At 57.1% G+C, this 57671-nt stretch carries 54 protein-coding genes and 1 tRNA gene (2 of these 55 running past the window's edge); 30 read left to right on the top strand and 25 right to left on the bottom strand.

The annotated features are described in order from the left end of the window. The 5 genes from PQU98_RS08760 to PQU98_RS08780 all read left to right on the top strand — a co-directional run. Positions 1–2078: the 3' portion of a chemotaxis protein CheA gene (locus PQU98_RS08760; RefSeq protein WP_272744565.1), read on the top strand. Its footprint begins 352 nt before the window's first position; only the last 2078 of its 2430 coding nucleotides appear in the window; the start codon falls outside the window, past its left edge; it ends in the stop codon at positions 2076–2078. Then, the gene (locus PQU98_RS08765) at positions 2075–2518 is read left to right on the top strand and encodes a chemotaxis protein CheW (RefSeq protein ID WP_189484448.1); all 444 of its coding nucleotides are present in this window, start codon (positions 2075–2077) and stop codon (positions 2516–2518) included. Before PQU98_RS08760 ends, PQU98_RS08765 begins: the two co-directional genes overlap by 4 nt. Positions 2519–2546: 28 nt before the next feature. Beyond that, positions 2547–2912 (top strand): response regulator, encoded by a 366-nt coding sequence (locus PQU98_RS08770; protein WP_272744566.1) that lies wholly within the window; start codon positions 2547–2549, stop codon positions 2910–2912. Positions 2913–2975: 63 nt separating this feature from the next. Beyond that, complete coding sequence (locus PQU98_RS08775; protein WP_272744567.1) at positions 2976–4196, top strand: protein-glutamate methylesterase/protein-glutamine glutaminase; 1221 nt, start codon at positions 2976–2978, stop codon at positions 4194–4196. Continuing rightward, entirely contained in the window at positions 4193–5056 is an 864-nt protein-coding gene (locus PQU98_RS08780) for a CheR family methyltransferase (protein ID WP_272744568.1), read from the top strand. The genes PQU98_RS08775 and PQU98_RS08780 overlap by 4 nt, the downstream gene beginning before the upstream one ends. Before the next feature lie 78 nt (positions 5057–5134). On the opposite strand, the gene PQU98_RS08785 is transcribed toward PQU98_RS08780, so the two are convergent. Continuing rightward, positions 5135–6025 (bottom strand): restriction endonuclease, encoded by an 891-nt coding sequence (locus PQU98_RS08785; RefSeq protein WP_272744569.1) that lies wholly within the window; start codon positions 6023–6025, stop codon positions 5135–5137. Between the two features lie 335 nt (positions 6026–6360). On the opposite strand from PQU98_RS08785, the gene ctrA reads away from it, so the two are divergent. The 5 genes from ctrA (at position 6361) to PQU98_RS08810 (ending at position 9833) form a co-directional block, all read left to right on the top strand. Next, entirely contained in the window at positions 6361–7062 is a 702-nt protein-coding gene (ctrA, locus tag PQU98_RS08790) for a response regulator transcription factor CtrA (protein WP_272744570.1), read from the top strand. Positions 7063–7303: 241 nt separating this feature from the next. Continuing rightward, on the top strand, positions 7304–7822 hold the full coding sequence (locus PQU98_RS08795) for an arsenate reductase/protein-tyrosine-phosphatase family protein (protein WP_272744571.1): 519 nt from the start codon (positions 7304–7306) through the stop codon (positions 7820–7822). 104 nt (positions 7823–7926) lie between these two features. Next, on the top strand, positions 7927–8259 hold the full coding sequence (locus PQU98_RS08800) for an ArsR/SmtB family transcription factor (RefSeq protein ID WP_272744572.1): 333 nt from the start codon (positions 7927–7929) through the stop codon (positions 8257–8259). Between the two features lie 23 nt (positions 8260–8282). Next, positions 8283–8636, top strand: a complete 354-nt coding sequence (gene arsC, locus PQU98_RS08805; RefSeq protein ID WP_272744573.1) for an arsenate reductase (glutaredoxin) — start codon at positions 8283–8285, stop codon at positions 8634–8636. Positions 8637–8654: 18 nt separating this feature from the next. Further along, positions 8655–9833, top strand: coding sequence for a DUF418 domain-containing protein (locus tag PQU98_RS08810; RefSeq protein WP_272744574.1), 1179 nt, complete (start codon positions 8655–8657; stop codon positions 9831–9833). On the opposite strand, the gene PQU98_RS08815 is transcribed toward PQU98_RS08810, so the two are convergent. The 5 genes from PQU98_RS08815 to PQU98_RS08835 all read right to left on the bottom strand — a co-directional run bounded on the left by PQU98_RS08815 (position 9830) and on the right by PQU98_RS08835 (position 15266). Beyond that, complete coding sequence (locus PQU98_RS08815; protein WP_272744575.1) at positions 9830–10315, bottom strand: hemerythrin domain-containing protein; 486 nt, start codon at positions 10313–10315, stop codon at positions 9830–9832. The two genes, PQU98_RS08810 and PQU98_RS08815, sit on opposite strands and share 4 nt — an antisense overlap. A 76-nt stretch (positions 10316–10391) precedes the next feature. Then, on the bottom strand, positions 10392–11804 hold the full coding sequence (locus PQU98_RS08820; RefSeq protein WP_272744576.1) for a rhamnogalacturonidase: 1413 nt from the start codon (positions 11802–11804) through the stop codon (positions 10392–10394). Continuing rightward, the gene (locus PQU98_RS08825) at positions 11805–12044 is read right to left on the bottom strand and encodes a hypothetical protein (RefSeq protein ID WP_272744577.1); all 240 of its coding nucleotides are present in this window, start codon (positions 12042–12044) and stop codon (positions 11805–11807) included. It lies immediately after the preceding gene. A 261-nt stretch (positions 12045–12305) separates the two neighbouring features. Continuing rightward, a complete protein-coding gene (locus PQU98_RS08830; RefSeq protein WP_272744578.1) occupies positions 12306–13274 on the bottom strand; it encodes a quinone oxidoreductase family protein in 969 nt (322 codons plus the stop codon). A 42-nt stretch (positions 13275–13316) separates the two neighbouring features. Beyond that, positions 13317–15266: a DUF2075 domain-containing protein gene (locus PQU98_RS08835; RefSeq protein ID WP_272744579.1), complete on the bottom strand. Its 1950-nt coding sequence runs from the start codon at positions 15264–15266 to the stop codon at positions 13317–13319. Positions 15267–15399: 133 nt separating this feature from the next. Between PQU98_RS08835 and PQU98_RS08840 the strand changes: the two genes are divergently transcribed. From PQU98_RS08840 to PQU98_RS08855, 4 genes are read left to right on the top strand one after another with little or no spacing between them, the layout of a single operon-like run. After that, positions 15400–15966, top strand: a complete 567-nt coding sequence (locus PQU98_RS08840; protein WP_272744580.1) for a hypothetical protein — start codon at positions 15400–15402, stop codon at positions 15964–15966. A 34-nt stretch (positions 15967–16000) separates the two neighbouring features. After that, positions 16001–17353: a flagellar protein export ATPase FliI gene (fliI, locus tag PQU98_RS08845; protein WP_272744581.1), complete on the top strand. Its 1353-nt coding sequence runs from the start codon at positions 16001–16003 to the stop codon at positions 17351–17353. Between the two features lie 20 nt (positions 17354–17373). Then, entirely contained in the window at positions 17374–17790 is a 417-nt protein-coding gene (locus tag PQU98_RS08850; RefSeq protein WP_272744582.1) for a flagellar export protein FliJ, read from the top strand. After that, positions 17787–18824 (top strand): endo-1,4-beta-xylanase, encoded by a 1038-nt coding sequence (locus PQU98_RS08855; RefSeq protein ID WP_272744583.1) that lies wholly within the window; start codon positions 17787–17789, stop codon positions 18822–18824. Before PQU98_RS08850 ends, PQU98_RS08855 begins: the two co-directional genes overlap by 4 nt. A 236-nt stretch (positions 18825–19060) precedes the next feature. On the opposite strand, the gene PQU98_RS08860 is transcribed toward PQU98_RS08855, so the two are convergent. The 12 genes from PQU98_RS08860 to PQU98_RS08915 form a co-directional block, all read right to left on the bottom strand. Continuing rightward, positions 19061–19543, bottom strand: a complete 483-nt coding sequence (locus PQU98_RS08860) for a DUF4282 domain-containing protein (protein ID WP_272744584.1) — start codon at positions 19541–19543, stop codon at positions 19061–19063. 253 nt (positions 19544–19796) lie between these two features. Next, on the bottom strand, positions 19797–20387 hold the full coding sequence (locus PQU98_RS08865; protein WP_272744585.1) for a hypothetical protein: 591 nt from the start codon (positions 20385–20387) through the stop codon (positions 19797–19799). A gap of 161 nt (positions 20388–20548) precedes the next feature. Next, entirely contained in the window at positions 20549–22558 is a 2010-nt protein-coding gene (gene flhA, locus PQU98_RS08870; protein WP_303649597.1) for a flagellar biosynthesis protein FlhA, read from the bottom strand. A 204-nt stretch (positions 22559–22762) separates the two neighbouring features. Beyond that, entirely contained in the window at positions 22763–24133 is a 1371-nt protein-coding gene (gene flbD / locus PQU98_RS08875) for a sigma-54-dependent transcriptional regulator FlbD (protein WP_272744587.1), read from the bottom strand. Between the two features lie 18 nt (positions 24134–24151). Next, positions 24152–24484: a flagellar motor switch protein FliN gene (fliN, locus tag PQU98_RS08880; protein ID WP_272744588.1), complete on the bottom strand. Its 333-nt coding sequence runs from the start codon at positions 24482–24484 to the stop codon at positions 24152–24154. Positions 24485–24486: 2 nt separating this feature from the next. Continuing rightward, the gene (locus PQU98_RS08885) at positions 24487–25134 is read right to left on the bottom strand and encodes a FliH/SctL family protein (protein WP_272744589.1); all 648 of its coding nucleotides are present in this window, start codon (positions 25132–25134) and stop codon (positions 24487–24489) included. Positions 25135–25370: 236 nt separating this feature from the next. Continuing rightward, positions 25371–26393 carry a flagellar motor switch protein FliG gene (fliG, locus tag PQU98_RS08890; RefSeq protein ID WP_272744590.1) on the bottom strand — a complete coding sequence of 341 codons (1023 nt, stop codon included), beginning with the start codon at positions 26391–26393 and terminating at the stop codon, positions 25371–25373. 12 nt (positions 26394–26405) lie between these two features. Beyond that, the gene (gene fliF / locus PQU98_RS08895; RefSeq protein WP_272744591.1) at positions 26406–28103 is read right to left on the bottom strand and encodes a flagellar basal-body MS-ring/collar protein FliF; all 1698 of its coding nucleotides are present in this window, start codon (positions 28101–28103) and stop codon (positions 26406–26408) included. A 252-nt stretch (positions 28104–28355) separates the two neighbouring features. Continuing rightward, positions 28356–28637 (bottom strand): CtrA inhibitor SciP, encoded by a 282-nt coding sequence (gene sciP, locus PQU98_RS08900; protein WP_272744592.1) that lies wholly within the window; start codon positions 28635–28637, stop codon positions 28356–28358. A gap of 171 nt (positions 28638–28808) precedes the next feature. Then, on the bottom strand, positions 28809–30239 hold the full coding sequence (locus tag PQU98_RS08905) for a flagellar hook protein FlgE (RefSeq protein ID WP_272744593.1): 1431 nt from the start codon (positions 30237–30239) through the stop codon (positions 28809–28811). 41 nt (positions 30240–30280) lie between these two features. Next, positions 30281–30967: a flagellar hook assembly protein FlgD gene (locus PQU98_RS08910; protein WP_272744594.1), complete on the bottom strand. Its 687-nt coding sequence runs from the start codon at positions 30965–30967 to the stop codon at positions 30281–30283. 10 nt (positions 30968–30977) lie between these two features. Beyond that, positions 30978–32510, bottom strand: coding sequence for a flagellar hook-length control protein FliK (locus tag PQU98_RS08915; protein WP_272744595.1), 1533 nt, complete (start codon positions 32508–32510; stop codon positions 30978–30980). 502 nt (positions 32511–33012) lie between these two features. Between PQU98_RS08915 and flgK the strand changes: the two genes are divergently transcribed. Beyond that, on the top strand, positions 33013–35172 hold the full coding sequence (gene flgK / locus PQU98_RS08920) for a flagellar hook-associated protein FlgK (RefSeq protein WP_272744596.1): 2160 nt from the start codon (positions 33013–33015) through the stop codon (positions 35170–35172). A gap of 148 nt (positions 35173–35320) precedes the next feature. Then, on the top strand, positions 35321–36244 hold the full coding sequence (locus tag PQU98_RS08925; protein WP_272744597.1) for a flagellin: 924 nt from the start codon (positions 35321–35323) through the stop codon (positions 36242–36244). 71 nt (positions 36245–36315) lie between these two features. Here the strand turns inward: PQU98_RS08925 and PQU98_RS08930 are convergent, their stop codons facing one another. Further along, positions 36316–37500, bottom strand: a complete 1185-nt coding sequence (locus tag PQU98_RS08930; protein WP_272744598.1) for an acyltransferase family protein — start codon at positions 37498–37500, stop codon at positions 36316–36318. Between the two features lie 214 nt (positions 37501–37714). Between PQU98_RS08930 and mnmA the strand changes: the two genes are divergently transcribed. Further along, positions 37715–38923, top strand: a complete 1209-nt coding sequence (gene mnmA, locus PQU98_RS08935) for a tRNA 2-thiouridine(34) synthase MnmA (protein ID WP_272744599.1) — start codon at positions 37715–37717, stop codon at positions 38921–38923. Between the two features lie 83 nt (positions 38924–39006). Here the strand turns inward: mnmA and PQU98_RS08940 are convergent, their stop codons facing one another. From PQU98_RS08940 to PQU98_RS08965, 6 genes are all read right to left on the bottom strand, one after another. Beyond that, positions 39007–39504 carry a winged helix-turn-helix transcriptional regulator gene (locus PQU98_RS08940; RefSeq protein ID WP_272744600.1) on the bottom strand — a complete coding sequence of 166 codons (498 nt, stop codon included), beginning with the start codon at positions 39502–39504 and terminating at the stop codon, positions 39007–39009. Positions 39505–39633: 129 nt separating this feature from the next. After that, positions 39634–40152 (bottom strand): hypothetical protein, encoded by a 519-nt coding sequence (locus PQU98_RS08945; protein WP_272744601.1) that lies wholly within the window; start codon positions 40150–40152, stop codon positions 39634–39636. Positions 40153–40358: 206 nt separating this feature from the next. Continuing rightward, positions 40359–40544 carry a hypothetical protein gene (locus PQU98_RS08950; protein ID WP_272744602.1) on the bottom strand — a complete coding sequence of 62 codons (186 nt, stop codon included), beginning with the start codon at positions 40542–40544 and terminating at the stop codon, positions 40359–40361. Between the two features lie 110 nt (positions 40545–40654). Then, a complete protein-coding gene (locus PQU98_RS08955; RefSeq protein ID WP_272744603.1) occupies positions 40655–41773 on the bottom strand; it encodes a DegT/DnrJ/EryC1/StrS family aminotransferase in 1119 nt (372 codons plus the stop codon). 3 nt (positions 41774–41776) lie between these two features. Next, positions 41777–43102 carry an NHL repeat-containing protein gene (locus PQU98_RS08960; RefSeq protein ID WP_272744604.1) on the bottom strand — a complete coding sequence of 442 codons (1326 nt, stop codon included), beginning with the start codon at positions 43100–43102 and terminating at the stop codon, positions 41777–41779. A gap of 128 nt (positions 43103–43230) precedes the next feature. Next, a complete protein-coding gene (locus PQU98_RS08965) occupies positions 43231–43728 on the bottom strand; it encodes an Lrp/AsnC family transcriptional regulator (protein WP_272744605.1) in 498 nt (165 codons plus the stop codon). A gap of 182 nt (positions 43729–43910) precedes the next feature. On the opposite strand from PQU98_RS08965, the gene PQU98_RS08970 reads away from it, so the two are divergent. The 13 genes from PQU98_RS08970 to PQU98_RS09030 form a co-directional block, all read left to right on the top strand. Beyond that, the gene (locus PQU98_RS08970; RefSeq protein WP_272744606.1) at positions 43911–44930 is read left to right on the top strand and encodes a glycosyltransferase; all 1020 of its coding nucleotides are present in this window, start codon (positions 43911–43913) and stop codon (positions 44928–44930) included. Between the two features lie 120 nt (positions 44931–45050). Next, a tRNA-Met gene (locus PQU98_RS08975) sits at positions 45051–45127 on the top strand. Positions 45128–45729: 602 nt separating this feature from the next. Then, positions 45730–46809, top strand: a complete 1080-nt coding sequence (locus PQU98_RS08980) for an ABC transporter substrate-binding protein (protein ID WP_272744607.1) — start codon at positions 45730–45732, stop codon at positions 46807–46809. 57 nt (positions 46810–46866) lie between these two features. Then, a complete protein-coding gene (locus PQU98_RS08985) occupies positions 46867–49356 on the top strand; it encodes a TonB-dependent receptor (RefSeq protein ID WP_272744608.1) in 2490 nt (829 codons plus the stop codon). Between the two features lie 14 nt (positions 49357–49370). After that, on the top strand, positions 49371–50468 hold the full coding sequence (locus PQU98_RS08990) for an ABC transporter substrate-binding protein (RefSeq protein WP_272744609.1): 1098 nt from the start codon (positions 49371–49373) through the stop codon (positions 50466–50468). Further along, on the top strand, positions 50465–51736 hold the full coding sequence (locus PQU98_RS08995; RefSeq protein ID WP_272744610.1) for an MFS transporter: 1272 nt from the start codon (positions 50465–50467) through the stop codon (positions 51734–51736). Before PQU98_RS08990 ends, PQU98_RS08995 begins: the two co-directional genes overlap by 4 nt. A 193-nt stretch (positions 51737–51929) precedes the next feature. After that, positions 51930–52616: an ABC transporter permease gene (locus PQU98_RS09000; protein WP_272744611.1), complete on the top strand. Its 687-nt coding sequence runs from the start codon at positions 51930–51932 to the stop codon at positions 52614–52616. Positions 52617–52624: 8 nt separating this feature from the next. Beyond that, positions 52625–53413, top strand: a complete 789-nt coding sequence (locus tag PQU98_RS09005; protein WP_272744612.1) for an ABC transporter permease — start codon at positions 52625–52627, stop codon at positions 53411–53413. Positions 53414–53489: 76 nt separating this feature from the next. Beyond that, entirely contained in the window at positions 53490–54332 is an 843-nt protein-coding gene (locus tag PQU98_RS09010; protein WP_272744613.1) for an ABC transporter ATP-binding protein, read from the top strand. Beyond that, entirely contained in the window at positions 54329–54946 is a 618-nt protein-coding gene (locus tag PQU98_RS09015; protein ID WP_272744614.1) for a nitroreductase family protein, read from the top strand. Before PQU98_RS09010 ends, PQU98_RS09015 begins: the two co-directional genes overlap by 4 nt. Before the next feature lie 10 nt (positions 54947–54956). After that, positions 54957–56024, top strand: coding sequence for an ABC transporter substrate-binding protein (locus PQU98_RS09020; RefSeq protein ID WP_272744615.1), 1068 nt, complete (start codon positions 54957–54959; stop codon positions 56022–56024). Between the two features lie 11 nt (positions 56025–56035). Further along, entirely contained in the window at positions 56036–57004 is a 969-nt protein-coding gene (locus PQU98_RS09025) for an LLM class flavin-dependent oxidoreductase (RefSeq protein ID WP_272744616.1), read from the top strand. Between the two features lie 67 nt (positions 57005–57071). Then, positions 57072–57671, top strand: the 5' portion of a protein-coding gene (locus tag PQU98_RS09030) for an LLM class flavin-dependent oxidoreductase (protein ID WP_272744617.1). Its footprint extends 552 nt past the window's final position; only the first 600 of its 1152 coding nucleotides appear in the window; it begins with the start codon at positions 57072–57074; its stop codon lies off the right edge, out of view.

The following is a 57671-nucleotide window of genomic DNA, read 5'->3' on the forward strand; positions in this document are numbered from 1 at the left end:
AACTTGAGGCCATGGCCGAAGGTCAGGCCGTTGATATCTCCGCCGTGCAGGCCATCGATGTGCCTGAGCGCTCTCTGAACGGTGAGATCGAGCCCGCCGAACTGAATATCCCCGCGGTCTCCACCGCCGCCGCTGCCGCTGCCGCCCCGTTGCAAGCCGGCGATATCGACCCCGCCACCGGTCGCGCCCTGCGCCCCGGCGAAGTGTCCGAAGCCGACCTTGAGGCCGCCTTTGCCGCTGCCGAAGCGCCAGATTGGATGAACGAAGCCGTCGCCGACGTCGAGCCGGAGCTTAGCGTCTCCGAAGTGGCACCGGCCCCGGTTGCCGCCGCGGCACCTGTGGCCGCCAAAGCCGCCCCCGTCGCATCTGACGCCCCAGCGCCTATGATGGGCGAAGATGGTGCCGGTATCGCCACCACCCAGTCGATCCGCGTGTCGGTTGACGTGTTGGAAGGACTGATGACGCTAGTGTCGGAAATGGTTCTGACCCGCAACCAGTTGCTGCAAATTTCGCGCAACCGTGAAGATTCCGCCTTTGCCACCCCATTACAGCGTCTCTCGACCCTGACCGGTGAGTTGCAGGACAGCGTGATGAAAACGCGCATGCAGCCGATTGGCGCGGCGTGGAAAAAGCTGCCCCGTCTGGTACGCGACCTCAGCCACGAACTGGGTAAGAAGATCGACCTTGTCATGGACGGTGAAGGCACCGAACTTGATAGACAGGTTCTGGAACTGATCCGCGATCCGCTGACCCACATGGTGCGCAACTCGGCTGACCACGGTCTTGAGCCGACCGCTGAGCGCATCGAACTGGGTAAGCCCGCCAACGGTACGGTCAAGCTGTCGGCCTTCCACGAAGGCGGCTATATCGTTATCCGCATCGCTGATAACGGTCGCGGCCTCAACACCGCCCGCATCCGCGAAAAGATCATCGAAAAGGCGCTGGCCCCGCGCAACGAAGTCGAAGCCATGTCGGATCAACAGATCCACCGCTTCATCTTTGCACCCGGTTTCTCGACCGCCGCCAAGGTCACTAACCTGTCGGGCCGCGGCGTCGGCATGGACGTGGTGCGCACCAATATTGAGCAAATCGGTGGCCAGATCGACCTCGTGTCGATCATGGGTCAGGGCACGACCTTTACCATCAAGATTCCGCTGACCCTGGCTATCGTATCAGCCCTGATCGTCGGTGCCGGTGGTCAGAAGTTCGCTGTGCCGCAAACCTCGGTGATGGAACTGGTTCGCACCGGCGCCAATGCCGAGCACAAGATTGAAAAGATCAATGACGCGCTGGTCTTACGCCTGCGCGACAAGCTGTTGCCGCTGGTACAACTTGGCCCGACCATGCAGCTTGAGGCCGCCCAATCTGAGGACCCAACCTTTGTTATGGTCATTCAGGTCGGTGAGCGCCGTTATGGTCTGGTGGTCAACGATGTTCTCGACACCGAAGAAATCGTGGTTAAGCCGCTGGCCGGAATCTTACGCTCCGTTCAGGCGTTTTCGGGCGCCACCATCCTTGGTGACGGCTCGGTCGTGCTGATCCTAGATCCGAACGCCCTGTCGGAATATGCCGGCAACATCATTGATGAAAAATCAGCCGAAGACGGTGAAATCGTGGTCGCCTCGGCGGAGAATGAAAAAGTGGCCATGCTGCTGTTCAAGGCCGGTTACGGCGCGCCCAAGGCGGTCGAACTGGCGCACATCACGCGCCTGGAGCACATCGAAGTCGAAAAGATCGAGCGCATGGATGGCCGCGCCGCCCTGCAATATCGCGGCAAGCTGATGCCGATCCTCAACGTCAGCGAAGGCTCTGGCCTTATGGCCGAAGGTATTCAGCCCCTGCTGGTCTTTACCGGCGAAGGTTACGCTATGGCGCTGGCGGTCGATGAGATCGTCGATGTCGTCGAAGATTCGCTGTCCATCGAACTGTCGCCGGATCGTCAGGGCGTTCGCGGTACGGCGGTTGTCGCCGGTCGCGCCTGTGAAATCCTCGATGTCGATTACTACCAATTCCGCGGTCTGGCTGAACATGCCCGCAAAACCACTACTGAGTCCGACGCTGGAAAGGTCGCCGCATGAGCATCCGTGATTATGTAACCCTGCGTGTCGGTGGTCAGTTGTTTGGCGTCGATGCCGCCCGTGTCCATGATGTGTTTCACCCGCGCGGCTTAACGCCTGTGCCACTGTCACGCTCTGAAATCGCTGGGGTTTTAAACCTGCGTGGCCGGATCGTTACCGCCGTCTGTGCCCGCCGTCGTTTGGGTCTTGGCCCACGCGAAGAGGGCGCACCTGAGCCTCTGGCCATTGGTCTTGAGGTTCACGGTGACTCTTATGGCCTCGTGATCGATTCCGTTGATGAAGTCCTGAAACTGGATGACGAAAAGTTCCACGCCGCCCCCGGCAATCTTCCGCCGCGCTGGGCAGAAATAATTGTCGGCGTTTATCAATTGGAAAAGGAACTTCTGATAGTGTTGGACCCACACACGCTTTTGGATGCCGGGCATCTTAAGGCAGCCTAGTTTAGCGTAATTTTAGGGGCTTTTTAGAATGAAAACCTGCCTTGTTGTTGATGACAGCCGCGTCATCCGTAAAGTCGCCAGACGTATTCTGGAAAACCTTCAGTTTGAAGTGCTTGAGGCCGCCGACGGTCAGGAAGCTCTGGATGCCTGTAAGGCGGCCATGCCGAACGCCGTGCTGCTGGACTGGAATATGCCGGTTATGGACGGGATCACCTTCCTGAAGCACCTGCGCAAGGAACAGGGCGGCAAAGACCCGATCGTGGTCTTTTGCACGACCGAGAACGATCTGTCCCACATTACCGAAGCCCTGACCGAAGGGGCCTCCGAATACATAATGAAGCCCTTTGATGGCGACATTCTCGAAGCCAAATTCCAGGAAGTCGGTCTGATCTAGGCGTTTTTACAACGCCTATTTTTTTCACGGTAGCCGGTAACCATAATATGAAACAAGCCTCATATGTCAGCTAACCCCAATCCTGCGGCCTCGTTGCGGCCCCTGAAAATCATGATCGTCGATGACTCGGCGGTGGTGCGGGGCCTTGTCACGCGCTGGATCGAGCAGGAATCAGACATGGTTCTGGCCGGTTCCGCCACCGACGGGGCCAAGGCGGTCGAACGCGTCAAGGACATCCAGCCCGATGTGCTGATCCTCGACATCGAAATGCCTAACATGGGCGGCCTTGAAGCCCTGCCCAAGCTGATTGCCGCAAAGCCGGGCCTGAAGGTGCTGATGGCCTCGACGCTGACGACCCGCGGGGCGTCAGTCACCATTCGTGCGCTGGAACTGGGCGCGGCGGACTATGTTCCGAAGCCCGATTCGTCACGCATTGGCGGGGCAGACGGGTTCCGCACCGAACTGCTGACCAAGATACGCGCCCTGTGTGGCCGTACCCGTTTGTGGCCAGTTCCCCCAAACTCAGGGCCGCCATCAGCGACGCCTGATACCAGGTCTGAAACCGCGCGGCCATCGTCACTCGCGCCGTCACCATCGCTGGCACCATCACTGGCCCCCGCACCGCGCGCGACCAACATCACCCCGCTAAAAACGGGACATGTGGCGGCCCCGATGCTGCGCCCGCGTACCGGCCCTAAGCGTATCGATCTGCTGGTGGTCGGCTCTTCGACCGGTGGCCCGCCAGCCTTACGTAATTTCCTGCTGGCCCTTGGGCCTGATTGGAAGATCCCGGTGCTGATCGTACAGCACATGCCCGCGACCTTCACCACCATTCTGGCGGAGCATCTCGATAAAGCTCTGCCGATGACCGTGCGCGAAGCCAAGGACGGGATGCTGATTGAATCGCGCAATGTCTATATCGCTCCCGGCGACTGGCACATGACGATTAAGAACGACCCGATCGTCAAGCAGATCAAGCTCGATCAGAGCGCGCAGGTTAACTGGTGCCGCCCGGCGGTCGATCCGTTGTTCCGTTCCGCCGCCGAAGTCTACAGCCACCATGCGCTCGGCGTTGTACTGACCGGCATGGGCCATGACGGCCGCGACGGCGCACAGGCGCTGGTTAACGTAGGCGCCACCGTGATGGCGCAGGACGAAGCCTCAAGCGTCGTCTGGGGCATGCCGGGTGCGGTCGCCGAAGCCGGCCTTGCTGAACTTATTAAACCTATTGAAGGGCTGGCGCAGGCCTGTAAGACTTTTGCGCGCGGGGAAAGACCACAATGACACCTGAAGACATCGAACATCTGGCCGCCCTGCTCAAAGCCCGCTCCGGCCTCATACTGGGCGCGGATAAGACCTATCTGATTGAAAGCCGTCTGGCCCCGATCGCCCGTAAGGAAGGCTTTGCCAATGTCGCGGGCCTGCTGACATCGTTGCGCACCCGTCGCGATGAAAAGATCATCCACGCCGTGGTCGACGCCATGACGACCAACGAGACCTTCTTTTTCCGCGACAAAACCCCGTTCGATCAGTTCAAGTCCGACGTCCTGCCTGTCTTTGCCAAGTCACGCGTTTCAGGCGACATCAAGGTATGGTGCGCGGCCTGTTCGACCGGCCAGGAACCCTATTCACTGGCCATGATGATGGATGAAGCGCGCGCTCAATATCCGCGCATGAATCTGGACATCACGGCGACCGACATTTCTGAGCGTTGTCTCGAAAAGGCGCAAGCCGGGCTCTATACCCAGTTTGAGGTTCAGCGCGGTCTACCCATCACCATGATGGTCAAGAACTTTGAAAAGGTCGACGAAATGTGGCGGATTTCGCCCAAGATGCGTCAGGCCGTTAAGTTTCGTAAGATGAACCTGCTGGATGATCTGCGCGGTCTGGGTCGGCTGGATGTCATCTATTGCCGCAATGTGCTGATCTATTTCGATCTTGAGACCAAAAAGCGCGTGCTGGAGCAGATGGCGACCATGCTGGCCGACGACGGCTACCTGTTCTTAGGGGCCGCTGAGACGGTGCTGGGCATTACCGATGCGTTTAAGCCTCTGTCGGGTATGCGCGGCATGTATGTAAAGAATATGGCGGCTAATGCCTCCCTGCGTCCGTCCATGCCCCTGCGCGCGGCGGGTGCGGCGTAAAGCCAATCGCGCAAAAGTCCCTCGCCTGACGGCTCAGTGTACTTTTGCGCGTCTCATTCAGAAGCCTCGGTGTACATACTAAAGGGTGTTGAACCATTCTGTCTGGACGCTAACGCTCTCGATCATTTCAGTTTTTACACCAAGTTGAAGTGATTTAAGCAGAACGCATAGTTCTTCACCGTCGATTAAATCTATGGCCGGTGCACCGTCTCGGCTAGCTTCTTTACGAGCTTCCGAGGTGAAGGTGCCCGTAGTAATAAATAGGCCCTTGTCGCCCCTGCCAATCATAGCACCGCGGAAATCGCGAATATGACCCGCTCCTACGCTTCCCTGGTAGCGCTTACATTGGAATGAAACATGGAACGAAATTAAGTTTACTCGATAGATTCCCACCCCATCAATTCCACCATCACCACTTTTACCGGTCACTTCCACCTTAGTGAAACCGTTTTCTCTGAGTATACGTTGGCATAAGCGCTCGAAAGATGATGGTGGAATATTCTGGACAGCCGTAAGAAGTTGATCTTTCCAGTCAATTATATCAGTTTCATTAGGCTCTTCTAGTTTGAGATCCTGAACCTTTGCTTTTCCAGAACCTTTCCTATTACTGTAACTAAGCTTTCTAATTGCCGCCGGTATTTTTGCACAATCTGCCTCTGTTAAACTTTCACCTTTTTCTAAAAGAACCCACACTCCGCGACCTGAACTGTTTATAGCGTCGTACTTTTTGAGGTATGTGCGCGCCCAAAAAGAGTTATATTCCAGCTTACCTTTATTATGACCGGTCATCGGCACTTGCTGAATTTCTTCAGAAAAACCTTCATTCTCAATGATTTTATCATAAATTTCTTCGTTTGACCCGGAACCACCTAATGCTCGCAATGCTTTTAAGGTAGGCCAAATCAGCCTGTCATAAGTAGGAACATCGACGCTCAAGCCGTTTTCAATTACGTTTTGCAATCTCGCCATGCTTTAAGCCCCCAGCTTTCTTACAGATTTAAATGGAAATGACATTTAAACCTTAGTCATTAGCAAGCGAAATAAATACATTCCACCCACTCCAAGTTTCACCCGCGGGGGTTCCCCGCTGTGTGATTCAAAAGACTCAGTGCCAAAAAATGCACATATTTATCCTGTTAATAAATCGAATCGTTGACTCCCGACTCTTGTCGGTGAGTCGCAAATCACTTTACGAATCAATCTTCGGGTAAGCTTAACGAATCTTAAGGGATTTTCGTTTTAGCTTGTTAACGAATGGTTTGGGCATGTCGCCCCAACCTCGTTCCCAACGCCGGAGGGGCTTGATGCGAGTACTACTTATTGAGGACGACAGCGCGACCGCGCAGAGCATCGAACTGATGCTCAAGTCAGAAGGTTTTAACGTCTATACGACCGATCTGGGCGAAGAAGGCGTGGATCTGGGTAAGATCTATGACTACGACCTGATCCTGCTCGACCTCAGCCTGCCTGATATGTCAGGCGTAGAAGTGCTGCGTCAGTTGCGCGTGGGCAAGATCAATACCCCGATCATGATCCTGTCGGGTACGTCGGAAATCGATACCAAGGTGAAGACCCTGGGCAACGGCGCTGACGACTACATGACCAAGCCGTTCCACAAAGACGAAATGATCGCACGTATTCACGCTGTGGTCCGCCGCTCCAAGGGCCATGCCCAGTCGGTGATCAAGACCGGCGACATCATTGTCAATCTGGACGCCAAGACCGTCGAAGTGTCAGGCAACCGCGTGCACCTGACCGGCAAAGAATATGAAATGCTGGAACTGCTTTCCCTACGCAAGGGCACGACGCTTACCAAGGAAATGTTCCTGAACCACCTGTACGGCGGCATGGACGAGCCTGAGCTTAAGATCATCGACGTGTTTATCTGTAAGCTGCGTAAGAAGCTGGCCGTGGCCGCTTCGGGCAACCACTATATCGAAACCGTCTGGGGCCGTGGCTATGTGCTGCGCGATCCGTCCGAAGTCGGCGGCATCGTCGCCGCCTAAGCTACGGATAAAGCCATAGAGTTATCGCCTTACCTGCGGGCAAGGCGACTGAGCGCCCGTCGGCCCCTCCCGACGGGCGTTTTTCTATTTTACGCGCATTGTTTCCAAAAACCGCTTCACACTTTTTGGTATGCGCTTTTGCGTTTAATTAACCGTGTCTGTAAACCTTAAACTAAACCCATTCATGTAACTTCGTTATATGGGCAGGTTCCCGAAAACAAATAAGATGAGGGTCAGGGTAATGGGTTTTCAGTCGTTTAAAGTCTTGTTTCTGTGTGAGCATAATTCGGCGCGGTCGATCATGGCTGAGGCCCTGCTCAATCGCTTAGGCGCCGGACGGTTTGAAGCCTATTCAGCCGGCATCACGCCTGCCGCCTCTGTCAGCCCCTATGTCATGAGCGTGCTGCAAAAGATCAACTACACCTTGTCGTCTCTGTCGCCAAAGCCGGTCAGCACCATGACCACCGAGGATGCGCCGGTATTCGATTTTATCTTTCGCCTGTCACATCATTTGCCCGCCGATGGTCACTGGCCTGATTTCAAAGGCGATCCGATGGTCATCGACTGGTTCCTGCCCGACCCAAGCGACATGAGCGACTCCAAAATCCGCATCGCTGAGGCCTATGCCGATATGTTTGCGCGCCTGTCGAGCCGCGTCGACGCCATAGCCTGCATGTCGGTTGATACCCTGAATAACGCGCTGAACCTGCGCAACCGTCTGGAGCGCATGGGCGAGGAAAGTTTCCGTCTGGCGTCTTAAGCTATTAGGTTCTTACGGGTTTTTAATTCCATAGTCGCGAGAAAGACGAAATTTTTTATCTTATTTCGCTTTTTGTGCCCTAAATCTCATGTACACTTATCGGCATGAATACCGATGATGCCGTCGTAAATCTATTCGCTCTGGCCCACCCCGGACGGTTGGCCATGTATCAGGTTATTGTCGCCGCAGGCCCCGGTGGCATTGCCGCCGGTCAGGTCGCGCGCGCGGTCAATATGCCCGCGAATACCGCTTCAACGCACCTGAGTATTTTAACGGGTGCGGGGCTGTTGAGCGCCCACCGCGAAGGCCGCTCAATCATCTACAGTGCGCAGATGGCGCACTTTTCCAACATGATCGGGTTTTTGCTGACCGAGTGCGCGCAAGGCCGCCCGGAAGCCTATGAATCGCTGCGGACATGGCTTAAACAAAACGCTTAGACTCTGTTTAAGAAAAGCGTTTCATGGCCACCGAAGTTACCATTTATCATCGCCCGACCTGCTCCACCTCACGTAAGGCGCTTGAGCTTATCCGCGCGCAAGGGATTGAGCCCACTATAGTCGACTATGGCAAGGTCGGTTGGACGAAGCCGCAGTTGCACGGCTTGATAACAACCCTGAAGGTAACCGCTCGCGACATCCTGCGCACCCGTGGCACCCCCGCTGAGGAACTGGGCCTAACCGGCATAGACGTGAGCGATGATGCGATTCTTGAGGCAATGGTTCAGCATCCGGTGCTGGTCGAACGGCCCATTGTGGTTACGGCCAATGGCGCGCTTGTCGCCCGCCCCATAGAACGGTTGCTGGAGATTTTATAGTTTTTTTTTGGGGGGGGTATGTCGGGACAGGTTACCGTGGCCAAGCGCAATGAGGCGGTCGATGTGTTGCGCGCCTTTGCCATTTTCGGCGTCTTTGCGGTCCATATCGCCGATCAGTTCGAGCTTTATTATGCCCATATGACGCCCGACCCCTTAAGCGGGTTTGTGCTGACCTATATAATGGGCAAATCGTTTTCGCTGCTGGCCCTGTGTTTTGGCCTGAGCTTTTTCGTGCTGATGGATCGTGAGGCACATAAGGGCGGGGACTTCTCAGGCCGCTTTGCCTGGCGCATGGCGGTACTGGCGATCATCGGCGTAGTTCATGGGGCGCTGTACCGGGGCGATGTGCTGACGGTTCTGGCCCCCATCGGGCTGGTGCTGATCCCGTTCCACCGGGTGCGCCAGAAAGGGATACTGATCGCTATCGCCGCCATATTGATCCTGCAACCGTTTATTTTCTATCAGCTTTTCAGCGCCGTCAGCGGTGCTGAATGGGCCAATACAAAGCCCAACTTCTGGAATGGCGGCCGTTTTGAGGCTTATCAGCACGGTACGCTCATAGATGTCATTCGCTACAATCTGTTTGAAGGGCAATATCCGAAATGGTGGTTTTTCCTTGAAACCGGCCGTGTGGCGCAAATCGCCGGCCTGTTCCTTATTGGCATGGTTCTGGGCCGGATCGGCTTTTTCGATCAGCCGCAAAAATATGCCAAAGCCCGAAGGGTAGCACTGGCTGTTCTGGCGGCAGCCTCTGCGGCGCTCATCATCTATAAGCCCGCCCTGACCGCGCTGGTCCCGACCGCTCAAAGCCCCGTTATGGCTGGGGCCCTGTCGAATATGATATTAAGCGGGTGGACAGATTTGACGCTGATGGGCGTTTACGTGCTCGTGATCCTTGAACTGTTTTACGGGTTTGCGGGACCAGTTCTACGGGTTCTGGTACCCGCCGGACGCATGACCTTAAGCCTCTATGTGTTTCAGGCGATGGTGTGGGTGCCGGTCTATTACGGATTTGGGCTTGGCGGCTGGGTCTGGCTAACGCCACCGGTTGCTATGGTGTGGGGTGCCGTCTTCTTTGTGGCCGAAATCATCTTCGCCCACCTGTGGCTAAAGCGGTTTTACTATGGCCCGCTCGAATGGCTCTGGCGCGCCGCAACTCAAATGAGCCTCAAGGTGCCGTTTTGGCGTAAAACCTAATCTTCTTCACCCACGGTCGCAGCGGCTTTTTCCTTGGGTTTGCGGTCTTTAAATACCGCACCCATGTCGCGTTCTTCGGATGTGGTGAGTTCCTCATCGGCGGCAGGGAACATTTCGTCTTCCTCCTCCGCGATGTGGTGCAGATATTCGTGTTTTAGTTCCTCGAACTTTTCCGACCATGTCTTAGATCCTGCATCAAGTTCGGCAATCTCGTCGATCAGGTCTTCGATTTCTTTGTGTTCCGCCACCGAATGGCGGGCCTTAGAGGTTAGGTCAGGATTGGCCATCATGACCGAATAGAGCGCCTGTTCTTCGGCCGCCGCATGGGCCTTGGCCTCCAGCGCGAAGGCCGCAAAGTGTTCCAACCGTGCATCTTTATCGGCAGCTTCGATCTGATCCAGCAGCTTACGGTGCTTGTTGTGGTCAGCTATCAGGGCGGTGAAGATATCAAGCGCAGACTTTGCGGGGGTTTTATTAGTCATGGCGGGGGGCGACTCCAAAAGGTTAACCCAACCTACCGCTCAGAAAATAGCTTTTCGATCAGGTCGCCCGTGCCGGTTATAAAGTCTCAGTATCTTCGAGCCGGATATCAGGCCGCGCATCGGACGCATCGCTTCCCAGCACCACATTGTCGAGCTTCAGCCCCCGCACATGCCGCGCCCACAGGCCATAGGCGGGGGTAATCCCGAACATGCTCGGTTCCGGATAAGCGCTATCCAGTTCAGCGGGCCGGCGCGCCGCATGCTCTGCCGTGCCGCCGCCGCGATAGGTGAAATGCAGGTTGGTTAGCGTCACATCTTCAATCGGATGATCGCTCAGCCCCATGATCAGGGCCGAATAATCCGCCAATATATCGGTCGCCGTCATGTGCGCTATCCGTACCCGCCGGATCGCGCCGGGCGTGGTGCCTTCCGGCCCGCGCAGACGCGCCCCGATACGCAGGAACAGAGGTGCGGTCGTGATCTCAGTCAAACTCAGGTTTTCGGCCACCACATCTTCGATCACTCCGCCATCGACCGTTTCCAACGCCAGGCCGCGGGAGCGCTCAAAATGGCAGTTACGGATGGTAATGCGCCGGAAGCTGCCGTTCGATTCCGTGCCGATCTTGATACGGCCGGTGACGCGGTCCTGATCCGGCGCGCGTTCCTGAGTGCGGCCAAAGGTGCCATCCAGCATCGTGCCCAGATCAAACCCGCTGACGCGGCAGTCTTCGATATGAATATCCTCGCAGTCGCGGATTTCACCCAAAGCAAAACTCGATTTCAGCACAATGGCGTCGTCATTGGGGGTGTTGACCTTGCAGCCCGTTATGCGCACGCGCTGGCAGCCATCGATATCCAGCCCGTCGCGGTTGGTGTCGATGGTCAGACCGTCAATCACCATGTCCTCAACACCCGTGGCCAGCAGCGCAAAATGCCCGCCGTTTTTGATCGTAAAGCCGCGCAGGGTCGCATGGCGACAATTCTTCAAGGCGATCGATTTGTTGCCCAGCCCCGCCATAGCCGAGACTTCCGGCGCCAGTTCGGCCATGACCTCAGCCGACAAACCGCGCATACTGAGCGGGAACTCACCGGCCTGTTTTTTCCATTGCGATCCCGGCCCTTCGCGGGTCAGGCCACAGCCATCAATCAGGCCCGCGCCGGTGATGGCGATGTGCTCCAGCCCCTCGCCCCAGATCAAGGAATTATGCCAGTGAGAATGGCCAAAATCCTGATAGAGATCGAACGGATTAGGCTCAAACGGATCGTATTGACCTGCGTGAATTCTAGGATCGGCGGCGATAATCTCCGCCCCTTCGGTCAGGTGCAGGGTGACGTTACTTTTGAGCTGGATCGAAAAGCTTAAATACCGTCCCGCCGAAAAGACAACCACATCGCCGTCAACCGCCGCGGCCTCAATGGCCGCATTAATCGCCTGCGTATCCAGCGCCACACCATCGCCCACCGCCCCGAAATCTTTGATATTTTTCACCTAAGACCTCAATTGATCCGGTTCAAGCAGTTTCGCAATTGGCGGAATAGCCTCATTGTTATTTTCGTGGTTTTGGTCGAGCCAGCTAATGAGGTCATCTCTAAGCTTAACTACGTTTACTTTAATTACATCCCGAAGATTTTTAAATACATAAGGGCCGTTTTCAATTTCATCAAGCGCCAGCCATACCGCCTTAATAGGTTGCGGCAATCTTAATTCTTCGGCTTCGGCAGATGACATTCCGAAAATATCGAACGCATCGATATTTAAAGGTCTGCACTTTCCACATATCCATCCAGGTTTGCAGGACTGACATGATACTTCGGGCCATCCCCGCAAAAGGAGACGCTGTAAGTACCCCAACAGCGCATAGGCCAATAATTTCTGACTGTTGTGTGAGATTTGAGACATGATGATCAGCGCAGATTGCGCAAAAAGCTAATCCAGCGTCTTAACACTGCAAATCAGACCTGCAAAGTCTGAACGTTGAGCGCCAACTGATTACGGCACCAGTATGGTCGTGCCCGTGGTGGCGCGGCTTTCCAGCGCGTCGTGGGCCTTGGCTGCGTCGCTCAATGCAAAGCGTTGGTGGATCGGGATGGTGATAATCCCGCGCCCGATCAGGTCGAACAATTCCGCCGCTGACGCCAGCAGATCCTCGCGCGTCGCATTATAGGCAAACAGCGATGGCCTCGTCATATAGAGCGAGCCTTTGGCATTGAGGATACCGATATCGAACGGCGGGATTGGCCCTGACGATTGACCGAACGAGACAAACAAACCGCGCGGTTTCAGCACATCCAGCGATGCCGGAAAAGTATCCGCCCCCACCGAGTCATAGACGACATCAAACCGCCCACCGTTAAGCTCCAAAGCCTCCGGGGCAAAATCCTCATCAGCATAGTTGATAACGTGATCATAGCCATGCGCCAGCGCCAGATCGACCTTGGCCTGAGACCCGGCTGTGCCGATGATGTGCGCCCCCAGATGCCGCGCCCACTGCCCGGCGATCAGGCCGACCCCACCCGCCGCGGCATGGAACAGCAGGTGATGACCGGCCTTAACCTCAAACGTCCGCCGCAGCAGATACTGTACAGTCAGACCTTTCAGCAGAGCGGCCGCGGCGACCTCATCGGTCACGCTATCCGGCAAGGGGATCAGCTTATCGGCCGGGACATTGCGCGCCTCAACGTAAGTGCCCGGCCCATGCAGATAGACCACGCGGTCACCGGGTTTAAACTCAGCTACCCCCTCACCCACGGCCTCGACCAAACCCGCCGCCTCATTGCCCGGCGAAAACGGCAGAGCGGCCTTATAAAGCCCAGAACGGAAATAGGTGTCGATATAGTTGACCCCGATCGCCGTGTGCCGCACCCGCACTTCACCAGCCTGCGGCGGGGTGAGGTCAATGTCTTCGGCCACCATCACCTCAGGGCCCCCAACTTCATGCACGCGGATCGCCAGAACCATCGGATATCTCCTTGTTTTGAGCTATATCGGACGGCACCGACGTCAGTTCAATAGCGGCAGACCGCAGCTTTGCAGGAAATCAAAGCTATCCTCATAAAACGTGGGCGGGCGCGTCGGGTCGCGATCATCGCCTTTGGGGACAAAGATCACCATGCCTTGCCGCGCACGGGTAAGGATGACCCGATAGGCGTTTTTCAGATAAAGCCGCTGGTGGCGATCCTTAACCGACTGCCATTTCGTGCCTTTAAACTTATACATTTGCCAGTCCTGACCATCGTGACGCAGATCGGCATCCCAGCACACCCCCGCCCAATCCAGCTCCAAGCCTTGCACATCAAATTCGGTCGCCACGTCCTCAAGATAATAGGACGACCGCACATCGGCGCGGTCATTCAAAAACCAGTTGGCGGGGTCGATTTCGGTCTTAATATGTACGCCTTCGGGCTTAAGCCGCAGCGCGCCCGATGAGGCAATCAGGCCGAACCGCTCCGACCCACGCCCCTGAGCCCGCAGCCATTCCCGCGCCACCCTGATATCGCGCGTCAGGTAAATGGGATAGTGCCCCAATTTATCAAATGCCGCCCGTGCCGCCATAGCATCGCCATGCAGGACTTGCGCCACAAACTCCGACAGGGTTTCCGCCCGAAATGAGCGCATCGATACTGATAAATGCAGATCGTCATGCAGGCTCACCTGAGCGGTTTTGATAAAGGCGCTGGCGTCATGATTAAGGTCATAATCGGCCTGCGTAATCTGGGCCGACGCGTGCACCTGCCAGTGCGGGAAGTGATCTCGGATCGCCGCCATCCATTCGGACAATCCGGCCTCACCGGTATTGATCTCCTGCCCGCCGCCGATCAGACACACCACCGTGCACCAGTCGGGGTGGCGATCCATCACATGCAGCAGGAACTCAGGCTCGGACATGTCGAAATCGGCCACGGCGCGTTTTTGCTGCATAAACTTTGACGCCTGCGCCCGCGTCCAGGCGCGCTGGGCCTCATCAAAGACGACAATATGATCCGAAGGGGCCTCAACTGAGCGCAGATAATGGTCGCGGAAGTGATGGATGTTCTGGATAAAGGCATGGACATGGCGGGCGATATGGGTTTTGGCGCCACCGGTTCGGGATTGCTGATCGCGGATCAGGGCTTCGGACAGCACCGCCACCAAGGGCCCGTTACCTGACAAAAACGTGGCGTGGGTTTCGCCTTCACCGCTGCGTTGGGTGGCGATGTTGAGGCCCGCCAAAGTCTTGCCCGCCCCCGGCACGCCGGTGATAAAACAGATCGATTTTTGCCGGTGCGCGCGGGCGGTTTCAATGACGCGGCTGATGATGTCCTGCGTGCGGCCAAGATTCACAGCCCCCGCATCATGGCGCACAATATCGGCCACGTCATGCCGGTCATAGAGGGCACGGGCGGCCTCGATAATGGTCGGGGTCGGACGATAGCCGGTGGCGGCCCAGCGCTCTGCATCGAACTGTGCCGCCGCCGCCGTCGCGCTGAACATCTTCAGCACATAGCCAAGGTCGGCAGGACATACGCACAACGGTTTGGCGACATGGGTGCCCGGCAATTCAAACTGGATGATGCCCGACGTTTTCGCCCTGGTCGCCACCAGCACCGGCACGATCGCCAGATCATGACTGCCCTGATGGAAGTTTTTGAGATCGAGCGCATAGTCTTCGACCTGCTCTATGGCAGATGGCTTAAAATCCTCATCTGTCTTGAACTCGATCACAAACACGCAGTCGCCAATCAGCACCACGCAATCGGCGCGCTTCCCCATGCGCGGAATGGCGAACTCGAAATATAAGGTAAAGGCCGGCTGATCAGTAAGCGCCGCCCGCATCACGGTGATCTGCTGCACCCACGCCTCGCGCTGGGTCATCTCCAGCGCGAATGAATGCCCCTGCGCCAAAGCCCCCAAAATATGCTCATCCGTATCGGCATAAAACCGCGCACGGTCTGCGGTATAATAGGCGCGCATTCATCCCCCCTGAAATCGCGCCCAGGCTGTCACAAAGTGTCCGATTTTCAAGAAAAATATCCGATGCGTGTTTTCAGTATGCACAGCGATATGCAGAGAGTAGTTTAATCTCAGTGCAGATGGAGGGGCAGGTATGAAGACACTTTGGCTCAGAATTTCAATCGCCCTGAATTTCATCTTATTTGGCATTATCGCCGCATGGGCCTTTGCTCAATACGCGACGTACAGCCACGCCCATGCAGCCTTTAGCAGATTTCCCGATGAGGGCAGTCGCCCAGCCTATCATTATGATCTTTTTGGAGATGGGACGGTCATTTATCAAAATACTGAAACAAGCATTACGTACAAGATTGGTAGACTGGAGGCAATCTATGCGCTTTGGCTCCTAGACAGCCCACAGTTCAATCATGCACCTTTGGTATCGTCTGAGTGTTCAGTAATAAATTATAGTTTCGGCAAAATTACCGAAAATGGATGCTCTGAACCTAACGCCTTTACTTACGACAAAATTGCAGAACCTTTAAAGCCTCTGGTCCGTGCAATAAAAATCAACTGGAACGATCCTGAGCATGCCCCGACCTTAACTCCCGCAATAACTGCGGAAACTTATGATATAACTACGGCGAGGCATAAGGTCGATCCACCTTTCTGGCGACCCGGACCTCCACCACACGATCCAAATTCGCCCTCCCCCCATTAACCTTTCTTAAGTTTGCGTTTACTATCTTGCTCTCATGCAGGATTTGATTCACGCCGCTGATAATGTTGAGCCGCTCAGGGTTTATGGCCGCGTGGCGGTGGTCAATGGCCTGCTGATCGAAGCCAAGGGCGGGCTTTCCTATATGCAGGTCGGGGCGCGCTGTGAGATCATCCGCCGCCATGCCGATCCTTTGCCCGTCGAAGTCGTGGGTTTTCGCGAAGACCGCGCCTTGATGATGCCGTTCGGGCCGATCGAAGGCATCGCGCCGGGGGCTGAAATTCGCATCCTGTCCGACGGCGGCAAGGTTTATCCGTCGACCGCCTGGCTGGGGCGGATCGTTGATTCCTTTGGGGAGCCGATTGATGGTCTGGGGCCGCTGCCCAAGGGGCAGGTCGGCTATAACCTTCGCGCCGCCCCCCCGCCCGCCCATGCCCGCGCCCGTGTGGGGGAGCGGCTGAACCTCGGTGTGCGCTCGATGGATGTGTTCACCACCTGCTGCCGCGGTCAGCGTTTAGGCGTGTTTGCCGGGTCTGGTGTCGGTAAGTCCGTGCTGCTGTCGATGCTGGCGCGCGAAGCCACCTGCGACGCCGTGGTGGTCGGCCTGATCGGCGAACGGGGGCGTGAGGTCAGAGAATTTATCGAAGAAACCTTGGGGCCAGAGGGTCTGCGCCGCGCCATTGTGGTGGTCGCAACCTCCGATGAGCCCGCTCTGAAACGACGGCAAGCGGCCTATATGACGCTGGCCCTGTCGGAATTTCTGCGCGATCAGGGCTTGGAGGTTCTGTGCCTGATGGACTCGGTGACGCGCTTTGCGATGGCGCAACGTGAGATCGGTTTGGCGACCGGTGAGCCACCGACCACCAAGGGCTATACCCCGACCTGTTTTGCCGAATTGCCAAAGTTACTGGAGCGCGCCGGTCCCGGCCCGACCTATCCGGACGGCACGCAAGGCGGGCCGATTACGGGGCTGTTTACCGTGCTGGTTGACGGCGATGACCATAATGAGCCGATTGCCGATGCCGTGCGCGGTATTTTAGACGGGCACATCGTCATGAGCCGCAATATTGCCGAACGCGGCCGCTTTCCCGCCATCGATGTGCTTAAATCGATCAGCCGGACCATGCCGGGGTGCCAGACCCTGCCTGAACGCGAGGTGGTGCGTCAAGCGCGGCAGGTGCTGTCGGCCTATACCAACATGGAAGAACTGATCCGCATCGGGGCGTACCGCGCCGGTGCTGACCCCGATGTTGACCGGGCTATTCGCCTTAACCCAGATATTGAGAATTTTTTACGGCAAGACAAGGAAGAATACACGTCTCTTGACGACTCGTTTACGATTTTGGCGCAGATTCTGACCTCGGATCAGGCGGATATTCCGCCGGGTTAAGTTCAGGGTAGGAATACAAAATGGCTAAGTGGGTCAAAAGCTTAATCCGCATCTCGACCTTTGAGGTGGAGACCCTGCAAAAGACCCTCGCCGAAGTCGTTACCCGCCGCACCCATGTTGAAATGAAGATCGCCACGCTCGATGCCGAGTTTGAGCTGGAAACCGTGCGTGCCAAAGAAGATTACAGCCTGTCTATCCACATGCCAGCCTATAAAAAAGGCTGGGACGCACGCCGTCAGGTCGTTGCCAACGACCTTAACCTCATCGCTCACGAAGAACGCGGCATCCGCGATCAACTGACCGAGGCGTTTGAAGAACTTAAGAAGTTCGAGCATGTGTCCGAAGTGACCAAGCTGAACCGCCTGCGTCAGGAACTGGCGCGCGAAAACGCCGCCATGGACGAAGCCGCGCTGCGCATGAGCTACAGCCGCGCATGATCTCAAGGCGGGCCGTGCTGACCGGGGCGGTTGCACTGGCCGGATGTGGCCAAAGCACTGCGCAAACTGACGCTCCGCTTCCACCGCTGAAATCTCTGGCCCCGTTCGATCTGGGGGTCTGCGCCATGACCGCCACCTTCAAAGACCCGCAATGGGGAAAGCTGGCCGCCACCCATTTCGACCGCCTCACGCCGGAATGGGAAATGAAGATGGAATACATCCTTCTGCCCGACGGGTCGCTGCGGTTTGACGCGCCTGATAAGGTCGTGGATTTCGCCCAGTCTCACGGCATGAGCGTGTTTGGTCATGTCATTATCTGGTACGCGCAGGACGGTGATTATTTTCAAGCTTTGAAGGGCGATAAACGCACCTTTGTCGACGCCTACCGCGCCTATGTCCGCGGGGTAGCGGGCCATTATGCGGGTAAGGTCAATGGCTGGGATGTGGTCAATGAGCCCATGCTGGATGACGGATCGGGCTTGCGCGACTGCCTGTGGATGCAGATGATGGGGGAGGACTATGTGGGTGAAGCTTTGCGCGCCGCCCATGCGGCCGATCCGGCCGTGCCGTTGTTCCTCAACGACTATAACCTCGAATATTATCCGAAAAAGCGGGCCGCCTTTTTGCGGCTGGCCGAGCGATTGCTGAAAGCCGGTGTACCGCTGCATGGGCTGGGCACCCAGACCCATATCGACGCCAATATCGAAAAAGGCACGCTTAAGGCCGCCATCAACGACCTCGCTGCACTGGGCTTAAAAGTGCATGTATCCGAGGTCGATATCAGCCTGAAACCCGAAGGCATGATCCTGCCGGGCACGGATTTGCCTGCCGGTCAGGTGCGGGCGCTGACTGAGATCACCGACACCTATTTGCAGCTAAAACCCCATCAGCAGTTCGGCCTGACCGTGTGGGGATTACGCGACAAAGATACTTTCCCCTATCGCAAAGACAGCGCAGATAAGCCGGTGCTGTTTGATAGTGCAGGTTTTGCCAAGCCTCTGGCCCACGCTTTTGCCGGGCGGTTTTCAGCGTAGAAACCTTATACTCCCCCATCGCAACCGGTTTCAGTTATGATCACGCCTTGTCATATGGGGGAGGTGGATTTTTGCTTTAGCAAAAAGACGGTGGGGGGCTTGATAGCTGTTTTCAGGTTGAAGAAGCCCCCCACTGCCTCGGCTAAACCTCGGCATCTCCCCCACTTGATAAAGGTATTGCGATATCTGAGGCTTAGTGCGGTGGGGGAGTATTTAGAGTGAAGCCCAATCCGGCTCTAACTCTCTTTGGCCGGACGGATATTGGTAAAGGGGCTGTCGAGCACATCCTTGGGGTCGCCCATATCGATCGGGGCCTGCGGGTCAAGAGACGGGCGCGGCTCAGGCGTTGATGCGGCAGGTGCCTGACGCTGGGCCGTTTCGGCTTCCTTACGCAGGAACCGCAGATCATCGGCAATGCGGAAGATGGCGACATAGAATTCACAGAACGACCGCCACAGCAGAATGCCGGCGAATACAAACAACAGGCCGCCGATCAGAAACGGTATAGCCAGGAACCAGCCCCACGGAGCCTGTTCACGCATGGCAATGCCGACGGTCGCCCCGACAACACCGAATGCCGACAGCAACAACAGCGACAATCCCGCCCAATAGATCAGGTGAATAACCGGCCGCGTAATCAGGCGGTCAAAGGTAATCAGGTCAAAGAAAATATCGCCCGGAGAGGTCGAACCGAACACCTGCTTGATCAGACGCTTCATAAGCTGGCCACCCTTTAACCCGTCATGGGCTTGTCATTATTTGGTTTGCGTCCCTCGCCGGGCGGTGGCTCCGCCACCTTGGCCGCCGCCGCAATGGCGGCTTAAGCGGAATGATTCCACCAGAAATCATTCCGCTCTGAAAGCGTTAGAAATGATTTTAACCCTGATTGTCAAGGTTTATGGATTTTAGACACTTGATCTGGTCGCTCGTGAAAATTGTAGGGCATTGACATTAAATTGCGCCCTTTGCCTTTCAATCAAAATCATATCCGAAATAATTCCTGTATCCAGCCGATAAAGCGCTGGCCTTAAGCTCATCAGAACTTGGGATAGATTTGAGATAACCGCATTTTATGCCGATGTACCCAAGCGCATCATATATCTCAGGTACTTTGGCAAATGACTTCACCCCTAACGATATCGGAGCCACATAACGCTCCTTCCCAATCATTTTCAGAGTCTTAATTTTATCAGCAGCATTTGCACATACATTGCCGTCAATTATTTCCTTTCGGATAATAATGTACTTCGCCAACGGGTCGCCTTTATCGCTCCAATAATTAATGGCATCATGGCCGTAGAAATCTGTCAGGCAATCCGAACTTACAGGCTTTATATATAAACTTTCCGAATTACTGAATCTGAAAATTCTGTGAAATCTTCTATCAAAATCATAAACTGACACACTGTATCTGTTAACGTTTTTCGGAATGAGGCACAGACCATCTACAGTACTTTCGTAATTAAACACAGTCCTGTAATTATTCACCAGCGCACGAAAACCAGCAGTTTTAATTTCATAATATGCTGAAGGCTGAAACAAGAGAGGTGATACGGCAAGCATGACTACCGCACCTAAGACAAACCAAATCGTGCCACCCGATAATCGCCGCATCATTCCCCCAATTCAAAACCCAGATTAAATGACATTGGCCTGTGTATCACTTAACCAGACGGATAGACATTCCATCCACCTCAAAGTCACAGACTTTGAGGTGAGTACGATCATATCTGTCCCACGGTCTTAAGCTTGACCTTGGGGTGGATTTCGTTCTGGCTCATGACGGTGGTCGTGGGCCGGAAGCGTTCAACGATCGAGCGCACGTAAGGCCTGATCTGCGGGCTGGTCAAAAGCACCGCCACTTCGCCGTTCATGGAGACGCGCTCAAAAGTATCACGGACACCGCGAATGAAGTCTTGCAGGATCGATGGGGCCATCGTCAGTTGCCGCTCTTCACCTGTGCCCACCAGCGACGATGAGAACGCATTTTCCCATTCATGGCTCAGGGTCACGATCGGCAGGGTGCCGTCCTCGCCCCGGTTATGCCAGCACAACTGCCGCCCAAGGCCTGAGCGCACATGCTCGACCAGTTGGGTCACCGACTTAGTATAGGGGGCCGCCTCCCCTAAGCCTTCGAGGATCGCGGGCAGGTCGCGGATCGAGACCCGCTCTTTCAGCAGCGCCTGCAACACCCGCTGCAGGGTCGCCACCGGCACGACCGACGGTATCAGGTCGTCGATCAGCTTTTTCTGATCGTCCGGCGCGTCTTTCAACAGTTTGGTCAGCTCGGCATAGGACAACAGATCGCTCATATTGTCTTTCAGGATTTCGGTCAGGTGGGTGGTGATGACAGTCGCCGGATCGACAATAGTATACCCTAAGAATGTCGCCTCTTCGCGCAAGGCCTGATCGATCCAGGTGGCGGGCAGACCAAAGGCCGGTTCCTTCATGTGCTCACCCGGCAGTTCGACCTGACGGCCACTGGGATCCATCGCCATTAACGAGCCGATGCGCACTTCGCCGGAACCGGCTTCCATTTCCTTGACGCGCACCACATAGCCCTGATGGGGCAGTCGCATATTATCCAGAATCCGCACAGACGGCATGACAAAGCCGTATTCCTGCGCCAGTGTCCGGCGCAGGGCCTTAATCTGATCGGTCAGCTTACGGCCATCCAGATCATTGATAAGTCCCAGCAGCCCCAGACCCAGCTCAATCTTGACATCATCTATGGCCAGTGTTGCTGAAATCGGCTCATCCTGCTGAATGAGCGGCTCCGGCGGCGGCAAATCGGAGGCCACGGGCTCAAGCGGCTTGCGCCCCACCCGCCATGCCATGAACCCGGCCCCCAGCGATATGGCCGCAAACGGCAGTATCGGCATACCGGGCACCAAACCCAGCACCCCCGATGTCGCCGACACCATACCGAGCACGACCGGATTTTGGGCCAACTGCGCCGTCAGAGCCTTATCGGCGGAACCATCGACGCCGGCCTTGGACACCAGAAAACCGGCGGCGATTGAGACAATCAGGGCCGGGATTTGAGTGACCAGACCATCACCGACAGTCAACTGGATATAGGTTGAGGCCGCTTCACCGGCGGGCATCTGGTGATTGATAATACCGATCAGTATGCCGCCGACGATATTGATGGCGGTGATGACAAGGCCCGCCACGGCATCGCCGCGCACAAATTTCGAGGCACCGTCCATGGCGCCGAAGAAACCGGATTCCTGCTCGACCTCTTTGCGGCGCTTCTTGGCTTCGTCCTGATCGATGATGCCCGACGACAGGTCGGCATCGATGGCCATCTGCTTGCCCGGCATGGAATCGAGGCTGAAACGCGCCGACACTTCGGCAATCCGGCCAGAGCCTTTAGTGACGACGACGAAGTTCACCAGCATCAGGATGCAGAAAATAATCACCCCGATGATGAAATTGCCCTGCATGATCAGGTCGCCGAACGCCTTGATCACCGCGCCCGCCGCATCGTGGCCTTCGTGGCCGTGGGTCAGGATCAGACGCGTTGACGCCAGATTGAGCGCCAGCCGAAACATGGTTGTAACCAGCAGCACGGTCGGAAAGGCCGAAAATTCCAACGGCTTTTTAATCAGCAGCGCCGTCATCAGGATCAGAACGGCTGACGTAATCGATAGTGACAGCAACAGATCCAGCAGCAGCGGCGGCAACGGGATGATCAGCATGACGATGATCAGCATCACGCCGACCGCCATGATGACTTCGCCGCGTTTCAACCAGCCGCCGATTTCGGAAAACTGAAAGGGCTGGACACCCGAATTTGTTGTCGCTGCGTCCGCCACGCTTACGGTGTCCCCAAAATCACTGAACTCATCGGATCATCCGGTGCTTCGCTCCTGGACGCTAGGCAATTTTTACCCGATGGATGGTGAATAAGCGGTTAACAGGCGTTAACCGCTTTAAGCCGCGTTGGCGCCCGACTGCGGGGCGGGTACCGGCACACCGGCGTCGGAATATTCCTTAAGCTTGTTGCGCAGGGTGCGGATTGAGATGCCAAGGATATTGGCGGCATGGGTGCGGTTGCCCAGACAATGCGACAGGGTATCCAGAATCAGCACCTGCTCGACCTGAGCGACTGTAGAGCCGACGAACGTACGGGCGGCACTTTCGGCAGCCTGCGCGGCACGGCCGACATAATCCAGACCGATCGGGGCCTCGACATTCAGCGGTTTGCCGTCTGGCAGACGTATTGCATCAGCGTCGATTTCAGACCCTGCCGACAGCAGCACGGCACGGTGCATGGCGTTTTCCAGTTCCCGCACATTGCCGGGCCAGTTGTGGGCCTGAAGGCGGCGACGGGCCTCATTCGACAGGGGCTTAAGCGCGATGCCATTGGCCTCACTGTATTTCTTGGCGAAGAATTCCGACAGGGCCATAATGTCCGCGGGACGTTCCCGCAGCGGTGGCAGCGCCAGATTTATGACGTTCAAGCGGTACAGCAAATCTTCGCGGAAAGTGCCTTCCTTAACCGCCGTGGCCAGATTACGGTTGGAGGTCGCCAGTACGCGGATATTAACCGGCACCGGCTTGGCCCCGCCGACGCGGTCGATGACCCGCTCCTGCAACGCGCGCAGAAGCTTGGCCTGCAAACGGGCATCCATTTCCGAGATTTCATCGAGCAGCAGCGTGCCGCCATCGGCTTCTTCAAACTTACCGATGCGGCGCGCCATAGCCCCGGTAAAGGCGCCCTTTTCGTGGCCGAACAGTTCTGATTCCAGCAGGTTATCGGGAATGGCCGCGCAGTTGACCGAGATAAACGGCTTTTGCGCGCGCTTTGATTTTTCGTGCAGGTAGCGGGCCATGACCTCTTTACCGACACCGGATTCACCGGTGATCAGGATCGACGCATCGGAGCTTGCGACCTGATCGGCCAGTTTCAGCACCTGCTGCATGGCCGGATCCTGGGTGACCAGCGGGCGCTGATCATCAGCCACGGCGGCCAGGACCGCGGCAATCAGCTCGGCATCGGGCGGCAGCGGAATAAACTCTTTCGCACCCGCCGTGATCGCCTGCGCCGCCTTGCGCGGATCAGGATTGACGCCGCACGCCACGACCGTGATGTGGATATGCTCCAGATCACAGGACGCAATCAGCCCCGCAATATCCAGCTCATAATCGACCATCAACAGATCAGCACCCTGACCTTTGCGCAGGGCATCCAGCGCCTGCTGGCAGCCTTCAACGTGCGATACCTTGGCACCGGTATCCATCACCATCTTGACCGCGACCGACATCTGACCGCTTAATTTTCCGACGACTAAAAGTCTCATGATTGTTTTCCTCTGCGGTTAGTTCGCGCTGTCTTCGGACTTGATGATTTCGGTCATGGTCACCCCAAGGCGCTCATCGACCACCACCACTTCGCCGCGCGCCACCAAACGGTTGTTGACGTAGATATCGATGGCCTCACCGACCTTGCGATCCAGTTCAAGGATCGAGCCCTGGCCCAGCTTGAGCAATTGCGACACCGACATGTAGGACTTACCCAGCACGGCTGAGATGTTGACCGGCACATCGAACACCGGCGCCAGATCAGCGGCGGTTTTATCGCCGTCGTCATCCCCCGCCACACCCGGCAGGTTGTTTTCGCCAAACTCTTCGAGTGAGAAATTCTCGGCCATGGTCAGGCCTCCCTTTTGACGGCAGCCGCCGCCTGATGATGATGGTGATCCGCCGCCAGAGCTTCATGCAAGGCGGTGTCGAGCGCATTCAGAACCCGCTCAGGATCGAATTCGGCGCGGCCATCAGGCCACATAACCTCAAATGCCCCGGCAGACATGGCCGCATTGGACCGGAAACTGATTGCCCCGGTAAAGCCTGCGAGGGCTACCGCTTCACGGGCCGCCCCTTGCAGGGCGGCATCGGGATTGGCGACTGTGACTATCAGACGTGGCGCGGTATCGATTTCGTGTGTAAGGGCTTGCAGGGTCGCCTTCAGGGGCTCTTCGGGAAAACGGTTGAGGGCTTCCGCAGCAATTTTTTGCGCACAGATCAGCGCCAGTTGCGCACAGGCGGCTTTGTGAGCTGAAATCGCTTCATGCAGGCTCGACAGGCCCAGATGCGCATTATCGGCCAGGGCCTGTAGCGCCTGCGCCTGTGCCAACTGAGCGCGCGCCAGCGCCGATTGCTCCCCGTCATGATAGGCATTGGTGCGCAGGGTCTCGACCTCTTCAGGAGTGTAGCTGCGCTTCTGGGCCGAAGCACGCGTCACCTGACCGGCGTCACCAAAAACGGTGCCAAACTCGAATTTTTTATGAACCGGCTGGGTCATGACGATATCTCCTCCCCTGCACAGCGGGGGAGGTGGATTTTGCGATAGCAAAAGACGGAGGGGGCATACCCCGCCGCGATTGCCCCCCCCCCGTGCGCAAGGTGTTTGTGCAATTGCATAAAGAGGGCCTGATCTACCGCGATAAGCGGGCATACCCCGCCGCTATTCCCCCCTCCGTCAGTCCGCTGCGCGGACTGACACCTCCCCCGTAAACAGGGGAGGAGGAAGTTGAGACACTAATAAATAAGCTCATCATCGCCTCCCTGACCGGCCAGCATGATTTCGCCCTTAGCGGCCAAATCCTTGGCGATCTGCACCATCGCCATCTGCGCGCCATCAACGTCTTTGAGGCGCACCGGCCCCATAGAATCCATATCGTCGCGCATGATCTTGGCCGCGCGTTCGGACATGTTGGACATAAACATATCCCTCAGACTGTCCGACGCGCCTTTCAGTGCCATCGCCAACTGATCCTTCTCGACCGCGCGCAGCAGGGTCTGAACCCCGCCCGGATCGAGCTTGGAGAGGTCTTCGAACACGAACATCAGGGCGCGGATGCGCTCGGCCGACTCGCGGTTACGCTCCTCCAGTGAGGTGATGAAGCGGCTTTCGGTCTGGCGGTCGAAATTGTTGAAGATTTCGGCCATCAGTTCATGTGAGTCACGCTTAGACGTCCGCGCCAGGTTGGACATGAACTCGACCCGCAGGGTCTGTTCGATCTTGTCGAGAATTTCGCGCTGCACCGGCTCCATGCGCAGCATCCGCTGCACGCATTCCAGCGCGAAATCTTCGGGTAGCGCCCCCAAAACGCGGGCGGCATGGTCGGTTTTCACCTTCGACAGCACCACCGCTACCGTTTGCGGATATTCGTTCTTGAGATAGTTGGCCAGAACGGCTTCGTTCACATTGCCAAGCTTATCCCACATGGTACGCCCCGCCGGGCCTCTGATTTCTTCCATCAGAGCATCGACCTTATCGCCGGGCAGGAACGAGGCCAGCAGGCGCTGGGTCTGCTCGAACGAGCCCATGATCATGCCGCCATTGTTCAGGCTGGAAACAAATTCGATGAGCAAATCTTCGACCACATTGGACGTCACCGTCCCCAGCGACGACATGGCCTGCGAGATTTCCTTGATCTCTTCTTCATCGAGCGCTTGCCACAGTTGCACATGGTCTTCACCCAGCGCCAGCAGCACCACCGCCGCCTTTTCGGCGCCGCTTAGTTTTTTGGGATCATCAATCAGATTTTTACGTGCCATACCCTCGCCCCCTTACGTTTCGTGCAGCCAGGTCCGAAGAATCGAGACCGATTCATCGGGGTGGCGCTCAACGAACTCAGAGACCTTCTTGACGGAGGACGCTTTGACCTGACCTTCGATACGGGCGATGTCGATGCTGCTGGAGCCATCTGCACCTGGCAGGGCCAGACCACCGGCCTGCGCCGCCAGCGCAGCCTGTTGAGCTTCGGGCAGCATGGCCGCCTGCTCCGGCGTCAGAGCGACGGTGAAATTATTGGGCAGACCCGCCGCCCCACCAGGGCCCGCGCTGCCATTGATGAACTTCATCAACGGACGGGCCACAAAGAAGATAATCAGAACCGCCACGACCACCAGGATCAGCATTTCAATGGCGCGCATGATGTCATTTTTATCGAAATCGAACATGCCGCCCGCAGCGCCCGTGCCCTCGGCAATCTCACCCGGATCGCGGCTGAAGCGGACATTGGCGACCGAAATTACATCGCCCCGCTCAGCGTTTATACCTACGGCGGCGCGCACCAGTTCTTCGATTTTTGCCATGTCTTCGGCAGATCGCGGCGCATAGGCCGGCGCACCCTGACCATTAGCCGCCGGGGTCAGCACGCCGTCCACGACCACAGCCACAGCCAGCTTTTTAACCTGTCCCGGTGCCGTCACTTCGGTCGTGGTTGTGTTGGAAATTTCAAAGTTTGTGGTTTCTTCGGTCGCCCCGGAACTGTTGGTCGCCGTGGCGGCGCCATTGGCTTCCTGACCGCCCGGAATATTGGCCGCCGCCGTCGTCACCCCATTCGGATCGGGCTGCGACGAAGAGTCAGTCGTTTCCGACGTCTTGGTTGAGCGCACCACCTGACCATCGGGATCGAACTGTTCCTGTTTGCGGGTCGTGGTGGTGGTGTCAAGTTCAGCCGTCACGGTCACACGGGCCGCGCCTGGGCCGACCACACCTTCGACAATATCCTTGATGCGCTTACGCAAGGTCTCTTCGACCTCGTTCTTGCGCTCAGCACCGGCAGCACCCAGCGCCGGATCGTCTTCGCCGCCCGCCGCCAGCAGACGGTTTTTGTCATCAACCAGCGTAATGTTAGATGGTTTCAGGTTTGGCACGGCTGAGGCCACCAGATTGCGGATCGAGCGCACTTCGTCGCCGCTCAGTTGACGGCCCGACAGCCCAACCACCACGGATGCGGTCGGACTAGCGGCTTCTTCTTCGAACAATTGACGCTTAGGCATGACCAGATGCACCCGCGCCGACGTCACACCTTTGAGCGAGCGGATGGTACGGGCGAGTTCTCCTTCAAGCGCGCGCTTATCATTAAGGTTCTGCACAAATTCAGTCTGCCCCAGGGCCGGGGCATTGTCGAAAATCTCATACCCCACAGATGCCGCGGTCGGCATACCTTTTTCGGCCAGCATCAGACGCGCGGTCGCGACCTGATCGCGCTCGACCATAATCGTTGAGCCATCGCCCCTGGCAGAATACTTGATGCCGGCCTGATCGAGCGCCGCGGTGATTTCCGAGGCCTCTTTAAGATCGAGATTAGAAAACAGCAAAGATTGCGGCTGAGTGGCGAAATGCAGCATGACGGCCGCAAGCACAGCCGCAATGCCGATCGACACGCCGACAATCGCGGCCAGACGGCCTATGCCGAAACGCTGAAGGAAGCCTCCACCCTGCTGGGTAATATTCAGTGTCTGACCCTGTGCCGCCACGCGCGTACTGCCCCATCACAAATTGAGCGAAGCAGCCTTGTGCTGCTCACCCGCTAGGCAGTAATTTCCCAGTGAAGAGTAAACGACCTATTAATAGGTTGCGTTAAGAGGCTAAAAAGGCCGCAAAATCAGGCTTTTTATCCACATATCCTTAAAACGCATTAAGGTTCCGGGCCCAAAGCCCGAAACCTTAATAGATGTTCAACATCGAAAATGTATTTGTCGCGAAGCGGCAAAACTTTTCGATGAGCATTACCGGTACTGCTGGATGCGCGTGGTGCGTAAGCCCGCCATACCGTGGGATTCAATCGACTTCTGCCAGGACAGAAACTCTTCCGAGGTAATGCGATAGCGCTCGCATGCCTCGTCAAAGGTCAAAAGCCCGCCGCGGACGGCGGCCACGACCTCTGCCTTGCGCCTGATTACCCAGCGCTCTGTCCCCGCAGGGGGCAGATCGTTGAGCGTAAGCTTTGCTCCAGTTGGACCAATCACGTATTTTTCGCCTTTGTTATCGCGGCGTTGTTCTTGCAGCATGACTTTTTCACGCCTTTCTTACCATCACCATTGAGAGCCAATATACCCCAAGGGCTTAAACATCAGCTTAATCGCCATAGTAAATATATTACTAACGCAACTATTTCTGAAATTAACCAGTCGTTTACCGAAACTGAGATGGTTACCGCAAGTTTAACGCACTATACTTACTTACCTCTTGATGCTGATCAACTCAGCCAGCATGTCATCTGCTGTCGTGATGATCTTTGATGCGGCGGAGTAAGCCCGCTGCGTTGTAATCAAACCTGTGAATTCCGTAGACAAATCTACCGCCGATGCCTCTAAGGTCGAAGGGCTCAGCAGACCCGAACCACCAACCCCCGGCGATTTCAGGTTAAAGGTGCCGGAATCGCGCGACATGATGTAGGAGTTGCCGTTGACCGGGATCAGTCCGTCCGGATTGACAAAGGTGGCCAGAGCGACCTGAGCAATGTTGCGGGTCACGCCGTTGTCATAGATGGCGGTGACGATGCCGTCCTTTGAGACCTGAACGGTCGCAAGGTTACCAAAGGCCGTACCATTGGTGACCACCGACTGCACGATCGATGTGGAGTTAAGCTGGGTCAGACCGGCGGTGGCGTCTTCGAGGTCAAGCGAGATGGTCTGGTCATCAACCCCCAGAATGTCCATCCAGCGCGGTGTGCCGGCGGTGCCAGAGGCACCTATGGTCATGGTCGAATTATAAGGGGTGCCGAACAGAGTCGAGTTGGCGGTATCCAGACGCCCGTCCTGAGTAAAGGCCAAGGTTCCGCTAGACAGTTGTCCTGTGGGCGTGCCAGTCGTCACATCCGGGGACACCATTTCGGCATACCAGGTGTTGGCGGTTTCTGATTTCAGCAGGCGAATAGTGATATTGCGCTGACCGCCCTTGGAATCCGACACCGGAATAGAAATTTCAAAGTCTGGCTCAACGCCCGTACCGGCATCAATATCATAGGCGGCCATTGAGTTGGTCGCCGAGGTCGGGTCATATGCGGTCGCGGCGGGTGCCGCGGTGAAGGTGCCCGCCGCATCAATAGTGCCGACGCGGGCCGACAGGGCCTGACCGTCCGACAGGTTCGCGTTGACCACCACGCGGGTGGTGGCTTCGGCAGCCCCGCCGACACTGGAGACGTTGATCGAACCCAGTTTTGTCATATCTGACGGATCGGTCGTGACATTGCCAAGCGCATCGACCGGCCAGCCCTGAAGGTAAAAACCCGACGCATTTTGCAGATATCCGAACTTGTCGACCGCGAACGATCCGGCGCGGGTAAACAGGCGGGTATCGGAGTTGGTCAGGTTTTCCGACTTTTCCGTAACCACGAAAAAGCCCTGCCCATCGATACCGAGATCCATGTCGGAATTGGTCCGCTGCAACAGGGCGGGATTGGAAATCTGCTGGCGAGTATCGGCGATAACCCCACCGGCGCTATAGCCGCCGGAGCTTGAGCTGTCGGTTACGATCGCGGAGAAGTTCGTGGACACGCGCTTATAGGCCGTGGTGTTGACATTGGCGATGTTGTTGGAAATCGCCGCCAGAGCCGTCGAATTGGCAGCGAGCCCGGATACCCCGGCCAGCATGGCGCTGTTGATACTCATGAGTGTTCTCCGTTACTTAATATTGTTATTAAAGCTGGTCATCAGGCAGCCGCTGCCTCTTTGACCGACAGAATTTTGTAGAAGGGCACGCGGTTGCCTCCGATGGTCAGGATGATTTCGCCGTTTTCGTATTCGGCGGACTTGACCGTGCCCTTGACCATGACGGTTGAGCCAATTTCTGTGCCGCTGGAATCGGTGGCTGTGACACTTAGGGTATAGTCACCGGCGGCAACGGCCTTGCCATTGGTTGCCTTGCCATCCCAGTCAAAACTATGCGTGCCCTGAGTTTCACCCGTATTACTCTTGGTGTAGACGATATCGCCGCTGGAGTTTTTCACGACCAGCAAGGTATTGGCGACATTGCCATCCAGCTTATAGTCCCAGGACGTGCCCGAACCGCTCGATGCGACGGTGGCGGTGTCATGTTCGGCGCTGACATCCTTGCCTATATAGTTGACGGCGGTGGTCATGCTGTCGCCGCCCTGATTGGCGATGGTGGCCAGATATTCGTTGGACTTAAGCTGCTGCTCGACACTGGTGTACTGGACAAGCTGATTGGTCCATTCGGTCGTGTCCATCGGTGACAACGGATCCTGATTTTTGATCTGGGCGGTCAGCAGCGATAGAAAGGTCTCATAGGTCGAGGCCAGCCCTGTAGAGCCGGCGGCTGCCGTTGTATTGGTCGGCGCGCTCTGGGTCGAAAGATAATCGGTAATACTGGTCGCCATTGCCCTGTTCCTAAACCCTTACATTGAGCGCCAGACGCTCACCGCCGCCAAAACTATCAAAGCCATCCATACCGGGTCGCCAGCCATTCAGCGCCAGTTCGTCCGCCATATCCTGACTGCGTGAAAATTGTTCGCTCGCCGCCGTAGACGTCACGGCCGGTCGCTCATCCTGATCACGGCCTGATGACTGCGGGTTCTGATCGCGTGAGGAAAAACTCAAAGAGCCGTCTTCGAGATTAAAACCCGATTGTTCCAGTTGCCGGCGCAGGTCGTCCTGACGGCCACGGAACTCGGTTTCAGCCACAGGACTATCGAAGCTCAAATGGGCCGACAGCTTGCCATCGGCATTAATTTCCATGCGGACATCGACGCGGCCCATATCGCTGGGGCGCAGTTCCATGTCAAAGCGCAGGGTCTTACCATCCATTTTCTTACTGATGTTCGCCGCCAAAGCCGCAATATTGTCCGCTGTCTGGTTCGACATGACATAGGCCTGGGCCGTGGCAGCAGATGACGCACTCGACGCTGAGGTGGCGCCATTCAGACGGTTAGACAGGCTGTTTAACAGGGCCTGCGCATCGCTTTGGGCGGTTTGGGCAGTACTCGCCTGCGTTGAGGTCGCCACAGCGGGCAATGCTGCATCACCGGCAGCATCCGCACCTTCGGCCGTGGCCGTGATGTCCTTGACCGCGCTTAAGGCAGGATCAGTTGCAGTTTTGCCAGTTCCTTCAGAGGCCCCGGTCACTTTTTCAGACGACAAGGCCAGCACATCTTCCGATACGATGTCGGTTTTAGCCGCCTCATCCTTGATCTGACCTGTCATTACCGGCTTAGGGGCAGGCTTTGCCGTCGCCTGCACCAAAGCCGCCAACTCAGGCGGCAGGGTTTTCAACACAGCATCCAGATCGGCATCAGCCGCCTCTTCGGCCACGCCAGCCTGACCAGCCTCTTCACTGGCCGCCAGTTGCGCCGCCATCAGGGCCGCCGCCAGATCAAGATCAGGTGCGCTGACATCCGTTGCGGTCGTTTCAGCCTTGGCCACAGTCTCCGATCGTATTGGAGCCGGCGCCTGAACAGGCCCTTGAGTCTGTGACGTTGCGGGAGGCGCTATTGCGGACAGCGCATTTGAATCCGACGCCGTCTCAATCTTAATCTCAGTCTCTGTTACAACCGGCGTAACCAGCTTCGCGTCCGCCATCAGGTCGCTTTCAGCCGGTACAGCCTCAGCTACAGTTGGCGCAACGGACAGAAAATCAGCCGCGACATCAAGAACATCAGCCACCACATCGGACAGAGTTTCATCGATGATCGCCAGATCTGGGAACAATACAATCGGTGCGATTTCCTTCACCGCATCAACCGACATATCTATAGCCGTCTCCGCTGTGGCAGGTGTAACAGCATCGGACTGTGATTGCAGAATGTGGTCAAAGCGCGCCTTGATGTCAGCCTTAGACGCAATCGATGCCTCCGGGGATTTTGAGCCCCCAGGCAAAACCCCTTCAGCAGAGGGCACGATCAGATTGTGCGCGTCAAACGACATGAAACGGCTCTTTCGCACGACCGCCCGACACTTCGGCCAGCGGACAAACAGGATAAAGAGCGCATTTTGCGCACAAGTGCCTCATCCCCAAGCAATCTACGGGCCAAGCCAGATCACGTTGATTTTAATGAATTTTTACCTCAAAAAACACTTGATCCCCTGATCAGTTTCTTCCCTATGCGGCCAAATCTGCCGCCTTGCGGGCGCTAATTCTGCCTAGATCTATGCCAAAAATTGCGGCGTAGTTTCCGCCTATGTATGGCCGTCAGAATTAAGGCCAGAACTATAGCATGGCGCAAACCACCCAACTGGCACCCAACTTGCGACAGTGACCTCGGATGATGGTAATCGCGTCTGGACGTATTTTGGTAATCATATGAAAAACAACAGGTTTTCATTTCAGCGCTTGATATTCGTTAGGCAGAAATTGCCGGACGGTGCGCAGGCTTTGCCTAAATCTGCCCTAAACATTCGCGCCCAAGCGCCGGGTGAGGCCTAAGCCATGTCCTTATCGACCATATTAAATATTGGCGTTTCGGGCCTGATGACGGCCCAGAACCAGTTGAGCATTGTCTCGGACAATATCTCGAACCTCAACACGCCGGGCTATATCCGCAAAAAGCTTGAACAGAACGCCGTCACCGTCAATGGTGTGGGGGCGGGTGTCACCACCGGTCAGGTCAATCTGTCGACCAGCACCTATCTGCAAAGCGCCTCGTTGAAGGCCACCGCCGCCTCTTCGCAGGCGCAGGCCTATTATGATCTGCTCGACCAGATTCAGGGTCAGTTCGGCGATATCAGCGAAGCCGGCAACGTCTTCAATATGGGCGACGAGGTTTTCACCAGTATAGCCAAGGCCGCCGAAAGTCCGCAATCGACCGCCAGCCGTCAGGAAATCATCTCCAACATGGAGAACTTTCTCGATGAAACCAACCGCATCGCCAGTCAGATCCAGACCATCCGTAAGGATGCGGATTCGCGCGTGTCTTCCGGCGTCAAAACCATCAATGACCTGCTGAAAAACATCAGTGATCTGAACGGCCCGATATCGCAGGCCTATGTCACCGGCGGCGATGCCTCAGGTGCGCAGACCACCCAGTCCCAATATCTCGATCAGTTGTCCAAGCTGATTGATATCAATGTCGGCTCGAACGGTACAGGCGGGGTCACCTTACGCACCCAGTCAGGCTACACCCTGATCACCAAGGAATCCTACGCGACCCTGAGTTATCAGCCCGCCGGGAACGTCAATGCCGACACTTCCTTCAATTCAATCTATGTCACCAGCCCTGACGGCCAGAAACGCGATTTTGCCGACCATCTGCAAGGCGGTGAACTTAAGGGCCTGATCGACCTGCGTGACGATACCTCGGTCAAGATATCCGAGCAGTTGTCAGAATATGTCTCGGCCTTTGCCGATCAGCTTAACGCCGCCCACAATGCCTCAAGCGCCGTGCCTGCTCCGACCACGCTCGAAGGCAAGCAGACCCATCTTACTCAGGCTGAGGCCCTGACCGGCTTTAGCGGCACCACCAATCTGGTGGTCACCAATTCATCCGGCGTCATTCAGCGCCGGGTCGAAGTCAATATGACGGCCGGCACCTGGACGGCCTATAATGCGGCGGGTGCGGCAGTCGGCACCGGCGGTTATACGCCGGCCACCTTTGACGCCGATATGACCACAGCGATGGGTGGCTATGGCACGGTTAGTTTCACCACCGGCCAGTTGACCATGACCGCCGCAACGACCGCACCCGGGGCGGCGGGCAACGGCATCAGCATAGTCGAGCCGGATACCGGGGCGTCCGCTAAGAACGGCCGCAGCCTGTCGCACTATTTCGGTATGAACGACCTGATCACCGCGTCGTCACAAACCCAGTACGATACCGGCCTGACCGGCACCTCGAACCACGGCTTTACCGCCGGGGACACCATCCGGTTCGATCTGAAAGAAGCCGATGGCTCAATTCTGGCCAAGGTCGATTTTGCCATCCCCGCCGGCGGCACCATGAACGACCTGCTGACGGCGCTGAATTCAACAACGGCCGGTGTGGGGTCTTATGGCCAGTTCACCCTCTCCGGCGAAGGCGAGCTGGTATTTAATGGCTACGGCACACCGGCCAATAAGCTGGGGGTACTGTCAGATCAAACCGCCCGACTTAATGCCAGCGGCGCCTCCTTTACCGAATTTTTCGGCGTCGGCGGCACTCAGGCCTCCCGCATCAGCAGTTTTTCGGTTAACGACAAGATCTCCAATAACCTATATCTTTTGTCGATGGCCAAGGTCGATCTTAGCGCACCGGCAGGGGAATCGGCGCTTGTCAGCGGGGATGGTTCCGGCGCCCTGGCCATGTCCCAGATCGGGGACGCCAACTATAATTTCAATAAGGCGGGCTATTCCGGTGTCGGCTGGTCCTCACTAAGCCGTTACGCGTCTGATCTGGCGGGGCAGATCGGCACACTGACGTCGGCCGCCGAAGCCCGGCGCGATTCCGCCGAGGCTCTGGCCAGTGAGGCCGTTGCGCGCCGGTCCTCAGTCGAAGGGGTCAATCTGGATGAGGAACTGGTCAATCTGACGACGTTCCAGCAAGCGTATAATGCGTCATCGCGCGTCATTCAAACCGCCAAGGATATGTACGATATCCTGTTAGGACTGGTGTGATCTCGTGGAAAAGTCCTTCGCTTACGCTCAGTGTACTTTTACACGGAACTGTTTTGACAAATTCAGGTTCGGGGCGGCCCGTCACCTGAATTTGGCTTTATTCATGGTACATCGAGTAAGATGTCACCAAGAAAGTATGGTGTAACTTATGAGAATCTCAACCGGACAAAGCTGGAACAACGCCCTGTCAAACCTAATGCAGGCGCAGACCCGTCAGAATCAGGCCAATGAACAACTCCAGACTGGCAAGGTTGCCACCAATCTCGGCGGCTATGGCCGTTCGGCTGAAATCGTCGCGTCCTATCAGTCGTCGATCACCCGTATCGAAGGGTACCTTAGCGTCAACCAGACGGTATCCGACCGGCTCGATACTCAGAACATTGCGCTGGAGCGCATGGGTGAAGGCACCGAAGGCGCGCGCCAGACCATTCTGGACGCCCTGGCCAATGGCAATGCCAACACCATGATGCAGGCGCTCAATGCCGATTTCGCGGCGGTGGTCGATGGTCTGAATTTCAAGCATCAGGGCCAGTACCTGTTTGGGGGCGGCAAAGACGACACCCCGCCGGTCAATATCGCGACCATCAATGATGTCGGGGCGCTGGCCAATGTGGCCGATGCTTTTGACAACGGCACCATCAAAAAAAGCTCGCAGATCGACGCCACAACCAAGCTTGAGACCGGCATGCTGGCGGGTGATCTGGGCACCGAAGTGATGCAGATTTACAAAGATCTGTATGATTATCACAACTCCGCCAACGGGCCACTCGACGGCGAACTGAACGATGCCCAGCAGGCATTTTTGAGCGGCATATCCTCGCGCTTTTCGACCGCTTACAATAACGTGCTGGAGCAAACCTCGCTTAACGGCAGTTATCAGAACCGGGTTGAAAACTCGGCCACATCCCTTGAGGCGCAGTCGACTTCGCTTCAGGGCTTGCTGGTTGATCGCACCAAGGTTGATCCCGCCGAAGCCTATACCAAGCTGGAGCAGGCCCAGATCGCTGTGCAGGCTTCAGCTCAGGTTGTCGCCAACCTCAGCCAGACGACCCTGCTGGATCTGTTGCGCTAAGGCCTAATGATCTAAGGTTATCTTTAGTCGCTCGCCGGGTGGCGGCTTGAGCGGAATGATCCCTTCAAAAATCATTCTGCTCTGATCGGCTGTTTAGAGACTATTGTCAGTATCAGCTTAGGCAAATGATCAACTATGCGCCGTGCGATATAATCCGCCCAGTTCGAGCACATGTGTAGAAGGCTATTGATCGGTCTGGACATAAACGGATAAAGCACGACCTGCCCGGCCACCAGCGCCACCGAAATGATCCAGATGCCAGGCAAGGTCGGGATAATTCTGGCTAGTAAGGTCGGTGCCAGCGCCATAAACACACCGTTCATAAGCAACAAGACCAGCGTATTCTTACCTATCCGCGTCAGTGGCAACGACAGGAATGTCCGGCTTAAGACCATCGAAACCGCCATCAGGGCCGCAATGCCAATCGTGGCCGATAACAGGAAATAGGGTATAAATCCAAACTGGCCGTAGACGACATCTACGTAGAAATGCGGGTAACCGTTTGGCACCGCGCACACCTGGGTCGGGCTGAAAGTACATCCCTTATTCAAATCATACACCAATACCAGCAGCACAATACACGCTAACGAGGCCATCAGTGCATAGGGTTTGGGGCCTTCCATTGTGAATCTTCGGCCAAATTCACGGCCGGCCAGAAAGAACAGCCCGCCAATCGCCCAGGTATGAAACATGAAATAGGTCTTACCCGTCAGGGACGTGATCATGAACGCAGCCGTGACGATAGCAATTACCCCCAGCTTTATCCAAATACTGCCACGCAGGTACAACCACGCCAGAAACTGCACGCCAGCCAGAGACACCAGATACCAGGTCACAATCAGGATAAAGTCTTTTCCGGTAAGCAGCGGGCGAATGAACTGAGCGGCGAAATCAAGCCCGTTCGCGCCCGAATGAGTGACAAGCAGTAAAGGGGCGGCCAGCACCTGAGTCACCAGGGCCAGCAAAATAAACCGCCCGCACGATGTCAGGATTTTGCGCAAAGAGCGTGAGGCCAGACTAATCGCCGTCAGGCCGGATATGAAATAAAAGGCTGGCATTATAAAGGTCGACAGAACGCGTCCCACCTCGGTCGATGACACATCCGCCGTGCGCCCATTGCCCGGATAATTAAAAATCACGATGCAGTGAACCAGTAGAACCAACAGAATGCTGATACCTCTGGCGACATCATTCACCGAAACCGGCGCAGCCGCTTTGGGGGGGCGGATCGTTTCCGATATTACAGAGGTATTCATTTGCCGTCCCGTTTTGAAGCTGCAGGACTCGAAAACTGCAAATTGAGTACCACCAAACCGGGAATGCAAAGCTTTTCTGTTGAGCGTTTGTGCCCTTAAACGAACCGGTTCGCGCCTATTCACACCCAACAACCTGCGCCATCTATCGCGGAAATTTCAGCGCTTGTGCACCACCCCTCTGTGATTTTCCGGACTTATCGACTATATGGGGCCGATGACACCGTGTCCTGTACCCGTAATCGAAGATGCCGATATGGCCGCCGCCATTGCCGCTGTGCGCGACAGCGTGGGCCTGCCTCTGGGCAGCCGCATTGTCGCCGCCATGTCCGGCGGAGTCGATTCGACCGTGGTGGCCGCCCTGCTGCATCAGGCGGGCTATGAGGTTATAGGGGTCACCCTGCAACTGTACGATCACGGGGCGGCGCTCAAGAAAACCGGCGCCTGCTGTGCCGGTCAGGATATTCACGACGCCCGTGTGGCCGCTGAGAAAATTGGCATCCCGCACTATGTGCTGGATTATGAAAGCCGCTTTAAGGACAGCGTGATCGAGGAATTTGCCGATTCCTACCTGCGCGGTGAAACGCCTGTGCCGTGCATCCGCTGCAATCAGACGGTCAAGTTCCGTGACCTTTTGGATGTCGCCCGCGACCTGGGGGCGCAAGCTATGGCCACAGGCCACTATGTCGAGCGCGAGCTGCGCGGCAATCAGGTGCAGATGCGCCGCGCCGCCGACAAGAACCGCGACCAGAGCTACTTCCTGTTTGCCACCACTCAGGAACAGCTTGATTATCTGCGCTTTCCGCTGGCGCGCATCCCAAAGCCGCAGGTGCGTGATCTGGCTCGCCAACTGGGGCTTAAGATCGCCCATAAGCCCGACAGTCAGGACATCTGCTTCGTACCCGAAGGCAAATATACCAACCTGATTGACCGGCTGCGCCCCGCCGGTCACGCCAAGGGATCGGGTCGTGAGGCCGGTGATATCGTCCATATCGACGGCCGCGTTCTGGGTCAGCATGACGGCATCATCAGCTATACGATCGGTCAGCGCCGCGGCCTCAATGTCGCGGTGGGTGAGCCTCTGTTTGTCGTGCGCCTTGATCCGCTGAAAAAACAGGTCATTGTCGGCCCGCGTGAAGCCTTGCTGACCGGGGCTCTGGCACTCAAGGAACTGAACTGGCTGGGCGATGACGACAGCTTTACCGCAGCTGCCGCCAGAAAGACCGAGGTGCTGGCGCGGGTGCGCTCGACCCGTCCCCCGGTGCCTGCACAGCTTGATCTCGACGGTGACGGTCAGCCGATCATGCGCTTTATGGCCGGTGAAGAAGGCGTGGCACCGGGTCAGGCGTGCGTGCTTTATGACCCGGAAGATACCGACCGCGTTCTGGGCGGCGGTTTTATCGCGCGCACCGTGGGTCTTATTTAGTCCCTCGCCGGGCGGTGGCTGCGCCACCTTGGCCGCCGCCGCAATGGCGGCTTATCTTTAGTCCCTCGCCGGGCAGGTGAACCCTAATCAACCTTGCCCTTGAGCGCTTTTAATTCGCCGATGGTAATCGCGTCTTCGTCGCGATCAAACACCAGATCCTTACGCTCCATCCTTTCACCGCAGTGGGCGCAGTGACAGATGGGCTCGACCAGAGGATGACCGCAGGTTTTGTGGGATATCTCAACCCGCGACTTATGTTCCCCGTAAACATATTTCTTGCCCCAGACATAAAGCCCGGTGATAGTCAGAGCCAGATCAGCCCCTTTGGCGGTCAGCACATACTCATAGCGGCGCGGACGCTCATTATAGACGCGTGCCGACAGCAGTTCCTCGGCCACCAGCATCTTAAGCCGCGCCGCCAGCACATTGCGCGCCAGTCCCAGTTTTTCCTGAAACTGATCAAAGCGGGAAATCCCGCGAAAGGCATCACGGATGATCAGCAGTGTCCACGGATCGCCAACGACGTCCAGTGCTGCCGCCACGGCGCAATTTTGTGATGAATAGTCCGCAGACCGGCCCATGATCGTTATGCCCTCCCCTGAGCTTACGATGACATTGAAAGTCATCGTCTACAGGTAACAGGCTTAAGAATTTCCTTATTAAACTCTTAAATTTAAAAGATTTTTTGTTAACCAAACCTTGGTTTAGGCTTACCGGTCCAAGGCATAGAGCGCCGACAGGGCGCGCCGCATCAGCACTTCGTCACTCGACACAAAATCCTGCTCAAAGGTCTTGCCGTTCCAGTAGACCAGAACGTCCATCCCGGCATCAAGGCTGACCAGAACACTATCATGGGGCGCACGGAAGCTCTCAGATGCGCACGCCGCGCCATCGCCGCAGTCACGACGGAAGGTTTCATCGCCCGCAACCCGCAGGTTATAGCCTTCTCTGGCCGATACCGACGTGACCTTAATGTCCTGAACGCCGTCCACACGGTTCAGGCGGACACGGATATCGAGACGGTCACGGGCCTGATCGCGTACCACCATGACCTCGTCACGGCGGCCATCGCCGTCAAAATCACCACCCAGGGCGGCACCGGAAACCGGAGACAATGACTCGGTGGTCATAACGGGCAATATCGTCTTGGCCGAGGCCATCTGCGCCCCGCACAGAACAACCGACGCCGCAAACAGACCTGCAATGACTTTAAAAGCCTTCGTTTCCATCACTATACCCTGTTACAGTTTTACCTTTTATCCGGGTCATCGTGCCGGTTTGAACCAGTTTCGATGCCCTTAAGCTTTTGTTAAGCAGGTTTGATGCCAGCCATTACGGCTTAGCTGTCATCAGACTGACACAAGGTTTAACGCAGGTAAAGTAAAACTGTTAACCATACAGCATTTTGAAATGCTGAGGATTTCATATATCACAGTTACGTCAAATCGGATGCGGTGTCACCGTCTTCCAGCCCCGGTTCAAACGGCCACAAGACATTGACCGGCGTGATATGAGATCGTGACAGATGGGATTGTGGCGGTAACGGGGGCCGCAAATGAGCGCGATCGGTCTCGCTTATGAGCTGCGACAAGGTAACGGCCCCCAGGCTTAACAGTATCATCGGACTTACTCCCGGCGGATGGCCACACGATCAGTTGAGAATAAGTCGCATTTTTAAAATCTGGCAAGTCTTTTTTGATCAAACCGTTGTGAAGACATCAACCTCTTGAATTACAAAGGCCAGTACACCACCCGCCGGATCAGGTTATGCGCCGCCGGGGCCTGACGGGGACTGCCGAAGGCCCGCAGGGAAGTCGCGCCACGCGTTACATCTATGCCCTGACGCCGTGCGCGCACCACCACCTCATCCGGATCACCGCACACCACCGGCATAACCCAATAGGCGTTCTTTGTAGCCTCAGTGGCCAGCAGGGTCGCACCTTTGGGCAGGCCAATCGCCACCTCTATGGCGCGGTTGCGGCGACCTTTCAGGTCATGCACCTGCCCCAGTCGGCGCGCCAGCAACCTGAGCAGGGTGCGCGGCGGGCGGTAGCGGATCTGGGTCAGGATATTGCCGGCGGCAAATCCGCGCGCCAGTCGTCCGATCGTAGCGTCCGGGTCCATACCCATCCGCTCCAGCAACCGGATAATCAGGCCGTAAATCAGCGGCAACGACGCCAGTTTAAGCCCCGCAATCTTCACCGCCCGCGCCCGCAGCCAGCCATCGCCGCGCATAGGCCAGTGACTAAGGATCGCGCTCATAGCCTCAGCCCGTTCCGGTGACCTCACCACCGCCACGGCACCGCCCAAAGCCGTCGCCCGCTTGACCGGCCCGAATGAGAACAGGCTTAGATCGGCGGACGGATCACCAAGGTGGAAATTTCCGCAAAAAGCCTGAGCCGCATCTTCGATCAGCACCGCATCATAACGGCGGCAGACCTCGGCCAGCGGTTTCAAGCTTGATACCGCGCCATAAAGCTGGGCGATGACCACAATACGGGCCCCGCTGTCTTCCAAGGCCCGCTCAAGCGCCTCCGCCGTCGGCAGAAGCGTTTCCGAGACGATATCGACGGCATGGACATCAAGGCTGTGATTTTCGGCAATCATGCGCATGGTTTCGATATTGACCGCGCTCATGACAACAGATTTTGCCCCCAGTTCAGGAATCAGCACCGTAAGTGCTGCATCAAACAGGGTGCGCACCGATAACCCCGCCACCACGGGCCGGTCGCCGCCAAATCCCTGAGTGATCTTTAGTCTTAGTGACGCCTCATCCTCGGCCACCGGCATGAACACTGACAACAGATCTTTAAAACCGATATCGAGTTTCAGGCGGGGCTTCATGGGCATATCCTACGGCCTTGTTTGACGCGCATCTGGTTCCGAAAACCGTGGAACACTTTTCGGAATGCGCTCTAACTCAATCTCGCCCACTATGGCAGGGCCGGGGGTGACACTGAGCGGAGCACCATCCGCCCCGACATCCGACCACTGACTGCGGGCAATGAAGATCAGTTTATTGCTGACCACCTGAAGTCCGGTCGGTTCGCGAAGCCCTTCGCCTCCGCGCAGCAGGGTTTCGGCCCGGCTGATGGTTTTCCAGTCGGCAGACATCCGAAGGCGCACAATCCGGTCAGGCTTGATACCGTTCTGAACCGCGATCAGGTCATTGCCATGACGAGCCAGACCATCTATACCCAGCAGGGTTATGTTCGCGGGCGCTTCCAGCCGATCCATGTCGCCGCTATCGAGATTGATCCGGTAAAGCCCGGAACTGTAATCAGAGACAATCAACACATTGCCCGCTTCGTTTTCGACCAGGCCTTGCGGCGAGCCCATATAGCCTTCGGGAATCAGCACCTCAAAGGCACCGCTGTAGTTATTAAGACGCAGAACCTCGCCCTTCTGGCCATCGCTGACATAGAGATCAGTTTTGCCAGCGTAAATATCGCCGAACCGGCGCGGTGCCGTGTCGTCTTTAAACCGCCCTTTGACCTGCCCGGTCTGGCGGTCGATCTGCAGCACTTCGGCCACGGCGGGCTTTGCCGGATCATAGCCTTTGGTGACGGCCCCCGATGAGGTCGCTACCCACAGGTCATCACCCCGCAGAACCAGCCCATAGGCTCCCACACCGTCGGCCAAGGTATAAAGCGGATTGAGCACGCCATTATTGACAACATTAACCGCCCCGCGGCTAAGCGCGCCAAGGTAGGTCTTGCCGGATTTCGGCTCAATCGCCAGCCCTTCGGCGACGCTTAAGGCCACATGGCGCTGCAAGGGTTTGAACGTGCCGGTAGGTTCACTGTTGGCGATCAGTTGCTGGTCAAGCTTTGCGTCCCACAACGGCGACAGTTGCGGATAGCTGGATTTGCTGACGACCATGCCACGCGCCAGATAATCACGCAGGCTGGCTTTGGCCTCCGCCGTCTTGCCCGCCCCGACGCGGGCCTGCGCCGACAACAGCAGCAAGGCCCCCGATGACGGCATGATGATCAGGGCCTCATCGCTGGCGGCGACCGCCTTATCCCATTCCCTGGCCTGCACCGCGCGGGCAGCCTCAATCCGCAGAGCGCGGAACCGGCCAAGATCAGAGTCAGGGTCGACCGTCTGCGCCAATACCAACATCGGCACCGGCAGGGCCGTGCACGCCATGACGCCTGCGGCCAAAACTGCACTCAATCGCCCCCAAAGCCGCCTCATATCCCGCCTTTCTTTTGCCCTCGCCGGGCGGCAGCATCCGCCGCCTTGGCCGCCGCCGCAATGGCGGCTGATTGGAATGATTCAAGAGAAAAAATTCCAATCTAGTTTTACGAATTCGTCATACGGTCACCAATCACCAGCTTCAGCGGTACGGCCGTAGTGGTTTTAATGGATCGGACAATGATCCGGCTTTCAACCGAAGACACCAAATCGGAGGCAAGCAACTGATCGCGCAGGAAGTCATCATAGGCGTGCATGTCGCGCGTCATGATCCGCAGCATATAGTCTTCGCGGCCCGTGACCGTGGCGCACGACACCACTTCCGGCCATTTGTCGAGATTGGCCTCAAAGGCCTCAAGATTCTCCCGCGACGGCACCGACAGCTTTATGCCGGCATAGACTTCAAACCCCAGCCCCAGCTTATCCGGATCCAGCACAGTGACGCGCTTTTTGATCACCCCGATATCTTCCAGCCGTTTGATGCGCCGCCAGCACGGCGACGGTGATAACCCTACCCGCTCGGCTACTTCAGCCACCGACAGATTGGCGTCTTCCTGAATGAGGTCAAGAATTCTTGCATCCAGTTCGTCAATATTATCGGACAACTTATTTTCTCCTGGCGGCAAAAATCGATAAAGTTTTCCCAAAATGGGGGCATTTTCGCCAATACGTACCTAAACCATCCGCAAAGCCGCGCCAAGATGGCAAAACCTGTGCCTTTGCGCAAAATTATGGATTTCTGCCGGAAATCCTCCTAATCAAGGTGCCAGAAAAGGCGGTGCTCCTCATGCGTATAGTTAATCTCATGCTGGCCAAAGGCCGTGGCGGTCTGGAGACAATGGCCGTGCGCTATCATCACGCGCTTAGGTCGGCGGGTCATGAGGTCATCAGCCTTGGCCATCCGCAGGGCGAACTGGCCCGTCTGACCACACCGTTTGCCGCCGTGTCCTCGCATTTCAGCCATGACCCATTGGCCGCCTTTACCCTGCGCCAGAGAGCTGCACACTTTCGCCCTGACCTGATCATAGCGCACGGCAACCGCGCCATCGCCACCGCCGTTCATCCCTTAAGCGGCAGGGCCGATAAGACCGTCGCCGTAGTCCATAATTTTCGCTTCAAACGCGATATTGCCAAGGCCCACGCCGCGCTAACCGTCAGCTGCGCTGTGCATAACGCCCTGCATGAATCGCACTCCAGGCTTAAGATTTTCGACATGCCCAACTTTGCACCGCTGGAGGCCCGCCCGGTCAAGCCCGCCCCCACAGGCGTGCCGGTCATCGGCGCACTGGGGCGGCTGCATGTTAATAAGGGCTTCGATATCCTGCTTGAGGCGGTGGCTGAGCTGGTACGCGGCGGACGTGAGGTGCGTTTGCGTATCGCGGGCGACGGGCCGGAAAAAGCCGCCCTTGAGACTCAGACCGCCGCCCTTGGCCTCAGCGATCGTGTTGAATTTTGCGGCTGGGTGGACAGCCCTGCCGATTATCTGTCGGGACTTGATCTGTTTGTTCTGGCATCAAGGGTAGAACCCTTCGGACTTGTGGTGACCGAAGCCATGTCCGCCGGCGTACCGGTGGTGTCTTTCGACATCGACGGCCCGCGTGAGATTTTGCAGCCCTCAGGTTCTCCCGCATTTGGCATGCTGTGCGCACCACAGGATCCACAGGCTTTGGCTCAGGCCATCGCCATCACCATGAATGACTGGCCTGCCACCCTTGCACGCGCTGAGACCGCCCGCACCATAGCCCTTGAAACCTACGGTCAGGACGCAGGGGCCGCCCGTCTTTCACAGATATTATCGTCGCTGTGATAAATAATACAGCCCCGCAGCCAAAATCGACTTGAAGCCACCGGTCTTATTAGCTATAGGCGTGGCCCTTCCCCAAAGGCGTTGAATTATCCGCTCTGAAGGATAAGGCCAGAAACCCGTGGTTGGGTAGCTCAGATGGTTAGAGCGGTGGATTCATAACCCACAGGTCGGCGGTTCGATCCCGCCTCCAACCACCACTTCTCCCTACTGTAATTTTGCAATCCACAGGTCGTCAACGCAGCGGCGCATAACCTGCGGAATTACCGCGTCTTTTTATTATCGATTACCCACCCATGCGGCGGATGAAAGCATCTCAACTATATCGTAAAACGGGGTTCTGCATGCCTGGCAGTTGTTACTCAGACAGATCGCTATCTTCGTTTTGATAGAACCGTGAGTTGGTCATATCGGCCCCTTCGTCGACGTTTTGACATCGATTGATAAGTTAGCTGTCGGCACATGCTGGCCACTTCTTAAATCATTCTCCAGTCAAGCTCTTGACAGTTAAACCTGATAAAAATGATAGGAATATTGCGACTCTTCCTAGTCTTAGGAAACAAACCATATTCAGAAAGTATAGCAAATTAGCTACCCTCCCGATTTAAGCCAGAATTTCTAATTTGATAATTAAAATAATTTTAGTAGGAATATAACCACGCCGACCATATGAATGGGGCGCTACTGATTTTCGTGGCCGGACGTCAACGTCGCCAATCCCCCATCACCCCAGTCTGAGCGGCGCCCACGTTTCAAGATGCGCGACACCCAGACTTTAACGGCTTTTAGAAAGGCTCATATCATGGGCAATCCTTCCGGTGTCCGCCTTGATGGCGCTTATGAAATCCCAAACCTGTGGTATACACGCTGCCCGGTGCCGACCCCGCTCGGTCTGGCCGTGCAACTGGGCTATTTCCGCGATGAATTCGCCCCCGAAGGGCTTGATCTGAAGTCGCTTCAGGAAAGTCTTGATCCCGCAATCAAGGAATCGCACTTCGACCACACCCTGCAAAACTCATTCCGTCAGGGAGGAAATATTCCGGCCATCTGGGCAAAGGCTAATGGCCGCGACACCCGCGTTATCGGATTGAACTGGACGGATGAATCCCTGCTGATCATCACCCTGCACGGTTCCGGCATTCAGACGGTTAAAGACCTCAAAGGCCGCAGGCTGGCCCTGCCGGTCAATCCTGGCAGCATCGACTTCAACCGCGCCACCGCATTGCGTGCCTATTACAAGGCGTTAGAACTGGAAGGTTTGGGCCTGAAGGATGTCGAACTGGTCGACACGATCGCCCCGCCCACAATTGAGGCTGGCTCAGACATTGATACGTCCGGCCGCCGCATCCGCAGGCGTTCAGGTTATTTCGCTGAAATCAAAGCCCTGTTGAACGGCGAAGTCGATGCCATCTTTGTCAAGGGCGTATCCGGACTTGAAATCACCCGTGCCCTCGCCGCCCACATCGTCACCGATATCGGCTTTCATCCCGATCCGAAGGTGCGCATCAATAATGGTGCGCCACGGACTCTGACGGTCGATTCCGAACTTCTCGACGCCCGCCCCGATCTGGTCGCCCGCTTCCTCAAGCGTGTGGTCGAGGCTGGCCACTGGGCGCGTCAGCATCCGCATGAGACCCATGACTTCATCGCCCGTGAGACCTCGTCCTTCCCCGATCTGGTGCGCGCAGCCTACGGCGACAACGTCCACCACAATCTCGATACCTACCTGAATGACGAGGCTATTAATGCCCTGTCTGATTTCAAGGATTTCCTGTTTGAGCATGGTTTCCTGAAATCCAATTTTTCCGTGCCCGACTGGATCTCCAGAGTGCCGTTCGAGCGGCTGGAAGCCGACAGCGCTTCTGCCCGCGTATCCGCCTGATCCTATCCAAGCGCCCCGTCACAAGACGGGCCATAAATAACGAAAAGTAATATCCCAATGACGACCTCCCCGAACGTCGTGCAGGTATCTGCGCGCCGCACCCTGTGGCTTGCCTCGGTGGCCACCCTGTCCCTGATTACCGCACCTGCTTTTGCGCAGGAGCTTCTGCTGGCCTCTGCCGATGACGTGGCCCAGTCTGTGACCCGCGAAGCTCAGGCCGAAAAAGACCTGAAAAAGGACGACCGCGAAGACCGTATCGAGACCATCGTGGTCACCGCCAACAAACGCTCGGAAAGCGCCCAGAAAGTGCCGACCGCCATTTCCGTGGTCGGCGGTGCACAACTGGAACGTAATGAGATCCGCTCAGCCGGTGATGTCGTGCGCTTTATCCCCAACGCTTCGGCGGCCCAGACCGAGTCGCGCAACCGTCCGCGCTGGTTCATCCGCGGCGTCGGCTCCAACGATCCGGGCGCCAACGTCGTCAATCCGGTCGGTGTCTATATTGACGAAGTCTACCTTAATGCGCCGTGGTTTCAGGCGTTTCCGGCCTTTGATCTTGACCGGGTCGAAGTCCTGCGCGGCCCGCAAGGCACCCTGTGGGGTAAAAACACCGTCGGCGGCGCGATCCACTATATCTCGCGCAAGCCTCAGTTTGAGACCGGCGGCTATGCCCGCGTCGGCGTCGGCAATCTCGATGCCTATAATGCGCAAGGGGCTGTGACCGGCCCGGTCAGCGAAAACATCGCGGCGCGTTTGTCGTTCAGTCTGGAAAACCGCGGCGGTGTCGCCACCAACAATGTCACCGGCGAAGATGATTTCGGTAAGGTCAAGGATGCCGCCCTGCGCTTTCAATTGCTGGGTAAGGTCTCGGACAATGTCGAAGTCCTGGCCTCAGTACGTGCCCGCAATTCCGACGGCACGCCGATTGCCCGCTACATAGAGCCCGCCTATCCGGATAACGCCACCTTCAAGGGCGCGTCGGCCCCCGCGGATGACTATGGCAACACCCCGACCAATGCGCCGGATGTCGGCTCGTCCAATGTCGACGGTTCTTCACGCACCGACCAGAAGGGCGCGACCTTCACCGTCAACTGGACGCCGGGTGATTATACCTTCACGTCGATTACCGCTTACGATGACGGCCAGCAGGTCTCGAAATCCGACGGCGATTTCACGGCTTTTGAGGGCTCGCGGTCCTATGCTGATATCCAAAGCACCCAAGTCACGCAGGAATTCCGCATCACTTCGCCGCGCGATGACCGCTTCAACTGGATCGCCGGTTTCCACTATTTCTATGAGGATTTCTCGTCCGATTCCTCAACCGCCACCCTGCAAACCACGGCCTATCTTGATCGCGGTGTTGGCGCCCAGCGCTGGCGTCACACCTATTTCCAGAACGTGAAATATGATCAGGAAGCCAAATCCTATGCCCTGTTCGGGTCGGGCACCTATAACTTTACCGGCAAGTTCTCGATCACCGGCGGCCTGCGCTACACCTCCGAACAGCGCGATGCGAAGATCGACATCCTGAACGGTCTGGGCGAAGCTTCGACCCGTCGCCTGAACACAGTCGATCCAGCCTTAGCGCCCACGACGGCCAAGCCACTGATTACCTTTACCAATACCGGCCAGTGGTGGCTGAGATCATCCGTCACTTCATCGGCGCCGTATCAGCCCTATGTGTCGGAACCGTCCAAGACCTGGAACCGCTGGACGTGGGATATCACGCCTCAGTACAAGGTTTCCGACGACGTTTTGCTCTATGCCAAGCACGCCCGCGGCTTCCGTTCCGGCACTTTCCAAGCCAGCGCCACTCAGTCAAACCAGTTTGATCCGAGCGGTATTGAGCCCGAAGATCTCTATTCCTTTGAGGGCGGCGTAAAATCGCAGTGGTGGGATAAGCGCGTAAGGGTCAACCTGTCGGCCTTCTATTACGACTATAAAAAGGCTCAGGTGCTGGTGCAGGGCGTACCCATCGTCACTGGCGGCACCACCGCCTTTGCCGCGCGCCTGATCAATGCTCAGGGCTGGTCGAAGGGTATCGAGCTTGATATCTCGGCCAAGCCCACGCCGAACCTGCGCCTTGATGCGGCGCTGGGGACACTTGATACGGAATATACGCAAGACTTCATCCCCAACAACCCCAATACCGGCCTGTTGTTCGGTAAGGGCAATGAGTTCACCCGTGCGCCCAAGTTCACAGGCACGGTTGGGGCTGAATACCGCATCCCGACCAGCTTTGGCGATGTGACACTGGCCACTGACTGGAGCTACCGCACCTCGCAGTGGTTCACCGTTAACGCCCAGGAAAGCGATCCCACAAAGCTCGATTATCTGGTGTCTCAGTACCAGAAACAAAAGGGCTATGCGCTTGGTAATGCCCGCGTCACTGCGGCCATCGGTGATGATCTGGAAGTTTCGGCCTATGTCCGTAACCTGACCGACGAGACCTATAAAATCCTCACCTTCGGCACCCAGCAGGGCGCACGCCTGACCACTTACGGTGATCCACGTACTTACGGCGTGACCGTCTCGGCCAAGTTCTAAGGGAGGAGATTACCATGTTCAGAGCACTTCCTCGGCGCACTCTTTTGACCGGCCTTATCGGCATCACCGCGGCCCTTGCCGCCTGCGGAGAAAAACCGGCCTCAACGCCTGCCGCCAAATTACCCGCGGCGGTGACGATCGCCGCCATCTCCTACACCTATCAGGGCAAGCCGACCTTTAACGGCTTATCGCAAGTGGTGATCAATCAGGGCTGGCTTGAAGGGGAGCTTAAGAAAAACGGTGTCGCTCTGAACTGGCTGCCGGTGCCGACCTCGGTCGGTGGCCCGCTGATCAACGAAGGCTTTGCGGCCAAGCGCATTGACTTTGCGGGCTACGGTGATTTTCCGGCCCTGATCGCCAAATCCGGTGGCGTGGACATCCGCGCCATCACCTCTTCCGGCCAAGGCAACAATGCCTATCTGATTGTGCGCAAAGGTCTGGAGGCCAAATCGATAGAGGATTTAAAGGGCAAGTCTCTGGCCATCCACCGTGGCCGTCCGTGGGAGTTGACCCTGGCCAAGTTGCTGGACTCAAAGGGCCTTAAGCTAAGCGACTTCAAGATCTATAACCTTAACCCGCAGGCGGCCTATTCGGCGCTGGCCGCCGGTAAGGTCGATGCGGTTTTCACCCTGTCCGAGGCCATTCTTCAGGAAGACAAGGGCGCCGGCACCATCATCTGGTCAACCAAGTCCAATCCCGAATGGAAGATGCGCACCGGCCTGTTTGCCCGCACTGAGTTCACGACGCAAAATCCGGAACTGACTCAAACTGTGGTCAACGCCTATATCAAGGCCGCGCACTGGGCCTCGCAGCCTGAAAACCGTGCTGCCTTTCTTGAACTGGCGTCACGCGGCAATAATCCGACCAGCGTTCTGGAGCGCGACTATGCCAACGAAGGCGGTGACTGGAACGACCATTTCTCGCCCATCATTGATCAGGGCTTTGTCGCCCATTTCGATGATGTGTCGAAATATACCTTTGAGAATAAGCTGGTTCAAAAAGAAGTCGCCACGCGCAATTTCATCGACCCGACCTTTGTCAATAAAGGCATTGATGAGTTGGGCCTGAAAGGTTTCTGGAAGGAAACACCGGTCACAGGACCTGTTCAATGAGTTCGCCACCAGAGTCTTTATCCTCCTCTGGTCGCGGAACGTCCGGGGCGGCAGCCTCAGTTAATCCTCCCTTGGCTGCCGCCCCAGACGCACCTTCTCCGCTGGTATTTCTGGCCGGGTTTTCGACCCTGGCCCTGATCAGCGGTATCTCGATCGGTCTGGCCAAGGTCGTCACCCAGTTCTTTGCCCTGGCTATCGGGGCCGATGCCTTCCAGATCGGCCTGATCATGGCGATGGAATCGATCGGTATGGTGCTGGTGACGGTGCCTGCCGGTTTCATCATTGCCCGTTTCGGGGCGCGCCGCGTTTACGCCATCGCCTCATTAGGCCCGCTGATCGTCAATCTGCTGCTGCCCTTTGCCAGCGGCGCTGTGGGTCTGGCGATCGGGCGGCTGGTGATCGGCCTGTGTATCCCGTTTCGCATCGTTTCGATGAACTCAACCTTTCTGGCCCAGCTTCACCGTATCGGCGTGGGTAAGGCGGGCTGGTATCGCGGCGCGCTGACCGCCGGTCTGGCCCTGATTGGGCCGGCTCTGGCGACCGTTCTTACGCAGCATGTCGATTATGTCTGGTCGTTCGCCATTATCGCTGGCCTGTTCGGCATCATGGCGGTGGGGTCGCTCTATTTCTTCACCGATGAAGCCCCCGCTGAACCGGCCCCCAAAGGCTTAAGCGCATCCGGCATAGTTTCTGAGGCCCGCAATCTGCTGCGCCATAAAGACGTATCGGAAAGCTGCGTCATCGAGTTTATCTCCTCGGCCACAGGTTCTCTGTTCGCCGCCTTCATCATCGTGGTGGCCGCGCACATGAACGGCCTCACCAAGGAAGACGGCGTCCATATTATGCTGTTCCACGGCGCCATGACGGTGCTCGCCCTGTTCAGCGCCGGACGTCTGACGCGCACACTCAATAAGTGGATCGCCTACGGCATCGGCTTGGTTCTGGGGACACTGGCCCTGATCATTCTGGGCACAGCCAGCGGATTTGCCGCTCTCGCCATCGGGGCTGTGCTGCTCAGCGCCGGGCAATCGGTCGTACACCTCATCAACATGCGCCTCCTGAGCGCCCACCCGGGCGAAAAATCCAAAGTGTCCGGCCTGTTCAACCTGTCGTCCATGACCGGCTCCAGCGTCGGCGCACTGGCGGGCGGGATCGTCTCCAAATTCGCCGGTGTGCAGTCGATCTACCTTCTGTGGCTGCCGGTGCTGTGGCTGGCCGCCGGATACCTGTTCTTCGTTCTCAAAGGGACCAACCCTCATGAAGCCTGATCATTTAAATCTCCCGCCCCGTTTACGGGGAGGGAGGACCGCGAAGCGGTGGGAGGGGCAAACGCTCCCCGCCTCTGCCCCCTCCGTCGCGGATAAACCGCGCCACCTCCCCCGTAAACAGGGGAGGAGGATTAGCTGGAAACCAATACTGTCCATTGGATCGCCGCTGCTGCTGCTGATCGTCTGGCAGGCCGTGACCGCCTTTAAGCTGTTCCCGCCCGAAGTGCTGGTCTCCCCCACCGCCGTGATCGCGGCCTTTGGCGAGGTTATCACCACCGGCGAATTGCAGCGCCACCTGTCGGAAAGCCTGACCCGTCTGGCAGGCGGCTTTACCATTGGCGCGTCGCTGGGGCTGTTGTTTGGCCTTGCGCTGGCCCTATCGAAAACGGTGGAGCGCCTGTTCGGGCCTACGTTTCAGGCCTTGCGTCAGGTGCCGGTTCTGGCCTTCATTCCGATGCTGATCCTACTGCTGGGCATCGATGAGGTCTTCAAGATCGTCATTATCGCCAAGGCGGCTTTCTTCCCGGTGGCACTGGCCGCCTACGATAGCGTCAAGGGCGTGCCGAAATCCTATTTCGAGGTGTCGTCGCTGTACCGTGCGCCGTGGTGGGTGCTGATCAGCAAAATCCTGATCCCCGCCACCGTCCCCAATATTCTGGCCGGTGTACGCTTAAGCCTGACCCGCGCCTGGCTGGTGCTGGTGGCCGCCGAACTGATCGTGGCCGATAGCGGTCTGGGCCAGATGATGGAAATGGGCCGTCAGATGTTCCGCCTCGATATCGTCATGGTCGGCGTGATTGTCGCCGGGGTCATCGGCTTTGCCCTTGATCGCCTGTTCCAGCTTTTACAAGCGCACGCCCTGCGCTGGAAGACCGCGTGAGGCCCCAAATGACATTAAAAACGCTCAACTTAAACGCCTTCAAACCCGTCTGGCTGCTGGGGCTTATTCCGCCCGTCCTGTTTCTTTTGTGGTGGGATCATGAAGCCGCAAAAGGCGGTGCCAACGCCCTGGCCTTTGTGTCACTGGCGCAGGTCAGTCAGGCTCTGGCCGATATGCTTGCCTCTGGCGAACTGGGCCTGTCCTATGGCTCCAGCCTTGGCCGCGCCCTGTCGGGCCTGTTGATCGGTGGCGGCATCGGCACACTGGTCGGCATCGCGATGGGCCTGTCAAAGCCGGTCGAGTGGGCTGCCTCGCCCATCTATAACAGCTTTCGTCAGGTGCCGATTCTGGGCTGGCTGCCGCTGATCGGCCTGTGGTTTGGCTCAGGCGACCTGTCAAAGCTGATCATCGTCGCCTTGTCGGCCTTTTATCCGACCGTGCTCTATACCTTTGAGGGCTTAAAGCAGGTTGAGGCCCGCCTGCTCGATGTCGGTCAAATCTACCGCCTCAATGGCTGGCAGACCTTCTGGCGTATCCAGTGGCCCGCGGCCCTGCCCTCCATCTTCACCGGCCTGTTTCAGGCCCTGGCCTTTACGTGGATTTCGACCATCGGGGTTGAGCTTCTGTTTTCCTCCGGGGCAGGTCTGGGGGCCCTGATGCAGCAGGCCCAGCTACAGGCCCGCCTCGATATCGTTTTGGTCTGCATACTGTTTGTCGGCCTGACCGGTTTTGCCATCAACTTCCTCATCAAACGCCTCAGCCAGCACGTCTTAAGCTGGCGCAGCATCAGAGCATAATTTTTTGACGCGCATCTCATCCGAAAACCCCGAGAAAGTAATATGGCACTTTTCGGGATGCGCTTTGGAGCCTCAAATGGACTACGTTCCCCACTCTCAAATCCCCGGCCATAAGTCTCGTCAAACCGGTGCGGTTTCGCTCAAAGGCATCAAGAAGCAGTTCAATTTCAAGGACCGTGAGCTTAAGGTTCTGTCGGAGTTTTCGCTTGATGTGCAGCCCGGCGAGTTTGTCTCGATCGTCGGCCCCTCCGGCTGCGGCAAGTCGACCCTGCTGCGCCTGATCGCCGGGCTTGACGACACCTATGACGGCACGATCACACTGGATGGTCAGAGGGTCGCCGGCACGTCGCTGGAGCGCGGTCTGGTTTTTCAGGACCACCGCCTGTTCCCGTGGATGACGCTGGAGGACAATATCGGTCTGGCCCTGACCAACCGTAATATCCCCAAGGACGCCAAGGCTAAGCTGGTTGCCGATCATATCGCTCTGGTCGGCCTCAAAGGGTTTGAAAAAGCCTTCCCGCATCAGTTGTCCGGCGGCATGGCACAGCGCGCGGCCATTGCCCGCTCACTGGTCAATGAGCCCAAGGTGTTGCTGCTGGATGAGCCGTTCGGGGCGCTGGATGCCCTGACCCGCGTGCACCTTCAGACCGAGCTTCAGCGCATCTGGCTGGCGCAGGGCTCGACCATGATCATGATCACCCACGATGTCGAAGAAGCCCTCTATCTCGGTGACCGCGTGGTGGTCATGCAGGCCAATCCGGGCCGGATTACCCATACCGTCGATGTCAACCTGCCCCATCCGCGCGACCGCGCCTCACCGGTGCTGCATAAGCTGAAGGACGAGATTCTGGCTGAGCTGACCCATGTGCCGGAACCCTCCAATCCCGTCGTGCGCCTGATCAAGGGAGACGATCAATGAGTTTTGACCTCCTTACCAAATGGCAAGTAACGACGCGCCAGAGTGATTACCCGGTTGATCCCCTGTTCACCGGTCGATGGTCATCGCGCGCCCTGACCGGTGAGCCGATCCCCGAAACCGATCTCTATACCTGTTTTGAGGCCGCCCGCTGGGCACCGTCGGCGTTTAATGCCCAGCCGTGGCGGTTCATCTTCGCCCACCGCGATGGCCGCGACTGGGACGCCCTGTTTGCCCTGCTCAACGCCAAAAACCAGTCATGGGCGCACAAAGCCTCAGCCCTCATCTTTGTCATATCGCGCAAAGATTTTGTGTTTCAAGGCCAGACCGTCCCCGTCGGCAGCCATTCGTTCGACACCGGTGCCGCCTGGGGCGCCTTTGCCCATCAGGCCCATCTGCTCGGCTATTCGACCCGCGCCATCGGCGGCTTTGACCGTAAGGCCGCGCCTGAAATACTGGCAGTGCCTGACAACCACCATGTCGAAGCTGCCATCGCCATTGGCCGCCGGGCGGATCTTACGGATCTGCCGGAAACCTTTCACGCTCAGGAAACACCGTCTGAGCGCCGTCCCTTACAGACCTTCGTGTTCGAAGGCCGCTTCACCTCAGCCGAATAGGAGCCCCCCGATGCCCAACCGCCTCGCCCCGCTGGTGCCGTCCGATACGGTATTTATCACCCGTTGTCCGGTGCCTACCGCCACAGCTATTGCCCTCAATCAGGGTTGGTTTACCGATGGTTTTGCCCGAGAAGGTTTCAAGACCGAGACGCTTCAGGATTCCAACGACCCGAAACTGCGCTCCCAGCATTTCTATCATGATCTTAAGGCCCTGTTCCGCGAAGGCGGCAATGTCCCGGCCTTCTGGTCGCGGGCCCGCAATCTGGCCACCAAAGGTGAAGACCACACCCTTGTCATCGGTTTGACGTGGATTGATGAGACGCAACTTTTGCTGGCACGATCGGGCTCCGGCATCCGCGACCTGTCTGATCTGAAGGGCAAGACGCTCGGCCTGTCCAATGCCGCGGGCGCCGTCGATATCTGGCGGGCAATGGGTTTGCGCGGCTATGAGACGGCGCTTAATTTGGCGGGCCTGACCTTTGATGATGTCACCCTGAAAAACCTGACGGCGCCGGAGGTTAACTGGCAATCACAGCGCAAAGGTGGCACCTGGTCTCAGGTCAGCGAACAGGCGCTTATATCCGGCGAGGTCGATGTCATCTATGCCAAGGGTGCACCCGCCGTCGCGCTAAAGGAAAAGCACGGTCTCGATGTCGTGCTCGATATCAACACCCTGACCGATCCGCACCTGCGCATCAATAACGGCACCCCGCGCCCGATCACGATCCATAAGCATTTCCTGAGCGATCACCCCGAACTGGTGAAGCTCTATCTGCAAATCCTCAACCGTGCCTCGGCCTGGGCCAAGAACCACTCAGACAGCGTGGCCGATATTATCGCCTATGAGACCGGCACGACGGCGGATGCTGTCCACAAAGGCTATGGAACAGCACTGTCCCATACCCTTGATGTCACTCTGTCGAAGGCCCGTATCGATGCTTTTCAGGATCAGGCCGATTTCCTGCACCGCCACGCCCTGATCGAAGCCCCCGTCAATGTCCGTAACTGGATCGCCGCCGAACCGCTTCAGGCCGCGCTCAACGATCCGCTGCCCCTTACCGCCACCAAAGCCGCTTAAAGGAACATATCATGAGTCTTGAATTTTACTGGTATCTGCCAACCGCAGGCGATGGCCGCTCCAAAGCCTTCGACCAACTGTCACCAGCCAAGGATACGCCCAATACCTCGATCCGCGATCTGCGCCGCGACCACTATACCAATATCGACTATATCACTCAGGTCGCACGCGCCGCCGAATTGACCGGCTTTGACGGTCTGATAGCACCCGATGATGTGGCGGGTGAAGCCTCATGGATCGTGGCCGGCCTGATTGCCCGCGACATAAAGCGGCCGAAGATTATCGCCGAATTTTCACCCGGCGCCGGATCGGCCGTCTATTTCGCCAAGAAGTCCGTGACTTTTCAGCGCTACAGCGGCAATCGTCTGGGCTGGTCTTTGGCCACCTCAACGGATGCCGCCTCCCGCAAAGCCCTGGGTGATTTCATAACCGATGCCGATGTCCCCCGCCGTCTGGAGGAGTTTCTGATCGTCTCCAAAGGGGTCGCCGCCTCAACTGATTTCACCTTTAAGGGCGAGTTTTTCGAGGTCTTAAAAGGCGGTTTCGGTGGGCCATTATCTGGCTGGAACCTGCCGGAAATCAGCCTTTCCGGTGAAACCTCCGAAGCTTTGGAGATTTCAGCCGGTTATGGCGATGTCCATGTCTTTGAACTGGGCACCGCCGATCTGGCATCGAAAATCGCGCGCCTCAAGGCCCTCGCCGCCAGCAAGGGCCGCACACTGACCATCGCCCTTAAGGCTCGCATCTTTGCCCATGATGACCTTGATCGAGCGGCCTTAGAGGCCAAACGCGCGGGCTTTGAAGACGATGCCCACACCCTCACCGGTGATTACGACAGTCTGGCCGAAGACCTCGCCCTGCTGGCCGACCTCGGCGTTAATCGTTTTCAATTGTTCGCCCCTCACAGCCTTGAGACCGCCTACCGCATCGGCGAGCACGTCCTGCCGCGTATCCGGCAAGCCCTCAAACGCGCAGCTTAATTTTGTCGCGCATTTAATCCGAAAACCGGCTTCCACTTTTCGGAATGCGCTTAAAGGATACTCAATCATGTCCATTGATTTTTTCTGGCGTCTGCCGACCCACGGCTGCTCGACCTCGGTGCGCAACCCAAGCCTGACCCGCGGCGACTGGGTGCCGCTGACCGAAGGCAATCAGGCCCCCGGCCTCTATGACGGCAGGCCCGATGGCTCAACCTATATCGACCATGTCGCCCAGATTGCCAAGGCGGCCGAAATTTCCGGCTTTCACGGCGGCCTGATCCCGTCATTCCCGATGACCGACGATCCGTGGGTGATTTCGTCCCATCTGGCGCGGGAAACCAAGACTTTCCGGTTCATGATCGCGTTTCAGCCGGGCTTTATCAATCCGGTCGAAACGGCGCGCCTGACGGCCTCACTGCAACGGGCGACCGCCGGGCGGGCTCTGTTCAACATCATCACCGGCGGCGGCGGCCCGGCCCAGCTATGGTGGGGCGACAGCTTTGCCCACGATGACCGCTATGGCCGCACGACCGAGTTTCTGGATATCCTCAAGGGCGTCTGGAAAGAAGGGCCGTATAGCCAGAACGGCAAATTCTACAGCGTCGAAAATGGCCAGTTGCCCGCAGCGCTGGCCGCCACCGACCTGCCGGAAATCTATTTCTCCGGC

It is taken from the genome of Asticcacaulis machinosus (genome assembly GCF_028550435.1).
In the GTDB taxonomy this organism is placed as follows: Bacteria; Pseudomonadota; Alphaproteobacteria; order Caulobacterales; family Caulobacteraceae; genus Asticcacaulis; species Asticcacaulis machinosus.

Bases quoted from the DNA above. Each gene is read 5' to 3' on its own strand.
- fliN (WP_272744588.1), bottom strand. From the start codon at position 24,484: ATGGCCGAGAATTTCTCACTCGAAGAGTTTGGCGAAAACAACCTGCCG.
- PQU98_RS09020 (WP_272744615.1), top strand. From the start codon at position 54,957: ATGCCCAACCGCCTCGCCCCGCTGGTGCCGTCCGATACGGTATTTATC.
- ctrA (WP_272744570.1), top strand. From the start codon at position 6,361: ATGCGAGTACTACTTATTGAGGACGACAGCGCGACCGCGCAGAGCATC.
- fliI (WP_272744581.1), top strand. From the start codon at position 16,001: ATGCAGGATTTGATTCACGCCGCTGATAATGTTGAGCCGCTCAGGGTT.
- PQU98_RS08840 (WP_272744580.1), top strand. From the start codon at position 15,400: ATGAAGACACTTTGGCTCAGAATTTCAATCGCCCTGAATTTCATCTTA.
- fliG (WP_272744590.1), bottom strand. From the start codon at position 26,393: ATGGCACGTAAAAATCTGATTGATGATCCCAAAAAACTAAGCGGCGCC.
- PQU98_RS08835 (WP_272744579.1), bottom strand. From the start codon at position 15,266: ATGCGCGCCTATTATACCGCAGACCGTGCGCGGTTTTATGCCGATACG.
- PQU98_RS09025 (WP_272744616.1), top strand. From the start codon at position 56,036: ATGAGTCTTGAATTTTACTGGTATCTGCCAACCGCAGGCGATGGCCGC.
- PQU98_RS08980 (WP_272744607.1), top strand. From the start codon at position 45,730: ATGGGCAATCCTTCCGGTGTCCGCCTTGATGGCGCTTATGAAATCCCA.
- PQU98_RS08765 (WP_189484448.1), top strand. From the start codon at position 2,075: ATGAGCATCCGTGATTATGTAACCCTGCGTGTCGGTGGTCAGTTGTTT.
- PQU98_RS08830 (WP_272744578.1), bottom strand. From the start codon at position 13,274: ATGGTTCTGGCGATCCGCGTGCATGAAGTTGGGGGCCCTGAGGTGATG.
- arsC (WP_272744573.1), top strand. From the start codon at position 8,283: ATGGCCACCGAAGTTACCATTTATCATCGCCCGACCTGCTCCACCTCA.
- PQU98_RS08955 (WP_272744603.1), bottom strand. From the start codon at position 41,773: ATGCCCATGAAGCCCCGCCTGAAACTCGATATCGGTTTTAAAGATCTG.
- mnmA (WP_272744599.1), top strand. From the start codon at position 37,715: ATGACACCGTGTCCTGTACCCGTAATCGAAGATGCCGATATGGCCGCC.
- PQU98_RS08810 (WP_272744574.1), top strand. From the start codon at position 8,655: ATGTCGGGACAGGTTACCGTGGCCAAGCGCAATGAGGCGGTCGATGTG.
- PQU98_RS08905 (WP_272744593.1), bottom strand. From the start codon at position 30,239: ATGAGTATCAACAGCGCCATGCTGGCCGGGGTATCCGGGCTCGCTGCC.
- PQU98_RS09010 (WP_272744613.1), top strand. From the start codon at position 53,490: ATGGACTACGTTCCCCACTCTCAAATCCCCGGCCATAAGTCTCGTCAA.
- PQU98_RS09015 (WP_272744614.1), top strand. From the start codon at position 54,329: ATGAGTTTTGACCTCCTTACCAAATGGCAAGTAACGACGCGCCAGAGT.
- PQU98_RS08850 (WP_272744582.1), top strand. From the start codon at position 17,374: ATGGCTAAGTGGGTCAAAAGCTTAATCCGCATCTCGACCTTTGAGGTG.
- PQU98_RS08825 (WP_272744577.1), bottom strand. From the start codon at position 12,044: ATGTCATCTGCCGAAGCCGAAGAATTAAGATTGCCGCAACCTATTAAG.
- PQU98_RS08910 (WP_272744594.1), bottom strand. From the start codon at position 30,967: ATGGCGACCAGTATTACCGATTATCTTTCGACCCAGAGCGCGCCGACC.
- PQU98_RS08795 (WP_272744571.1), top strand. From the start codon at position 7,304: ATGGGTTTTCAGTCGTTTAAAGTCTTGTTTCTGTGTGAGCATAATTCG.
- PQU98_RS08785 (WP_272744569.1), bottom strand. From the start codon at position 6,025: ATGGCGAGATTGCAAAACGTAATTGAAAACGGCTTGAGCGTCGATGTT.
- PQU98_RS08780 (WP_272744568.1), top strand. From the start codon at position 4,193: ATGACACCTGAAGACATCGAACATCTGGCCGCCCTGCTCAAAGCCCGC.
- PQU98_RS08930 (WP_272744598.1), bottom strand. From the start codon at position 37,500: ATGAATACCTCTGTAATATCGGAAACGATCCGCCCCCCCAAAGCGGCT.
- PQU98_RS08985 (WP_272744608.1), top strand. From the start codon at position 46,867: ATGACGACCTCCCCGAACGTCGTGCAGGTATCTGCGCGCCGCACCCTG.
- PQU98_RS08860 (WP_272744584.1), bottom strand. From the start codon at position 19,543: ATGAAGCGTCTGATCAAGCAGGTGTTCGGTTCGACCTCTCCGGGCGAT.
- PQU98_RS08855 (WP_272744583.1), top strand. From the start codon at position 17,787: ATGATCTCAAGGCGGGCCGTGCTGACCGGGGCGGTTGCACTGGCCGGA.
- sciP (WP_272744592.1), bottom strand. From the start codon at position 28,637: ATGCTGCAAGAACAACGCCGCGATAACAAAGGCGAAAAATACGTGATT.
- PQU98_RS08770 (WP_272744566.1), top strand. From the start codon at position 2,547: ATGAAAACCTGCCTTGTTGTTGATGACAGCCGCGTCATCCGTAAAGTC.
- PQU98_RS08995 (WP_272744610.1), top strand. From the start codon at position 50,465: ATGAGTTCGCCACCAGAGTCTTTATCCTCCTCTGGTCGCGGAACGTCC.
- PQU98_RS08865 (WP_272744585.1), bottom strand. From the start codon at position 20,387: ATGCTTGCCGTATCACCTCTCTTGTTTCAGCCTTCAGCATATTATGAA.
- PQU98_RS08950 (WP_272744602.1), bottom strand. From the start codon at position 40,544: ATGATACTGTTAAGCCTGGGGGCCGTTACCTTGTCGCAGCTCATAAGC.
- flbD (WP_272744587.1), bottom strand. From the start codon at position 24,133: ATGAGACTTTTAGTCGTCGGAAAATTAAGCGGTCAGATGTCGGTCGCG.
- PQU98_RS09005 (WP_272744612.1), top strand. From the start codon at position 52,625: ATGACATTAAAAACGCTCAACTTAAACGCCTTCAAACCCGTCTGGCTG.
- PQU98_RS08885 (WP_272744589.1), bottom strand. From the start codon at position 25,134: ATGACCCAGCCGGTTCATAAAAAATTCGAGTTTGGCACCGTTTTTGGT.
- PQU98_RS08815 (WP_272744575.1), bottom strand. From the start codon at position 10,315: ATGACTAATAAAACCCCCGCAAAGTCTGCGCTTGATATCTTCACCGCC.
- PQU98_RS08800 (WP_272744572.1), top strand. From the start codon at position 7,927: ATGAATACCGATGATGCCGTCGTAAATCTATTCGCTCTGGCCCACCCC.
- PQU98_RS08940 (WP_272744600.1), bottom strand. From the start codon at position 39,504: ATGGGCCGGTCTGCGGACTATTCATCACAAAATTGCGCCGTGGCGGCA.
- flhA (WP_303649597.1), bottom strand. From the start codon at position 22,558: ATGGCGGTCGGCGTGATGCTGATCATCGTCATGCTGATCATCCCGTTG.
- PQU98_RS08915 (WP_272744595.1), bottom strand. From the start codon at position 32,510: ATGTCGTTTGACGCGCACAATCTGATCGTGCCCTCTGCTGAAGGGGTT.
- PQU98_RS08945 (WP_272744601.1), bottom strand. From the start codon at position 40,152: ATGGAAACGAAGGCTTTTAAAGTCATTGCAGGTCTGTTTGCGGCGTCG.
- PQU98_RS08925 (WP_272744597.1), top strand. From the start codon at position 35,321: ATGAGAATCTCAACCGGACAAAGCTGGAACAACGCCCTGTCAAACCTA.
- PQU98_RS08775 (WP_272744567.1), top strand. From the start codon at position 2,976: ATGTCAGCTAACCCCAATCCTGCGGCCTCGTTGCGGCCCCTGAAAATC.
- PQU98_RS08970 (WP_272744606.1), top strand. From the start codon at position 43,911: ATGCGTATAGTTAATCTCATGCTGGCCAAAGGCCGTGGCGGTCTGGAG.
- flgK (WP_272744596.1), top strand. From the start codon at position 33,013: ATGTCCTTATCGACCATATTAAATATTGGCGTTTCGGGCCTGATGACG.
- PQU98_RS08990 (WP_272744609.1), top strand. From the start codon at position 49,371: ATGTTCAGAGCACTTCCTCGGCGCACTCTTTTGACCGGCCTTATCGGC.